Below are 57671 nucleotides of genomic sequence, written 5' to 3'. Positions count from 1 at the left end.
GATTTTTTAAGAAGTCTAGTTAATAGTTTAAATTTACCTTCTAATGAAATCCTAATAAAATAATGAATAAAGATGCTGTTGCATTATCTGCAAGTAGCATCTTTATTTAACTCAATAGTACTGGATCCCCTTGGGTATTTTTTTATTAACTCTTTTAAAAGGAAAGCCAGTTCTCTAATTGAACATTTGTAGCTGTGCTAACTTCTTCACATGCAGAGTTCATAATCTACTATTCCTCTACTTAATTAGTTTAGCTTTCAGCTATACCCCATAGTCTCAGAAACCTACAAAAGCTTCATAACTAGAACCGTTTCATCTTATATCAACAGTGACCTGATATTCCCGTATGAATAATTTAACTTGACTAAACAGCCGTAACGTTTAAACGCTAGGGCGGTTTTTTTACTGCTAAGCGGTCCAAAAAAAATTCTCTTTGCTTAATAATTTACTAACTCAACGAATGCTCACTAAATATTTTTTACAAAGGACGCTTATAGCTTATGTTATGAAATGGTGCTATGTTATTGAAAGAAATACTACATAAAACAGAAATAAGCGAGTTATTCAAAAACTTTAACGAAATAAATACAGCACAGCATTTACTAAAAGGGGAAGAAAAATGACTACAATAAATTTAAATACAGCCATTCATCCGGTTTTACAAAACTATTTAGAAATCTTGCCATTATTCCACTCGATGTTACCCGACATATCTATTGGCTTAACAAATACTAAAGAATGGATCACATACCGTCCGGGGCGAAAAATAGATGTAGGCGCAAGAGCGGGTACTAAAATAAATCCACTGGAACCTCTAGCAGATTGTATTAAAAACAAGGTATTAATAAATGAAGAAGTTCCAGCGAAGTTCTTCGGGCTTCCTTTCACCGGCCTCGCTGCACCTATTTTAGATAATGGTCAGGTGATTGGTGCATTAGCCATTCAATTACAGAAACAGAATGAAATACAACTTAGAGCTATCTCAGATCAAATTGTACAATCACTTGAAAAAGCTAATAACCGTGTTATATCAATCACTGATAGCTCAGAAGGTCTTTCAAATATAAGTGATAAATTGTTAGAACAGTCCTATCTTGCTATGGAAGAAGTGAAAAATACCGATGAAGTATTAAATTTCATTAAGAGAGTTGCCGACCAAACAAATTTATTGGGGTTAAATGCCGCGATTGAAGCAGCAAGGGCAGGGGATAAAGGTCTTGGATTCACAGTAGTTGCTAATGAAATTAGAAAACTTTCATTTGAAACTGTTTCTTCCACAGAAAAAATAAGACAAACACTAACGAACATCCAAAATTCTGTAAATGAAATTACAACTTCTATTCAAGAGGTAGTGGTGGTAGGACGTGATCAAGCATCTTCTACTGAAGAAATTTCTGCGATCATTACAAAAATTGAAGCTATGAGTAAAGAGTTAAACGTGTATGCTTCCAAATTATAAAAAAATAACGAATCCTTTATTAAAGGGAAAACTTAATTGAGGGAGATAACTTTGTTTAAACCATTGTTTATAACCAAAAAAACTATGAAACCTATCCCTAAAAAAGTAGGGGCTCGCATTAAAGCGATCAGAATTGAAATGAAGTTATCGTTAACCGAATTTGCTGAAGGATTAAGCATAACAAAGGCAAAATTGGATTCATATGAGCGTGGTTTGGCACTTCCGCCACAGGAGATAGGCGAAAAGATTGTTTTAATGTTATGCAATTTAAAATACCAAAATCTTGAATGGCTTTATTTTGGTGATATAACGAATTACATTATTGATTATCTAAAATTTTTAGGCTACGGGAATTTTTCTCGCGAAGCTGCTCACATAGTTCTTCTAATGTATGATGTTGAAAATTGTGGGCCCGATCCAAATGAAATTGTAGACCCTTTGGATAGTGAAATAGAATATTATGCCAAGAGGTATATTGAACAACAAGAAAGGTTAAATAATAACAGGCGTTAAAACTGGGTAGGACCCGCTACTTTTAACAATTCATTAAAGGTCAGCGGGTTTTTTATAACACCAATGTAAACAACTTTACAAAAAGTTGAAAGAGCTTATTAAACTATATTTATCTTAGCTAATGAGCGTTTAAAGATTAGAATAGCTTTAAACGTGCAAAACCCCGCTAATACGTAAGCGGGGTTTTTTCTTGTTATACCTGATTTAACTGAATACCTTCTTTGTTAGCGTTAATTTTTAAGCTTGTCACTATCGGTTATATGCTAGCTAATAAAGATAAACGGTAGCATCATTCAAAAGCTGTTACAAAACAAAATTCAGCATTTATTTAAAGACGGGAAAAACTGCTATCATAAAAATTTAAAGGGGGATAAGAGCATGTTAAATATTAATGAAATTTAAAAAAAGCGAATAGGATATTACATTATTCCTAATCGCTATCTACTAATTGATTAGGGGCCACCCAATCAATTTATACCACTGCTGATCCATCACGCATGAATCATCAATACCACCTTATTGTAAGAATTAGGGAGGTTCATGTCAATAAATTAAGTGAAAATCTCATGGAATTTATTACCAAAATTTAAATCGATTAAAAAAGAATTATATATTTTTAATTATGACCACCTTTTTGCGTAAGGTGCTTTTTATTTGATAAGAAGAAAGGTATATGAATGACCATAAAAAACTCATTAAACAGAGAAATAGACAAAGGAAATGATAAGTGTCTTTTTGCATGATGATTTAAGAAATGTTAACATAATTTTTGTGAAATAATAATTTAAAAAGGTGAGAGATTATGAAAAAGGCAAACATTTTATTAAACACAGTGAAGAAAACAGTAAGTATTCAAGTAAAAGGAAGAATGACAAAAGAAGATTCAGCGTTGTTCATTGAAGAATATAATAAAAAAGTAAATTCAGTTAATCCGGCAGAATATACGTTAGAAATTGATTGTGTAGAAATGCCAGTAGTCACGCCTGAAATGGCTGAAGAATTAACAGGCGTTATGGGGCTTTACAAATCAACTGGATTCAATAAAGTGATTTTCCAAATTAAAGATAGCAGTGTCTTGAAAATGCAATTATCACGAATTGCTCGTAATGCTGGCTTAACAAATGCAACAGTAGTGGATTTAGCTTAATATTCCCTAGAGGTCAGAATGAAAATTTTTGACCTTTTTTTTACGAAAAGGAGTTTGATTCAACATGAAAAAACACATCAAAATCACAGGCTTAGGTATTTATAATCCAGCAAACCAAGTAGAGAATGACTATTATTTGGAACACTTCAAAAAACAAGGGCGAGACATCACAAATTTATTAACAGTTTTAGGTCGAGAAAAACGTCACATCATTGATAACAACCATGAGAACAGTTTAACAATGGGGATTGAAGCGGCTAAAAAAGCGTTAGATAATGCCGGGATCAAAGGGAAGGATGTTGATATGATTATATTCGCTTCGCAATGTCCTGAATATACATTACCTACAAATGCCGCATTCCTTCATAATGCGATTGGTGCCAATAATCATACAATCATCTTCGATGCCAACGCGGCTTGCGCGGGTATGACCATTGCTGTTGAAACAGCTTCACGCTATATGCTGTCAAATAAACGTGTAAACCGCGCCTTAGTGGTAGGTTCCGATGCGAATAGTTTAATTTCAAATCCAGAACAAGAAATTACATATGCGAGTTTTGCAGACGGCGCAGCTGCCATTATCTTAGAAAAAACAGAAGAAGAAACAGGATTCATCGATGCAGTACACTACTTAGATTCAACGAAACGCGAAAACATCCTATATCCGCCAAAAGGCTTCTCTAAATCAAATGGAGAGAAAGAATATATCGACTTTAAACCATTCGACGGAACACCTTCCATTATGAAAGCATGTGAAATGATTGAAGAATTTCTTACGGAGAATGGCCTAACAATCGATTCAGTAGATGCTCTTTGTTTATCTCAATTTGCAGTATCAAACATTGAAATAATGCAAAAACACTTCAAGATCGCTGCGGAAAAGACATTATATGCAGGGGATGAAGTAGGTTACACTTCTACTAGCAGTCCATTCTTTGCTCTAAATAAGGGTATTGAAAATGGACAAATTAAACGTGGAAACACTGTATTGTTCTGGACAGTCGGAGCCGGAGACGAAATGATTGCCATGCTTTTTAAATACTAATATAAACAATAAATACATATAAAATTACATCCTACAAAAAAATTGTAGGATGCTTATTTTTTCAATATAGTAAACTTTTTCGCAAAATACCAATTTTACGAAAAAGTAATAGATGGTATGGGTATATTATGGTAAAATAAAAAAAGATACCACAGGCTGCAAGAGCAGCCAATAGTATCTCTCGAATGTTATTCGGAAAACTGCAAGAGCAGTTCATAAAATAACATATGTGATTTAATATGTTTCAATGTAAATGATTATACCAATCATACTTGAATTTTTCAAGTAATGGAGGCTTTTATGAATAACGAAAAAAACCATACTGTAAATATATACTTTGATGAAAGTGGTAAAGCAAATGAAGCCCTTCATTTAATGGGCGCAATTTTATTCCCACAAGATTACTATTTGCATCATCAAGAAAAGTTGGACGATATTATTCAAAATGCTGGCATTCACTGGACTAGTTATGGGGGGCATACGGCAATACGGGATAGCATTAAAACATTGCTATCAGATGTACTCTCGCATCATCATTTAATGAAGATGAATGTTATCTCTTATGATATTAATAAGGTTGAATTAAACTCAAAACCGATTAAGCCAATTATTTCCGATGTAGTGGATCGTACCATTTATACAAAGTTTCCAGAGCGTGTAGTCTACGGACTAATCAGGAAATACGGTAAAAATACGTTCGTCAATGCAGATGTTTTTATTGAGCACGATCATACATACGAAGCTAAAAATTATGATTTGAAGGTTGATATGCTAAGGCAATTAAACATTCAATCAATTTATCGTGGTGAAAATTTTAGAGTTAATAGTGTTTCCTATTTGCCTAAAAAATCGACCTACGGAATTGAAGTAACCGACCTTTTATTAGGTATTGTTAGAACAATTATTTTAAATGAAAGCTCTGACTCAAATCGTAAAAAAGCGAAAAATCAATTAGTAATGGAATTATTAAATAACGGGAGCAATCTTTACCCATTTTTAGAGTCTATTAAGTTATTTGAATGGTATGGAGATTCTAGTGAATTGCGTTCTGTCCCCTTTAATAGCTATATAGATGTATTTTTTAGCTCAAATCTTAAACTACTAACTTAGGGCTTGCCTGCAATAAAGCGAACACTTATTCGTAAAAATTGTATTTTGCGAATAAGTATAGCAATATAGCATTTTAGACTCACCTACCCTATTACTATATTTTATAAAGAAACTATAGTCAGGACTTTCCTGATTTACAATTACAAGTTTAAAGGGAGCGATTTACATGAAACAATGGAACTATATAGAGATTTTAGATGAGGTTGGATATGGAATCTCAGTGGATGGATACGAACGTGTTGAAATGAACATAGAGGGGTGGAATGATGATGAAGAGTGGGAAGACCTTGAAACCTTAGTTACGGTGGAAGCGATTAAGAATGAAGATTTAAATAGAATTGATGTTATAATCACATATCACTTTGATGATTTGAAAAGTAATGTGACTGTTAGGGGTTTAGTTAATAAATTAACAAAAGATATACTAGACCACATTTAATCAACTATATAACGCAATATTTACATATCCATTCCCCCTTTCCAATACTACTCGGAGGTTTATTATGAAAAAAATGAAAGTTTATTATAACGAACAGTGCTTGTATGACTCCCTTTATTATTTACAGCATGATATTGGAATACGCGGCCAAGTTTATTCTTATTTTTATGATAATAAAGGTCGCCTGACAGAACGTAACAATCTAGGCGATTTTTTAATTACTACAGAGTGCGCGGTCCACTTTAATTTCGAATATCAATTTAATGCCCGCATCCCCTATACAATGGCATTTGATTATTTAAAACAATCCCTAGTAAAAGCGGCTGCTAATGAGAGTGTGCTTGATCTTGATGCAACGTTACATAAGGAATTAACCATGTATTTTGATTTAACATATCCTGATAGCTTTACAATTGAGGAAGTACAATTAACCAATATGGATAATCTAAGTTACCTCTTTGAACATATGATGCGCTACAACTGCTCTCCTACCCTCACAACTGATTTTTTAAGTAAGTTGATACTTATAGAACCTGAAATTTCAAAAGAGCTTGTAGAACAACCTGTTAATAATGAAGAATCCGTTATTAATTATGAAGAAAACGCTTTTGAAATAATGAAGCATATAAAAGGTATTATTGCTAGTGACAATGTTACGGATGATATAAAGCGAGATATGCTCGAAATTTATGTGGCGGAAAACATATCGATCTTCGAAAACTATGAAAAATCCCTGAAGGAGTGATTTTATGGCTACATTATCTCCGGATGATTTAAAGATTTTAGAATACACGGATAATCTCATCAAAGAACTACCTTTTTATATTCGTGATTTTCGTATAGAAAAAACAAAGGAACAAATTTCTTTTAGGACGATTCACCAATACTTATATAGATACAAGATATTTTTTGAATGGCTAATTAAAGAAGGTATTGTGGATTCAGCCGATATTAAAGAAATAACTCTGGAACACCTATCCAAAATAAGAAAAAAGGACATTGAATATTTTATTGAACATGTATCAAAGGAAGATATTTCAAAAGAGCATGAAACTAGCCGCCGGGTACGTGAAATGCGTTCGGTATCACTTATGGTATCTGCGCTTAAATCCCTATTTCACTTCTTGGCAGTTACCAGTGATGATGAACAAGGTAAAACATACCTAAGCGAAAACATTATGGCAAAGGTAAAAATTCCTGTTTATAAAGAAACATCTGCAAATCGAGCGGCAGAAATTGCAACGCAAATATTGGATAGTAATCGCCTGTTCGATTTTGTTGATTACTTGGGAAATGACGGTCCAGATGGTTATTTAGCAAAATTAAAGGTGCCTCAACAAATTTCTTTATTCAAACGTGATCGTGAGCGTGATATTGCGATAATAGCCATTTTGTTATCCACTGGAATGCGCGTCGGTGAATTAGCGCGGATTACTATGTCAGATATAAATTATAGTGCTCAAACAGTTAAAATTACGCGTAAAGGTAATAAAAAGGATACGATTTATATTATCGATTCCGCCTTTAATCGATTATTAGAATATATTGCAATTCGAAATACACGTTATCCTCAAGCGGAGGTATGCCCTTTCCTATTCGTAACATTCCGTAAACCTGCCAGAGCGATTAGCATAAGAACCATTCAAATGTTCGTAGAAAAGTATACGGAATCGTATTTTCCTAATGGTGTATATCCTCATAAGCTGCGGCATTCTTTTTCAGTAGCTTTTATTAAAAATGGAGGCGAAATGACCATGCTCCGTGATTTATTGGGACATACAGATATTAAGACTACGTCGCTTTATATTAATATGGCAAACTCTGATAAGATCCATGCTTTAAATGCTTTAGAATCCTATTTAAGAACGCGTCCATAAATATTGATGGAAACTTGAAAACAAATTAGAGAAACCAATATAAGGAGCTGTAAGAATGAATATCGTTGAAACAGTTAATACAGCATTAGAAAATGTTCCAGAGCCAGGAAGTAAATTGCAATATAGAATTTTAAATGATACTGGTTTAATCTTCACACGCCATTCGGGTTTTGTTGAATTAAACAATAAAACGTATGGGCATTTATTCAATGTAAATGAAATTGACATTGCCCTAAATATCATAAACGAGCATAAGGAACAAGCGTATAAAGAAGTTGATAAAATTGGCTCAGCATTCATCAAAGCAGCAAATAGTCCATTTGGTAATGCCGGGAAAATGGTTATGTTACTAATCGGCACCTTTCTTTTCTTATTTGTGACGTATGTAATATTGAAGTTTGAATTTGCAACCCAGCTCTCAAATTTATTAAATAACAGCGCTAAGTAAATATATTTCAAATAGAAGAAAATTAAAATCATATTAAAGCAAATAATTATAGAGGAAAAGAAACGACATCTTTTTTATTCTCCGATTATAAAAAGAACGCCCCTTCCCACTAATCAAAACGGGATCGAGGCATTCTCTTTGTATTTATAAGAAGTTTGTCAAACATGTTTTGCAACTGTATCGTCGATACCCCGTACCAACCATCTCTAAAGCCCATGCGCTATTCATAAATACTTATAATTCAAGTTCAATAGCACCTGGCACCCCCAGTTATTTGGTCCTGAATGACGATTTTACGAGACTTATTAGGACACACCAATATTAAAACAACATCGCTAATATTAATATGGCAAACTCTGATAAGGTTTAGGCTTTGAACGCACTAGAATCCTTTTAAAAAACGTCCATGGGGAGAAAACATGAAATAGCAGCATATTTAGGGACACAATTCGCATAAGAATTGTTGTCCCTTTTATTGTTGATATATCAGCATTTCGGATGATTCAACACCCAAATTAGTAAATCAATTCGCATTAGTGCCTTACTCTTTTAATTAATAGCATTAATGAAGCTTAAAGCTTTTTATACAATTTTATAGACACTTTACGATCACTTTCTTAAAAGCGTTATTTTTCACCGATTGTATTAAAAACCACTACTAAATTTTATTATACACCTTCACTACGACTGTCTTTAATATTGCAATTAACAGAACAATCAATCCATTTATCAGTAAAATTTGTCCTATTTGCATTCCATAAAAAATTGCAAATGGGTCTCGAATAACAATTATTGCTAATAAACCTCCAGCCCCACTAAATATTACAGCTAAAAATAAAATTGTAAACGACGCTGAATATATACTTTTTCTCTTATAAAATACAAAGAATCCAATTATATTTGCAATTATTACAAAAAGAAACATAAGTATTACGAAGAAATCCATCATATCACTCCCTTAATGAGAAATTATTTGTACTTAGTTAATACCTATTATGCATTATACAATGCAAAGAATTTTTATTACAAAAAATCATCTTAAAAGTTGTTAATTAAGAAAGATTTTCTTCTTTATAAAGTAGAGTTAACTTGAAATAACTCTACAAATTTAAATAGAAAGAAGGAAAAGAAAAATGTTTGAAAAAAATCTTATCAGTCTAGAAACAAAGCCGGTACCTTCGTATGATATTTTATCGGTAAAAAATGAAGCTGTACTATTAAGTAATGTATTAGCCTACTTTAATAAGGCAGCACTTTTAAAAACAGCACCAGTTGAGGAAAAAACTTATGTTACCAACTGGATTTTTGATGAACAAGGAGTAGAACAATCTGTTGAACAGATTAACCACTTAATTAAGTACAATGATCAATTTACTGTATCTTTTCTCAAGACCGTGGTAAATAATGATAAAGTTACTTACAATTTCAAAGGTATTGCCTTAAATAATGAAGATGCTATTAAGAAAATCGCGCTCTTTAAAAATGACGAATTACAAGTTGAAAATGAAGTTGAGTCAGATGTTGAAATCTTACAACTTCCTGAATACAAAGAACCCGTTGAAGATAAAGATAATACCTTGACTGCTATGGATTGGGATGATTGTTGGAAAAATGGTTGCTGTTCATTTAGATATAACGGTTTACCTTGGAATCCTTTAGTTAACTACAACTGGTGTGGTAAGGGTTGTGGAAGTGGTACACCGGTAAATGGCTTAGATAAATGTTGCGAAATCCATGATAAGTGCTATGTTGGTAAAACATACCCTGCAAAATGTAAATGTGATGAGGCCGCAGCAATATGTGCTGGAAAGACTGATTTTGCTGGGTCTGATCGAGTATACGGAGCTATGATTACTTTACTATCACTTAACGGTTGCTAAATAAGTCAAAATTTATCAGTGAATAACCTACGAATCTCACCTGAAACTCGTTTCATTAAATAATATATTTTGGGAACCCAGGACGCACAAGAATCCTGGGTTCTTTTTTATTAGTTGTTGGTATACTGGCAGGAATGGGTTAGGTTTACTGGGGTGCACTATTTAAACCGGGCATTTGTTCTTATAATGACTATAAATAGCATTTTAACTTTTCGAATTTTAACTAAAGGTAAACAGCTAAACTTTATAACCTAAAATGGTTATTTGAATACTCTCCGTCTGTGAAGTTTATGGGAAATTTCATACTCACTATATCTAATAACTGTTTCACTCTTTCTATAAAGAATGAAGAAACTTTTACAAAATAGGTCTATTTCAGAGCCATTGCACTCTGTTACCGAGGATGCTTTCCTAGATGTGCAGAAGAATTACAATAAGCACCTTTACAATACATGTTATCTGAAGGTTAAATTAAAAATGAGTCCGGAACAATACCGAACTCATTTAAGCAAGTTACTTAAGCGAAATCCGTGTCTAACTTTTAAACACTTCTCATGCTTCTCTATTGAGGAATTAATAATAGCGCAACACTCAGCATTTGCCCATAAAATATCCACTTAGCCATAGTTATGATGAATTATTTCAATAATTCCAAACAAGTTTTAGTTTATTATTTTGATAAATTTCCTCTAATTATATCTCCTAATAAACAGCTTTTTAACTCTAAATTAAATATTTCTAATATTAGAATCTAATTTACGTAAAGAAACTATTGTAATATAAAATAGTGTAATGATAGAAATGAAAAGTGTAATAAATTTTATGATAATAAAAATATTTAAAGATGGTGAATCAAAGATGAAAATATGCGGCCAAGGCATAAATTCCCCTAAGGTAACAACTTCAATAATAGAATAAATGAAAATAATAGTTAATGAAAGTTCAACATTTTTTAATAAGACCAGTAGTGCAGTACCCAAAAATAAAAAAAAGAATATTAGTAAAAAAAAGTGAATAAGATTAATATTTGAAAGCGAATTTTTACCAAACTTAATTACCAATAATGAGCTTAGTAAAAGGATACTAAAAGTGTTTATTGTTAGATAACGTAGAGCGTCAAAGATAAATATTCTAGAATAATAGGGTATTAGTGTTTCCTGAGCCCCTTCTTCATATAACTCATTTAGTCGATACATCAATGCCCAGCACGTAAAAGGTATAAATAAACCTTGGATGATAATAATAGCTGTCTCAATTTGGTGACTTTTAGATATGATAATAAAGAGTGTCGTAAAAAAGAAAGCTAAAATTGGAACAAAAAAAGTTAAACCCATAGTTTTAAAGTCAAAATAAAACATATAAAATGTATTTCTTGCTAATCGCATCCTTTATTCTCCTTCTCTTACTACTGATAAATACCCTTCTGAAAGCCGGGGAGACACTAACTGGGAATCTTGCTCACAAACATTCGAGAAAATTCTAACTTTTAAAAAGTCTTCTTCATCTGATATCTGAGTTACTTCCCTCTCTTTACTAAAAGAGGACAATTCTTCTTTTGGAATCTTATACTCTCTCACTTTTCCCGCAGCCATATTCTTTAATTCTTTTGGATTACCTTCAAATAAGACCTTACCCTTTTTCAGTATACCTACTTTTGTGCTAAGAAACTCAATGTCTTCTATCAGATGGGAAGAAATAATGATAGTTCGATTTTCACTAAGATCACGTAGTAAATTTCGAAATCTGATTCTTTCTTCAATATCTAGACCAGCCGTCGGTTCATCAAGTAAAAGAATAGAAGGTTCACTAATTAATAACTGTGCAATTCCTACTCTTTTTCTCATACCTCCAGATAATTCGACCATTTTTTTGTTTTCAAATCCTTGAAGATTGACTAATTTTAGAACTTTAGAGACAGTGTTTATCCTTGTTTGTTTTTCCATTATTCCTTGGATTAATGCTATATGGTCTATCACATCCTTTACTTCAACGTTTGGGTATATCATAAAATCCTGCGGTAGGTATCCAATTTTATTTGTTCTTTTTAAATATTTCCCTTTTGAATAGTTTTCTCCATTGATCTCAATTATTCCTGAATTCAATGAAGTAAGACTAGCTAATATTTTCATCAGTGTGGTTTTTCCAGCACCATTAGGTCCAATCAAACCGTAAACTCCTTCAATATTTAGATTTACATTAGAAAGTATAGACTGACCTTTTACTTTTTTATTTACATTCCTCATCGTAATCAAATTTTCCACACTCCTCATCCTTTTTAGTTATAGTTACTAACTAACCTTGTAAATTTAACTTTAAGTAGTCTATTAAATATGCTTAAAAAGATTCTCTGTATCTGACCAAGTCGAAAGTTTATGCATCTCTGAATACCAAACGAATAAAAAATGTTCCTGTTGTTCTTTTGTTAAAGCATCGAATTTTTTAGAAAAGGTTTCAGGTACAGTATTTAATCCATCCCAATGAGAAATGAGTGAATATGACTCTAGTTCCAATTCGTTTTTGATAAATTGGGAGGCGATTGAATTAAAGATTTGAACTTGTTCATAATTTATAACCTTTCTTTCATTTGAATTCCAAAGTAAAGCAGAAACATATAGATCAGGAACTTCATTTATAGCGGAACTTATGTTTAGCAATGTTCCATGTTGAATAACCAAGTGATCGTTACTTAAAAAAGAATTGTATTCACCAGTTGGATTTAACAAAAAGTATTTATTCGGTAAATTAACATTTGGTAAATGAAAGATTTCAATAGTCTTTTCGTGAACTTTAGATATTACATTTTTGTAAATCGGCCAATCGTTTGAAATATCTGGCCATGAATTAGGATAAATTATTTCTTCACCATTTATCGTTTGAGTTGAAACTTGTCCTCCTGTAATTGTTATACCTCCTGTCACACTTCCCCTATATATACCATCTTTATTTTTGATTAAATTGGTGTAAATCGATAAATCACCCTTATAGGTAAGTGTGTAATCAATAAGTTTATTATTTTGCATAGAAAGCGATATAAAACCATTCTCATCAAAATTATTAACGAGTGCAAAAGGTTGATGATAAGCCTTAGTAGGTATCCAACTAAAATAGTTGGGTAAGTACAAATAGTTCTCTGAAATCGGAATCATAAAAGAGTCTTGTACCTTATAGAAAAAGCTTAAGCTCCCATCTGATTGATTAAAGTCTGTATTAATAGTGACAGTATCCCCTTTTTGGACAAATGGTAACAGATTCCCATGACTATCTGTTACTTTTTGTACTGGATAAGAATGATACAATACAAAAGATATATTTGTTGATTTTACATTTTCTAGAGTAATATCTACCTTGGCTGTTATTTGTTCATTGGAAGTTAACTGTATATCATATTGTTGTATATCGTATTGTAATTGTTCGAGAGGAATAAAATAATTATTTCCCTTATAATATTCAATTTCCTTTACTTTTTCAGCATAATGAAAAGTCGGTTGGCTCTTTTGAAATATTGATGTATAAATATAAGTGTTTACTAACAATAGAGAAATACAAGATAAAAATAATATGCTTTTCTGTAATCTAGTTCGAACTAGTTTAAAGAAAGTTAAGGCAATTAAAATTAAAGATATGACTATCCAGAATATTACTTTTAGAAAACTAGAAGAAGTCATATTATATCCAATGAATTCGATATATGGTTGGAATATATTAAATGGTCCGATGTAAAATAGGTTTTTATAATCTGTAGAATTAATATGAATATAGAAAGAGCTGAATATAGTAGTATTCATTGGACCAATTAATAACCAAATTAAGATTATGAAAACAAAACTAATTTTGTTTTTACCAAAAAGAAGTGCTATTAGGGCCCCTATAAAAAAGGAGAGAATAAACGGGAAAAACCAATAAACAACTATAAATAAAATTGTTTGGGTATAAAAACTTGAAATGGGAATATCTGATGCAAAAAAGTATAAAAAAATTAAACCAATTTGTATTGTTATGAAGAATAGCATATAGGTTAAATGAATAAACAATAATGCTGATAATTTAGCAAACATTAAGAAAGATGAGTCCCCGGATAAACTATTGGTTCCTGAATTAAACTCATCAGACAAAAATCTATAGAAAAATACAATAATTAATAGCATTACAGCTTGAACTATAAGCATCATTTCGCCTACAAAGTCACCATGAGTAAAATAATCGAACTCTTCATTACTATGAAGGAAAATTCTTGCAGCAAGCATAACAATCATAAATAAATTTAAACCTATGTATAGATAACTTTTAGTCAATTGTTTGAAATGAAAAATAAGCAGGTTTTTAAACAATCTCATGATTAACTCCCTCTTCTCCTAGAAATAAATAATAAGCAAACTATTTCGAAATATCTTTCGAAATAGTTTGCTATAAATACTAGTTTACTGTGACAACTGCCTCTGCATAAATAGTTTTAGTATTATACTGCGTATAAGCTTCTGCATAATATTTACTTCCCGAAGTTGCAGTGAAAGTCTCAGTTACAGCTCCTTTACCAGCATAACCTACTGCTCTGGCAACTGTTGGATCTGGCCAAATTCCATTATATCTAGTTGCCATCCCATCTACTGAATAGGTTGGTCCTCCAGATTCTACTGTTAATTTCCCTGTAGAACCTGTAGCTTGAACTTGAGAACCTTCAGCAGAGCTTTGCCCAGGAGAGATATGTGCAACGGATGTTCCTTTAGCATGAACAGCTGAGCTTACTGCACTTAGAAGTAAAATCATAAGCATAGCAAATACCAAACCCATGTAGCTTTTCTTTGTACGGTTTAAAATCATTTTCTCACCTCCTTTCATTGCGTATTTTCTAATTAATTTCGAAGAATGGATCCTTCTCAATAAGTTTTCTATTGTGGATATACAGGATTTGTTCAAAATCCAAAATTGTATGTGAATATGTGTTAGAAGTTAAGATAACTGTTTTATCTTTTAGATGATCTGTACAGATTTTTTTAAAAATCTTCATTTCAACTATATCTAAATTCACAAAAGGCTCATCCATAATGAAAATTTCTTTATTAGTTTTTTTCCCTATATCAATAAATAGAATTAACTTTTGTAAATAACTTAAATCTTTAAATCTATTATTTAGGTCAATTTGGGCATCCTTAAGTAAAAAAGAATACTCTTTATTTCTAGTATAAAAAGTTAGAATATGCTTTATTTTAAGATCTTTGAAAAAGTTTGAGTAATCCTTGGGAATATACATAGAAACCCTTTTTTGATTATCAAGATTCTTCTTTTTAACAAATTCATTACTTAATAAGATTTGTCCACTAGTGATTGCCCGTTTTCCGTGAATAGCTAATAATAAGGCAGTTTTTCCCGAATTATGTGGACCAACGATAACAACTTGATTTTTTAAGACAAAATTAATATTATCCAGTAAAAGTTTCCCCTTTCTTTTAATCTTCATATTTTCTATATGAATCATGATTTCTCTCCTTGTTTAATGATTGATATTTTAAAATCAACTGTTTTTCCATTTGATTAAGATCTAATTTCAAAAAATCTATAACTTCTTGATTTTTATTCATACCGATAAAATATTTTAGGTACCATTTTTCATGACTTAAATCAGTTTTTTCAAAAAAGTAAATTGTAAATAATAAAGAAAATGTTTCAATTTCTTTTTGATTAGCCGGTGTAATAATATTTCTCATAAATGAGTAAGTTACGTTAAAAGGAGATATACTTTCTAAGGTTAAAAATAAGTTGTTTTCATTAATATTAAGAAAAGGATCCATTAATATAATTTGATAACTATCTTGTAACCATAAATCATTAAATTTCGGTTGCGAGTAAGCATCATACTTTGGCATAAAAATAATATTCTCAGAACTAATTGAATGCTCTTTATTAAAGGTCTGATTAAAAAGATTCACCTCAGCATTGATATAATTAAAGTAATTTTCAAAACTACCTATATTACCTGACCAAACCTTTGGCAAATAAATATTAGTTTTTGAATTAATATTTTTTTTAATGAAATCACCTTTTGCAATTGTTAAGCATTTGTTCTCTTTTGAATATAAGACTATTAAATCCTCAATATCACTAGTTACACTTTTAATTCCATAGCATTGATCTGGATGAGAATTATACTCGACTGAACTATCGTTATATCTATAATAATCTCTCGTATTATCTTTGCTAGGTAACCAATTAAAGAAGTACGGTAAAAATAAATACTCGTTATTAATTGGATTTAAAGCTGTCCCCTTATTAGATTGATAAGTAAAAGTTAACGTTTGATTATTAGTATTATTTAATTCAACCATTATTTCATTATGTTGCTGTTTAAACGGCACTCTTTTTGAATTACTTCTAACCTCTAATACTTTAAAAGTCTCATTTAGATAAAAATTTATATTTCGATACTTAATATCCTGTATTGCTACACCTACAGTAAAAACTGGTTTTGTCTCATCCTTTATTTCAATGTCATATGACTTTATACTAAAATTTTGAGCTTCCGGTAGAGTTTCAGGAGGTTTCCCGTTTTTTTCAAATTCTCTAACATATGACGTCGTATAAAAATCTTCATTATCCGATTGATAATAATTAGTTGCAACAAAATTTAATGAGAAAGATACACCAATCATCAATGTTGCATAAATAAAGATTTTCTTTTTTATGGATAAAAGTCTCAACTTAAAAAACATAATGCAAATTAGAAAGAGAAGAATTATTATTTTAGTAATAAGAGCATGTGTATAGTTTGTTAATCCGAAAAATGGATTGTAGTAACCTTTTCCATTAATAGTGAATACACTAAATAACTCTTGAAAAGAATGAAATTCTGAAACTAACACTGCAATAACTATTATCAACAAAGGGACCATATAACGGTGTATAAAACCCGTCTTCTTTGTACTTAAAGCAATATATATTCCCAACATAAAAGGGATAAAATGAGATAAGAAAAAATAATTTATATAGAGTACAAAAGTATGTTTTACAATACTTACTTCAGGTCCAAACAAAAATGTATAATATAATCCAAAGATAAAGAATATTGTAGTATGCAATATCACGAAGAATGAGATTAAAGCAAAAGTAACAGATTTATAGATTTTCTGAGTACTACTGTAACCCTCCAATAGAGAATCATTTAATTGAGAATCCATACTTAAAACAGTAAAATAGCTTATTAAATAACTCATTACCATCCCAAAAATAATTAGTAAGTGAGATTGAGATACAAAATCACCACTGTTATTTACAATTGGGTTTGAAAGATAAAATACATTGATTGAAAATAAAAGTGTAGATAAGCCCAGCAATATTTTATTATTAGTAATAAAATGCCACATTAATATATATGGATTTATCCTTCTCACCTCCTCTCTTTCTTATTACAATTATTAAATTGAAAGTAGTATAAACCGCCCTCTGCCTGATTGGAGAAAACTTAATTATCTGAACCTAGATATGAATGGGGGTTCCTGATTCTCTTGTTTTTAGAGCTTTGCCTACATACTCGATATCGGCAAAAGGAAAATTTTCTACTATACTGAATTAAGTATTTAAGAAGTTAACCTCTTAATGTGAATCTAATGTATAAAGAAGAAAACATATTAAATTTAACAACCTTTTTATATATTTTTTAAAATTCATAATTAAACTTATTTGTTTAGTTTACTTCATAAACTTTGTTGCTTTTTACGGTGAGAAATAAAAACTATGGTATAGTTAAATGGAATAAAATTTCTTTTTTATATATTTTTGTATATGAGATGGGAATAAATTTTGCTTTCAGGAGGTGGACCATATGAATAAATATAGTGTTTTTTCTTTCACTACTTTATTAATCTTCATAGTTATGTTTTTTACAATGTTCAGTGGAGTATCGTTAGGTGCATTGGGTAAACCATATATTGTTTCTATGTTTATTTTCCCTTTATTGGGTATAATATTTGGATTCAAAGCCAAAAAAGGTTTATTGAAATGGCTATTAATCATACTGAATGTTATTGCAATCTGTACTATCGGATATTTTATATTACTGGCTTACGGTATTGCCGAAAGTTAATCAAATGCCTGTGAGTATCCTAGTATCATTCACATCGACATTCCTATTCGGTAATTTTTTCACCTTCATTGATTGATGGTATTAAAAAAGGAATACCTACTCTTAACTTAATTCGTAGGTATTCCTTTTTCATTTGTTTCTTGATTAGCGGTTTAACTCATACCACATGCCACTATTTTTATTAATGAATTGGTATATGCTTCGTTTAATTCATTTAAAAAGCGATCAGCATCTATTGACTTATCAAATGCAAACTTGGGTAATGGCTGCTCTTTTTAAAATCGGTGAAGTATTTACTGCCATAACTATTACTTCCCTTCCAGATGCATAATTTCAAGTATGTTTTTAGATGGTTTCAACGAATATATACTGTCAGTGAAACACAAATATAATTAAAAAGCATCGTATGTAATATTGAACTTCCGACAAAATAATTTACCTCGCGATTTGTAGGAGCTGGCACAAAGCCTTCTTTGTTCAGCTGTTGCAAGTATAAGGAATATCGTCTGTAATACGCGTAATTAAGCCTTTTTCATCGAGTTCACCGCTTAAATGACGCTTTATGTAAATATCCAAGGTCTCAAAAGGGCTCTTTGTCTTTAAACAACATTAAAGCATCCAAGTATTAGTTAAAACTATTACCAGGATGCTTTTAGATATGTATTATAAAATTACGGTGTAAAGCAATATAAAAGTACCACTTAATATTATAGTAGAATTGTAAAATTTATTGACTTGCCTTTTATTTGTTTTCGTATCTGCTTGTTTTACATACTTATATTTAGCAATTAAAGTCATGATAATTACTATTATAAAAAAACTGTAATAAGCTATATTTAATATTGCCATCACTTTTCAAAACCTACCTTTCTTCTTATATAAAATCGATCTAACTAGTATTAAGATATTCATTCTATAAAATAAAATTAGGCATGCAATTTTTAAGTTTTTTAGCGTACTTTTACTTTAATAAGATAAAGGTCAGCTTATATTCGTAAAATGTAATAAATTACCATTTGATATGGTATTGCTATTCTGATATAACTAAAAACATACATCTAATCGGTTTAAGGAAGGTTTACATGAACGCTATTAATGAAGCTAAAATACAAAACAATACCATGTGCTTAAAACTACGTAAATTACGTAAAGAATATAATTTATCCCAGGCTCAGATTGCAAGGATACTCAACATTAATCAACCTATCATAAGTACTACAGAGCTTTGTAAGACGCTACCAACCATTGACCAAGCATTAACGGCTTATTATTTGTTTTGTCCTTCTGAATCCTTATCACAGTTTTTAGACGATGAATGGCTTGAGGCAATATTACATAAACGCTTTAAACCCTTAAATCCGACAAACTATTACTTTAAAAATGTTGAAAGTTTAAAGAAAACGATTTTAAAAACATGCAAACAATATCCCAATAAAGCATTTACTTTAGAGGAAATAATCGTTTTAAATAAACATACTTTTGGTGCCAATATATTTCTACCGCTCACTGAAGTAAACCCACATCGTATAAAAACTTTAACACGCTATAATCAAAAGCTTAATTAATAGACTTATAAAAACCCACTTATCCTTTTCATGTCTCGCAGGGGCGCATTTGATGGAATGAGCGGGTTTTTCCTATTATAGTAATTACAAATAAATCAAATACTTTAAAGGAATTGCATTTATCTTGAATAATAAATTTAAGTTATGGACTGAACAATCATACGTCATTATCCCTTCCATGTTCTTTAAATACTATAAGCAAATAGGTATTACTGATGGACAAGCGATTTGTCTACTGCACGTGATTCCATTACTTAACGGGAAATTACAGGGCGATGTATCTTTAGTAGAAATAGCTACGAGAACAGGCTACGAACTGGATAATTTATTAGAAACGGTACATACACTTGCGGAGCGCAACTATATCGAGCTATTGGAGGTACCGCATAAAACACAAACTACCCTTTCACTTGATATAGAGCTGCTTTGGCAACGTATACTACAGTTTGCTGAAGAAATCGAGATAATAAAACATTTACCTTTGCCAACGGAAGCACAATTAAAGCGAAAAATCCGTAAAGCATTTAATCGTCCTCTTACAAAAACAGATTTAGATGCGATCAACAGATGGCTTTACAAAGAAATGCACTCCCCTTTATTAATACAATTTGTACTGTATGAAGCTGTAATGGCTAATAAAACGAACATTTATTATATGGAACGTGTACTCTTTGCATGGGAGGCCGCAAACCCTTATAAAAGTGATCCAACTGAATATCAGCTCGTTCGGTTCAGAGAATATTTAAACAAGCGTTCCGGCGAATATAAACGCCCTCTTTCTTATCAAAAACCTGAATTCTATAATTGGCTATCTGATTAAAATTAAAACAAGCAACAACCATTTTTAATTAGGTAGCTGCTTGTTTTTTCATAGTATTAGCATGAAACGCTTAATACTTCATTGTTTTTTAAATAGCGTTCAATCGCCTTTTTTATAACCGGAACATATCGCTCGTATTCTTGGCGATCTTCAAAATGAATTTGAGCACCTGTCAGCAAGGCAGACAGTTTTATTTCATTGGCATATTGTCGCTTATTATCTTGACTATTCCATATAGTACGATTTGTATATACTAATGCTTTCGCTTTTTTAAATATACTGTCCTCATATCCTAAAATTAAATTTGAACTATCAAGAAATTCAATTAGTTCGTCAATGTATTGAACACTGCCAGTTACTTTAAAAGATAAACTTGTCCCAGTGAAAATACCTTTATACACGTTGTCTATTCTAGTTGGTACAAGATTAATGATACTTAACACTCACTTTCTAAAAACGTACAGAAGGTCATTGGAATGTCCCCTCTGTATGCTACGCATTAATGGTAGATACAAAATGCTCGTAAACTGCTTTCGCTAATACTTTCGGTTGTGGCTGCGTATTTGAGTAGAACATTTTATATTTTGAATCTGATTTTCTTAGATGGGCAACTACTCGCCTAAACTGACCATGATTATTATGAGAATCTATAAAAACGATAACGTCAGCTTTATTAATTACTTTAATTGGTGTTGTATAGTTGCGCGGTGCAATTAAGATTAAATTTTTATTCGAAAAAGAATTACGAAGATTAGTATGTAGGTTATTATGACCGCCAATGACCGCGACATTTAATTCTTTAATCAATTCTATATAATCTTTATCGTCATGAACATCCGAAATCTCCTCCTCTATTTGGTCGGTTAATTCACGAATCTTAATGCCTTCAAGTTCTAGTTCAGCCATATCCAGTTCTTTATCCATTTCAAACTGCTCTTTCATTTCACGCACTTGTTCTTTATAGGACTGTATTTCATTGGTATGAGCTAAGTTTTGGTTATGAAGTGATAACTGGGCCTGACGTAATTGTTGTTTTAAATCATTTATTTCATTTTTTTGTCTTTCATTTACTTCATTTAACTTTTGAACTTCCTCACATGATGTATTATCCACTGAAGAAGTTTTGGACATGATAGAACGAGCCACATATTGAAATTGACCTTCAGCCAACTGGTTCATATGTTTATACAGGCAGAACTGAATCAATGCCTTAACAATTTCAATTTTATCTAATTCATACTCTTCCCACTCGTCAAATTCAAAGGCATCTTTTATATCCAATTCGATGGTTGTTACTTCTTTATCTACTAACGATAGGTTTACTCTAAACCATGAAGATTCAAAGTCATGGTTTAATGTGAAAATATCTGTAAAGGCTTCTAAATCTTCAATAGTTAGTGTTAAATCATTCAGTGTATAAATTAGATCCATATCGAAATAACTTAACATCAACTGACTATTCACATATCCCATATCGACAATTGGCGCTTCCGATTCAAGATTAAGATAGCTTTTGAAATAAGGTTCCATAAAGCTATTCAGCTTTTCAAGTAAAACTAATGCATTTATTTCACCGTTAATAAATCCCGATTTTTTTAACCATTGTTTGTATTTACTAGAGGAACTTAATTTATTTATTTCATCACCAGTAAGGTAAATTCCATTGATAAGTGATTCGAGCAAAAAGATGGTGCGTTTACTAACTGTATCGTGTTTATAATTAAGTGTATTTTTGATACTTCTACTTTTAGTAATTCTACTTTTGTTATTTCTGTCTTTTTCTTTAATCGCTTCATACAAAGCCTCTTTTGAAGTGACTAGTTCTTTAAAACTTGCATGGACATTTCTTGAAATCATATGGAAATCAATTAGTTCTCCTAGCGATTTCAACGATAAGATTACATCCACGTCCCGTTTAAAATGTTCTACAGCAGAGTCTATGTCTTTGTGAAAAAATTCGGTTTTACAAACTAATTCGTGGCATTCTTCCACCACTTTATTGGCTTTTTGTTGTCCTATGAACGTAAATAATAGGTTATAAATAAATAGATTATATTCCTCCACTTTAGAAACCATAAAGTTTGTATCTGATTTTAAAATGTATTGAGTATATTGATTAAATGTTTCCACAGTTAATTTTGGAAGTTGCTCTATGTATTTTATTGTGGATTTATATTTAGAATTTTTTAGAATCTCATAATATAGTTCTTCTAAATGCAATACAACATTTAGTCGATTTTTAGCATCTTTAAAATTATCTGTAACAATGCCTTCCGCTTGCAGCTTATTAATATAAGCCGTATTCAGCATACGTAATTTATAACTTTCCTTTAAATGAGTTCTTGAATTTATTAATTCATTACTCATGTACAATACGTCTGCCTCACTTTGCCCTATCCACTCTTTATATTTATCTATATAAATATCTAACAAATTAGTCTTATATCGAGCTTCCTCAAGCATTATTAAGTATTGCCCGGCCGCTAAATTTAAACCCGGATTATAATAAATAAACAAACTACTTTTCAAATCAATAGTTTGTGCAGCTATGACAGGTACACTGTGTAAATTCTTTTTAGATAAAATAAGATCAAATATATCTTTAAATAATTCTTCATAATTCATTTTGTTTGTTAACGTGGGCATAAATCAAATCCTCTCCCTTTTTAAATAAGCACTAATAACAGGACAAGACAAAATAGAAAAATTGATGTAAATAAAACTTTCTCCTTTTTAAAAGGCTTCTTAAAACGTGCTGCCAGAATAATCATCGCTAAAGCCATAGCTAATGACATCGATCCAAGTATTCCTATTAAAATAACAACTATTCCATTAATCATTTTCATTATTCCCTTCGGCTATAATCTTATACAATTATAACCAAATACCCTTATAAAAAAGATAGAACCGAAATAATTTGGAAAATAGAACAGCATTATACTTTCCAAATAAAGTTGTTTGAAACCGATAGAATGCTGTTTCGCTTCATCGTTTTTAAACAACTTTATTATTTTTTAAACGACTTTATTATCACTTCACAAAAGCATTTGCTTTGATTAGATACTTAAAAGCTTGGAAGACAATTTATTTGTGCATGTACAGTTTTGAGTACCAAAAGTCACTTTGCTTAATACTGCTAAGTCAATATTGACTATAATTCTAATATTAAATAGGTGTTGCTTTGTACAAGTAAAGCAAATTTAATCTTGATAATACTTCCTTTAATTTTATTCTCTTATAAAAATAAAGCTAGAACTTTCGTGATTCATCCTTTGTCACTTTGGCTATAAAAAAAGACCGCGCACTATGCTTTTACATAATGGCAGTCTCAGAATTGGTTTTATTTACTTTTCAGGTTGGCCGTAGTCTGTTCTTCTCTACTTTCAATTTCTTTTAATACATATGGAGCGCTTTCAAGTACAAATTTATATTGGCTGGCAGACTTAAAGCCTGTTGCTATATACCAATAGAAGACAATCATAAATATTTCAGGTAATAGTTTTACGCTAGTAAAGAATAGCCCATAAACAATCCCAATACTCGCAATCAAGATAAAGCTTAATGCTACTATCAGCTTTTTTGGCGCGGATAGACCACGTACCATTATTTGACCTGGAGCACGATTATATATGTTCTTTTTTATATAGTTCATTTTTAGAATGTGAATTGTAGCAATTGTACCGAATACAGCTGCAACCACAACAACGATTCCGCTAATAATAAGGCTCATGGTCCCTGATTCAAACCGCAATGCATTAAATATAGCCATATACAAGATAAGAGCCACCGCTGCCGCAACAAACTTTGACATACCGTAACGATGATTGTGTTCGTCCACTAAAAGGATCATGCTTTCAATAGCCGGTTCCTTATCCCAAGTTTCTTTTTGAATATCTTTTAATTTATATTTCGGTGATTTCTCATTAGATTTTTCAATTTGAACTTTTAATGAATCAAGAGCATCATAATTACGAAACATAGCGTGTTGGCTCCCCTTTTTATTAATATAATCAACTAAACGTACCATTCAAGTGATGTTCTTACAAATAAAGTTATACAAAAACCTTTGTTTTAAAAAAAATACCAAAAATATTAAAAAAGTACGAGAGTTTTTTAAAATTCTCACTTATAATGAGATTTGTATTGGTAATGAAACGCTATTGAGCGAGATTAGGCAATCGCTTATGGCAGTTCCATGTAGATTTTCCCTAAAATCTATGGCAAATTCTATTGAAGAAGCTCTTACACTGAAGTTCTCTGAAGTGTAGGAGTTTTTTCATTTGTTAGCGGTTCTTATACACTAAGCATAAATTAAAATTTGACTAATATAATTTACAATGATATAATTTTACCATTAACATTAAACGTAAAAACTTAACGATTTAAAATATATAAAAAATTAGAGAGTGGGAATTAACATGTTTACAGAAATGTTATGGTGGTACGGCGTAAAACACCAGTATGATTTACAGCGTGAAGCGGGCGCAGCAGGCTTCTTCGCCCTACTATCAGTTATTGGAATAGCATTAGGTTGGGATAGTATCTTTTATCCTTTGTTAGAAACTTTTAAAATTATTGATATGTTAGAGATCGGCGGTTTAATTGTACCTGAACGTGGAGGCATACATATCCAAAGCGCCATTAACATCTTAGCTTTCTTTGTATTCATTTGTTTATGTATCGGTATTCTTACAGCTTTACCAATGGCTATTGTATTAGTATTCTTTTCTATTTTAGGTTTAACAAATGAAAATTCACCAAAAGCGGTTCGCTTTATCATCGGTATGGTGTTCTTACCTTTCGTACTAATTGCATCACTCATTACTAAATTCTTACGTCTAATCGGAGTTATGAAAAAAGAAAACTCCTTTCAGGCATATGTTCATGGTAACGAGCAATTAAAAGAAGTGTATTACGGTGAAGGTAAAAAGGCTTCTTTCATTACAAAAAATGCAGAAGTTAATAAAGATGATTATTTTAAATTATATTCAGCTCAACAAGGTAACGCTTTACGTTATGAAGAGGTTTCATTAGAAGAAGCAACAAAGATTCTTAACAAAGCCGTTCCTTCTTTAGAGCGAAACGATGAATTCTTAGTTGGCTACCATGCAATGTACGAGCAATGGGTAATGTTATTCCCTAACCCTGTCCCTGTATTTGCATCGGAAACAATTTTAGATAAACGTCCCGAAGCTACACCTTTTAACTATGAAGAGTTATCAACTGCTCAATTGGCACACAAACTAAATCCGCATGCTCCAAAACCGAAATTTCATGTGCCGGCAACAGCAGTGAAAATTCAATATGACTATGTAGACAAAAAGATTATTTGTGGATTGCCGATGGACTCTTTCGCACAGGTTGCTTGTTTAGATAGTTTAAGTAAAATTGCAAAAATTAGCGGTTCTGATGCTAAAAAAATGTATGAAATCGCTATTCAAAAAGTAGGTGTACGTTCGCTTGTAAATAAAGCTCATACATATGCTTATCTTATCCCTTTAGCGTATCCAATGGAAATGAGTAAGTTCATGGATAACTCTTGTGTAAATAGCTATTATAAAGCACTACAAGACGTTCCTAACGTTCAATTATTGGCAGAAACATATAAAGACAGCGTAATTACTGAATTAGGCTCTAAATCTCGTAACGGTCATTTGTGGGCTAAAGAAGTTCTACACAACATGGAATCAAATTAACCAGGAGGAAATGATAATCATGGAATCAAATTTCGTTATTACAGTAGGTGCTGAATCCTATACATTGAGACAGTTGGAATTGGTCTTAGCACGTTTTTATAAAAATATCCGTATGAAATCTGCTACCCATTGGGATATGCACCGCGGGAAAATTAAAACGCCCATATATCCTACTTCTTCTGAACTTATGGAAATTTTCGGTACAGATAATTGGCAAGACATCTGTAAAATTTCAGAGAACAACTTTATGGAGTATAAATTTCAACACAAATTATCTGATTACTACGATGTTACAAAAGCTTTAAATAAAGAATTGCACAAACAGTCAGCTATAAACATTTTAACTCCTTACAAATACCTTTTAGAGAACAACAATGCAGAAGAATATAAAGAGAAGATTAAATATATACACGAAAAGGATGGTGTGCTCCTTCCTAGTGTTACCCGATTAGCAAAGCATTTTGGCTCATGGAACGCAGCTCGTGAGTATTTCGGTGTTGAAGAGACAAATAGTATTGGTCGTTCAGCTACTACATACGACAAAGAGGCTTTATTAAAAATATTGAAAGAAAGCGGCAGTAATTTAACAAGTTCGAACTGGAACAAGTTGGCTCCGGATTTGGGTTTACCTTCTCGACAAATCAGTATGAATATTTTCACACCGGATGAATTATACAAATACACATCCTACCGAAAAAAGTATACATCACAATATTTACTGGAAGTAGCATGGGAACATCGGGAACATTTTAAATTAAGTGTTCGAGCGTGGCGAGATTACGCTCACGAAAATAACTTACCAATCAAATCAACCTATTCTACAATTTGGGGCAACTCCATTGTTAATGCTGTAGTCGCTTACCTTAAATCAGATAACCCTACATTCGAAAAAATGAAAGAAATTGTAGGTGATATGTAATAATTTGCTATAAAGCGATAATAATATCGCTTTATGGCATTTTTTTTGATTAGACAAGGGAATTATACAATGTTTTTTTGTGAAATCATTTAATAACGGTTATTATTAACGTAGAACTACTTATTTTTTTGCAACTTTAGGGGGAACACATGAGCATTTTTACTAAATATACGCAGCTCCATGTTGATGCATTGGATGCTGAGAATAATGTCGTTGCCCTTGCACTTAGCAAGGTACTAGACGTTACAGAAACGCATTTAATTATTGAAATGCCTACCCGTTTTCAATCACAAATGCCTGTAACATTTAATGAAGCGGATTTTTCATCGCTTTTAATAAAGTTTGAATCTGCAAGCAAGATCGCCAACTCATTTATCGCTAAAACATTTGATGTAGTTGACCATGATGGCCAAAATGCTTTACGTATAGAACGACCGAAAAATCGTGATGTGGTTAAATTTAATCGCAGAAAAGGTACGCGTGTGCATATACCGAACCTCTTCCTTGATATACAAAATGCTTTAACTAGCCGAAAAGAGCGAGTAGAAGTAATCGACGCATGTTCGAAAGGTTTTATTACGATTAAAGCCAGTAAGTCATTCTTATATACCTTACGTGTTAATTCAACCGCAGCTGCAGGTTGTCAAAATGGCTTGATTAATCTGGATGGATCTTTCTTGTATGGTCACATGAAAACAGAAGAGCGAACTCCTGAAACATCACTCATTCCAGTTAAAAGTTTTAAAGTCGTAAAACAGTTTGATTGTGATAGTAATGTCAGCTTGCTGCTTGAATTAGATTACTCTACATATGAAAAGACATTGCTTGAATCTTTTATACTTGAAGCATTAACAACTCAATTGCTCGAAGATGCCATAAATTAATAGCTACATTTTAAAGGACGTTATTGGTTTTAAAGAGCCAATAGCGTTTTTTGTACAGATTTCTGAGAACAAATACGTCCTTAAAGGTTCAAGGTAATATCGTACAATTATGGTAATATAAATTTGTAAGGGGGACTTGTTAATGATCTATTTAACTATTATGTATATGTTTATGCTAACAGTAATCGTCAGTTCTATTGGTGGCTTTATTTTATATAAAATAAGTTATAAGAAGTTCTCAAGAACGCTTAGTTATGTATTGGGAGTCTATTAACTTTACTTCTAAGTATTCCATTGACAAAATTACTACTGTTTGGTGGTATCTGGTTTTATCATTTACCCATCTCATTGCTGGCATTAGTGGTATATATCTCATTCCTTATGTATTCCAGTAATAAAATTAAATTGATAAAGTGGATAGGAATAATTTCATTAATTTTGTTTATTGCTGCACATCTATATCTAATAATAATGTCTATCTACTAGGAGATAAAAAGCTCCTAAACAATCTTCAGGAATAGAATTTTTTAGATTGATGGTAGATACTTAGTTTGAAAGTTGAGGAGGAAGTAAATTGCTTAATTGTTTTAATTACGAACAAACAATAAAATCTCTTGAGCCAATCTTAAATACAAATAGGCAACAAATTATAAAATTTGTTGATTCAATAAGGTATAAAGTTAAGCATGAGGGATATTGGGTCTACAGTGGTTTAAGCGTAAAAGAAATTAAAGACTACTTTAAAATAGAACGTTTCAATTTTGAAAGTATTGCTGTACATCATGTTGCTGCTATATTGGATGAAGAAAGTTATAGAGAAAATGGAATAATGAGCTTGGGTAAACTATTAATTACTGAGAATAGTTTCTCTAATTTTTTTCATTCATTTGGTATCACCTTTAATAAAAATCCAAATGGCCAAGTAAAAATGTATAAAGATAATAAAGTCATTGGTACCGATTATACAGACCATCGTTTGAATAAAGATCAATGTATAAATGGTTTTTTATTAGGAGAAACAGCACTTACTGATAGAAATGTAGAACATATATGGTATTGTCCTGAATTGATTTCTCATATTGGTAGAGAAATACTAAATAGCGATAGAATGGAGTTTCAATGGAAGGAACAAGCTAAACCATCATTACTATCTTTTAAAGTAGAAATTGATTCAATTGATTCGACCTCATATGGTTATGGAAATATACCAATACATGAGAAACAAGAATTTTTTGTTTGTAAAGCAATCGAATATTTATTACATAAAAACACTCATTATCCATATGATAAAAATATGATTTTCTTAAAAGAAGATGTTTCTATTCCTCCTGAGAACATTATAGCTATTAATCGTATAAATAAAAGGGATGAATAGTAGGGTTATATACTCATTTAAAGGGCGCGGTTCTAGCGGTGAATTCTCCCCTATTTTATATGAATTAAAAATGGAAAGCCTAAAGTAAAGGGCTTTCCTTTTTCTTATAATTTAAATATTACTCGCTGTGGAAAGAAGTTTAATCTTTAATTGATTAGGACCCACGTCACCATCTCCAACCTCAACCCCTAAATATGTGAGCATTTGGTCTTCTATAATTAATTTGGTAACACTTGAATCTAATCATAAATATACATTATTGGAAAATCGCACTTTTATTGGTAATATGTACAGGTACATGTGAGGTGGTAGATTTGGAGAATAAGAATAATAAAACTAATACTCCTAATAATGATGGTTATGAAGGGTGCTTGAAAGGATGTCTAATAGTTGTTTTAGTATTAATTCTAAGTGTATTTTTATTGAAATCATGTTTTGATGCTATAGGAGACATACCGTCTAAACCCGTAAAAAGTGGAGACTTCAATTATGATGGCGAGGTAGATGTAAAAGATGCTGCTGAATTTTTAGAGTGGAAATCAAAACAGGATGACTAATATATTCTTAAAGAAGCGTATATAAAAATAGCCACGCAACAAACATGATGTAAGTTACGTGGTTCTTGCCAAAGTGACAAAGTACATATTTAATAATATCAGGAACCAACTATTTGAACAAATTTTTTCAAATCAGTTGGTTTCTTTGTTTATCAGTGTTTGTAAAATACTTATAATCGCAATTTAATAAAAAGCTCTATTCCGTTTCTTCTGCTGCTGCAATTATTACAACGTCTTTTAATTTCGTATTATTTTCATTGAAAGTAAAACTGTAGACGATTTCGGTTGGTCCAGCCACGACTTCCCCACCTAGTTCATAACTAATGTTTGCTCGAACTAAAAAGCGACCGTTTTCATTCATATAAATATCACTATCATTTAAAATTGTGAATTGACCATTTGTATTTTCATTTGTAACTTCTTGATCATATCCCGGACCAAGTAACCTACCATATACACCTTCTTCAGCGTATTTCTTTAATTCAGCCAAATACTCTTTTTGGTTGAGGTAATCTTCCTTTGAATAAAAGGCTTTTAAGAAATTATCAATTACTTTAAATTCTTGCCGGCTATCTATATATTCCATATTTACAACTTGATTGGCTTGAAGCTCCGCATAGTCTGCCGATAATTTTTCATACTTTTCATTTGTTGCCTCATACTTTAGATAATTTGATATTGCAAAATAGAGAATTGCAACTGTTGCAATTGCACCAACATACACTAGCCATCTTTTCATAAATTATTTTCTCCTTTCGAATAAAATTGCTATTAGCAGAATTGAAACTAACAACAAATTTTATTCAAAAATTACTGGACGAGCATATCCAACTACGCCCTTATTACTCCAGCCTTTGTCTAAATCCTCAATAACAACACCAATTCCAACTTTATAAGTGTGAAGCACCTTACCATTCCCTATGTATAAGCCAGCATGGTCAACTTTACTTCCGTTATAGCTCATTAGGTCAAAGTAAACAATGTCCCCAGGTTTCCGTTGTGAAGCGGGTACTTGATAGCCTTTTTTCTTCAACCAATCCCACTGATTATAAGATACACGTTCCCCAAATTGGAATCCGAGCTTACCGAAGCCCCAAATCATAAATCCAGTACAATCCATGCCGCTAGGTGTAATACCGCCAAGTTTATACGGTGCACCTTTTACAGAAGTCATTAATCTATAAAACTCATTCCAATCCGCATGAATCATATTCTTTTCATCCACTCTACCCTTAACGACAATTTCTCCCGTTTCGGTAACAGTGGCAGCATTTTTGATTTCATTGGCTTTATTCATTACTTTACTTACATATCCACTATCGTGGTTATAATTAAAAATAGCCTTCTGAGGATCTGATTTTATGCCACCCGAAACTAATAATTTTGCGGTTGTGAAAATGGCATCTTCAATGTCCATAGGATCGGCTTTACCATCACCATTTGCATCTACACCGTAGCCACCATATTTTTTGATTAAGGACGGGTTTACTAGGTCAGCTTTACTGATATTTCCCCTACCATTTGTCCCTTTACATGTAGGATTTGCCCAGCCCTGCCATGTGCAAGGCATGAACTGTGTATGTCCAACTGCCCCGGCCCACGATACATTTACGTTCGTCGAGAAGGTCGTTTCGATCCAATGCACTGCCGCTATGTAGTACCATGGAGCTCCATATTTTTTTTGAGCTGCAATATATATTGGTACATATTGAGCCGGTACATTACTACCAGGAATTACAGAAATATCATAACCAGCATACAAATCGGAGTAATCTGAACCGCCACCGTATGACCCTGAATAGTTCATATAACCGCCTGCTAAATTAAATAGCGCTTCAACCATTAATATATCGTCATGCTCAAATTCGAATGGTTTACTTGTTAAAATGGCTACTAAAGCTGAATAGTCTTCTACATAGTTACTCGCCAATTCAAACGTAAAATCCCTTGTATACGTGGTTGTAGTGACGGTATCTGTTTTTTCTTCCCCATCTTCTGTATATGTAACACTATGAGAAGAACTTGAACTTGACCAATCACTCCATGTACCTTCACCCGGATCGGTAGTCGTTGTACCATTCCATGCTTCAACTTTTGCTAAATAAGTTACTTCATTTTTATCAGTTCTCGTACTTGATGTATGACAGCCATCTCTATCACAAGTTACCGAATACGATTCCGTTTTTTCGGTGTATTTGTCATACTCAAACTTAGGTGCCAATTTCGTAATTACCGTTTTGGCGGCTTTTTTTGATTCTCTTTCCGATACCCCCATTGATTCATAAATTTGAAGAATAGCGTATGCTAACTCCGGAGGTACTGCATATTCTGCTTGTTCGGGTTTACTTGGATCAACAGTAGCTTCAGATTGCTCTATGATGTAATTTCGTAATTCAATTGCCCTTTCATCACCAAGCGTTTCATCGTCGCCCTCACTGAAGAATAAAGTAGTAGCAATATAAATGATAATTACCGCAAAAACTATAGCGAAAATAATTAACAGATAAGGGCTTAGTATAGTTAGTAAAAATGACACGATTGACTTTACTACTGCAATTGCCGCGTTTGCTACGGCTTTAGCAGCAACTTTCGCAGCCTTTTTTACGGCTTTCCTTGCAACCTTTTTCCCCTTCTTTTTGGCGGCCTCTTTTGCTTTATCTACTAATATATTACTTTGTTTTTCTTCTTCCACTTATCTATTTCACCACCAACTTAAAAAAATACATATAATTTGAGGACTCCTATATTAAATAAGAGTCCTCAAAATTTAATCAGAATGCTTGTCCCTGTGGGCTTCGTACTTCATCTAATTGTCTACGACGATTTACATTTCGTTGTGCATGTTCATAAGTACGAGATTTCATTAAATGACTGAAATCTACTTGACCTAAAACATAATCTTCCGTGCCTTGTTGAACGCTTGCTTGACCTACACTGTTAGGGATATTTACATTCCCTTTCATTTGAGGTTGTTGTGAAGCAATTACTTGTTTCACAGTTTGCGTTACAACGTTTGGTACTGCATTTGTTGTTTGACCGTTTGCGTCTTCCACTTCAAGTACATTTACTTTAGCTTGGTTGACTTGTCGAACAATATTTTGGCCATTCGGAGAACTTACAGTTTGTGTTTCCGTTACATTTGCTACAGATTGGCGTAAAGTCGAAACAACCCCTTTAGCACCAATTGGAGCACCCGATGGACCAATTTCTACATTTGATTGTGGTACTGCTATTTGACCTGCTGAATTTACTTCAACAGGAATTGAAATACTTTGGTTATTTGACATACGTGCATCACCTTTTGTAACAGGAGATACGCGGTATGTTTGACCGCCACTATCGGCAGTTAAATATTGTTGTCCTTTATCAATTACTACTTGAACGTTTGATAATTGCCCACTTTGAACCGCGCTAGCTAAGTCCTCAGTGTGATATGTGCCAGCGTCCACTCGTTGTTGAAGTGGAGGGGCAACAGGACGTGAAACATGACCATGAACAGGTGAAGAGGTTGCTCCACCAATTAATGCCATTGGATTTTGTACATCGTGCTGTACTGGAATACGAGCACCGCCCGAATCCATTTTATAAGTAGAAACTCCAGTATTACCTACCTTAGCGATCTCCATTGTTGAACCATCGCTTGAAGTCATATCTTGATAAATTACTTCACCTTTTTTAAGTGATTCAGAACCGGCACCTATACGTGATACAGTTCTTGTTTCGCCCGATGCTGTACGAACTTGTACATAACTACCGTCACGAGTTGTTACTTGTTTAATTGCACCTGGAGCAACTTGCATATTGCCGTTTTCATCTTGTACTTTATGGGCCATTTGAATAATTTCTGATGCTGATGAAACTTGTGCTTGAACAGCGTTACCTAACCCTGTTCTAGTCATAACACCTAATGCACCGCCTTGAGCCATTTCCATACCTCTACGACCTAGCAATACACCGCCCGCAAATCCTGCTGATTGAGTAATAGCTTGCTGTGCTTTTACTGCATCGCCACCATAGTTAGCGACAATTTGTTGGCTTGCTGCTTGACTTGCACTTGATACGGCATTTCCGAATGTATTCATCATATTACCGTTCGTAGCCATACCTGTTGTAAATGCTTCTTTACCTGCACCTAGCGCACTTGAAAGAACAGCTGTACCATTTTTAAGTGCTTGCATATCTTGTGCGTAAGCACCTTTAACCATGTTTCCGAAGTTTTGTGCTGTAGCCTGTAATCTACCTCCAGACGTATCAACACTTTTTCCAACAAGGCTATTTTCAAAGCCTTTTGTAGCAAATGGTTGTAAGTTTTTAGCCATTGTAGAAGCTTCAACTTGTTTCCATGATGCTTGTGCTTGTTCCATTGTTGCTCCGCCAGCCATTGCACTTTGAATATGAGCATTTTTGTCTTGCTCCGTTTTCGCAGCTGCAATACTGTTCGCAATTAATGGCATGTTCGGTTTACCCGCACCGTCAAACATTTTGGCACCTGAAACGTGTGCCATCGCATTACTTGCAGCACTTGTTAAGTTGCTTGTATTACCCGCACCCGCATATTTTGAAGCCGCTGCCCCCATAAAGGTAGCAAGTCGTTCCTTATCAACTTCACCATTGATTCCGTTGTCACGAGCGAATAATTCACCATCTTTTGCAAATGATTCTTGCATAGATGCTTTCTTATCTCCAAATGCTTTTTGAGCACGTTTGTTATAGCTACCCATACTTTCCTTAGCATCACGTGGGTTGTTAGCTTTCCAATCTGACATAAATGCGTCTTTATTATCCGCACTCCATTGGTCAGCCATTGCAGATGCCGCAGTTTGTGTAGCATTCTGAGCATTACTCATGTTGCCAGCAATCATTTTCGCTTGTGCCATCGTATTACCGGCATTCGCTTTAAATTGTTGAGCTTTTTGAGCAACGATATTACTGTATTTTTGATCTAACTCTTGTTGTGAAGCAGTAGGGAAACTTTCACGCAATTGTTTCATCGTTGCTTCTTTATGTTGGTTACCCCATGAGGCAGCCTCTTGATCGGCTATCGCATTCGCGACATTCGCATCACCATTAGTTCGAGCATCATTTAGAGCATCCAAGCCCTCTTTTGCTCCTTTGAAACGTGAGGCAACTTTTGAACCCCCAGCATAACCAACTCGTCCAGCTAAACCACTTACAGCTCCGGTACCCTTAGAACCTATTTCAGCACCAGCAATCGCAGCAATCGGACCCATTGGAGAACCGGCTAATGACCCAGCTATACCACCAACAGCTTTACCGGCTTTCGAAGCAATTTCACCGGCTTTTAACATGTTCATGTTTTTAGCTGAAGCAAACGCAGACTCAGCAGCACGACCACCCGCATCTTTTAATGCTTCTCCAACACCTTTTCCGTCTTTAATATCTTTACCGATTTTTTTAGTACCATCTTTTAAGCCTTTCAAGGCAGACATAACACCTTCGCCGCCAATAGCTCCTTTTACGGCTCCAGCCATACCACCGAGTGCAGCCATACCCATCATGGCTCCCGCTTTATTAAGACCGCCAACCATATTTCCACCCATTCCTAGCAAACCACGAATTTGCTCTGAAATTGGAATGAAAATGATATACACGATAAGTGCACCAATTAGTCCACTACCTGAATTACTTTCAGTTATAGAAACAACAGCGACAAGCCAGAAAACAAACGCATGTATACTCTGCACAAATATAGTCCCGGTTAATTCTTTGAGCCACGTCATAGTGATACTTTTCCATTGTGGGAACATCCAAAAGACTACCATTAGTGGACCAATACTCATTAAGATTAATAGCGTTACCCGTCGCATTAAATAATAGAAATTCGCCCAAATTCCAAGTCCAAATATCACAAAGTTTATTAATATTTTTCCTATAAATCCTTTGACCGTACTAAATGTTTCATCTTCTGCAAGTGCTAAGTCTCCGTCTTCATCATCGCCCGAACTCCATATAGCATTATTGATGTCAAATATCCCATCTTTTAACTTGTCATCAAATATCCCAACGATTGATTCATTTACTTGGAATAAAACAGTGTAAAATGTAGGTAAGAATATAAACGCCAGGCCGACAATAATTAGTTCCTTTGTAAATTCGATCATTTCATTACGTTTGCTCGCACTTTTTGATGAACTTGCAATACGCATACCCGCTACGACAATGAAGCCTACAAAGAATACAGCAGCTAAGGTCAGTATGGTGTAATATAAAGGAAGAAAGCCATAGGATAACTCGGTTTCTGTAAAAACCCCCCAGTAAACATTCGCTCCATTCCCACCAATATCACCAAAGATTAATTCGTCTATTGTATAGACGTCTGCAAATGGCCACATTATACTGTCAAAAATCTTCTGTATCAGTCCGCCGATAATATCCGCGATTTTACTTGATATAGTATCAAACAAGGTTACTTCTACCTCCTTTCTTAAAAGTCATGAATCAATATTTCTACTGATATACTTTTTGGTAGAACGAGCGTTGTTTACGTCGTTCTGCAAGTACCGCAGCATTTGATTCGATGAAGTTTAGTTCTTCCTCTGATGGATCGGTTCTTAAATGCACCGATGATTTACCTACGCGTAAGATGCCCTCACCTTTTTCGGGATTCTCGAATAGTAAAGCCCTCTCACCACGCGTTAAATTGAAACTTTCTTCAATTAATGATAAATCCACCTGATTCTGTTGGAAGAATAAGTTGGTATAAGTGTTTTGTAATACCCCACGAGCCTTTTTCGATTGTAAAATCCTCACAAAATCCTGAGAAGCGATTCGGAAACCGCAGTTACGTTTTCTGGCACGTCGAGCTAATTTTTCTGCGAATGAAACGGTTTGATCATTATCGACCATCGTCCAGAATTCATCCGCATAAACAATTTTCTTTTTTATTTCATTTTCTGAATTTTTTACGAAGTATTCCCATAGGTAGTTAAGGATAACGTGATATGCTACAGGTCTTAAAAAGCCTTCTTCCATATCTTTTAAGTTAAAATTAACTAAGCGAGTTGTATGTATATCAACATTTTCTAACTCTTTCCCGAAATACGTTTGTCCGTCAAAAATCGGTTTTGAACCATCTTTTAAGAATGGGCGAATAGCTGCTAACAAACGTAAGCAATTTTCTTCTTCACTAAAACGCTCACTTAAATAGTTATAAACATCGCTAATAGTTGGCTCCGGTTTTTTAACATCAACTTGATTAATTAATCCATCTTTTACTAATGGCTTTTGCGTATATAATGTTGATGGATGCGTACCGAACATAAAGCGCGGGTCCTCTGTATAAAGGTATTTCAACGCTTCTTCTAGGAAGTTACGTTCAAATACAGTAAGTCCTTCGCCCTCTTGGTTTTTACCGCGACAAATTATATCGAAGAACTCTGTTACCTCGTTGATTTTTTCACGAATCGGCACAAATTGTATGTACATTTGACCGTCACGCTCTATAAGTACACGATCCTCACTGTTTTCTAATTCGTCTAGTTCCTCGTCTTCCTCATCATAAGGAATCGTTGAAACGTTGATTGCTAAAGGATTGATACGAATTTTACTTTCTTCAGAAAGAGAAATGTTAATCCCACCTAAGCGTCGAACTATCTTGAGAAATTCGCCCTCAACGTCTATTAATCTTGAATATACGTTCATTCCTGTTGTTTCACGAGCTAACAATAGTTTCATAGCAATCGACTTACCCGAACCCGAAACACCCAGAATCGCCATATTATAATTATCTGGACGATTTTCAGGAGTACCGAACGCATTGTAAAATTCTTTTTGTCCTGTACGTTGATTAATACCAATTGGAATACCGCCATTAAATTTACCGCTACCACTGATAAACGGTGCAAATGTTGATAATGCTCGACGGTCAACATTACGCATTGAATCTGGAATTTCATTTTTAGAAAGCGGTGTTGCAGAACGGAAGCCCTTCTTTAAGCGTCCCCATGTAGAAACCATTTTAAAGAATAAGCCCGCCATGTTATCCTCAACAAATTCGCTGTACTTATCTAATTGGCGCTTTTCATCGGCATATAACATACCGACTACACCCACATGGTAACTATCATTTTCACTAAATTGAGTTTCATCTGCTAGAATCTCGTTGTCCTCAATTTTCGTTTGCAAATCGCGTATCTGATCTTGATTTCCTCGTTTAATTTGGAAATACAAGTTTGATTTCAAAATCGTATTTTGTTTTTGTAACATACGAATAGCAGATGATTTTGGGATTTTTTGAATATCCAGCATTACATCGCATTCGCCACTACTTGTTAAGTTAGACAGCCAGTTAGTACGTAATTTTCGTGGCCATCCATCACGCGGGATATAAAACGGTCTGAAATGCGTAAGTGTACCCAACGACTGTTTCATGACACCTGTATCCGCATCTTTATCTAAAATGCCGACACCTTCAGGAGCAATAACGTCCCAAAAATCTGCTTTCATATCCATAAATGGCGTTGATTCTACTTCTTCCTCTAATTCAACTTTTCTCTTACGTCCACGTTTCCCTTTAACATTCACCTTTTTTGAAACCTTTTCAGTATTAATTGTTTCAATTGAAGCGTCTTTAATAGGTACGTCATTGTTGATATTGTTGATAGATTCCTCTAAAGCAGCGCCATTTTTATTTTTTTTCTTAGGATTTGAACCTTTTGATTTAATAAACGGCATTTAATCACCTTTCAGAACTAATAATGGATTGTGCTTATTTTTATGCTTCGTCGCTATTACGACTTGCTTGTTTTTCAGTTTGCGTAAATTTATCAATCTCAGCTTTTGTACGCACAATACGTTCGGGAGATTGATCGGCGGTTGAGTAAATCGCTAATTTTTCTTGGCGCTCCAAATCACGATAACGGTTTTTAATAGCTTTACGACGGTTGAAGGCATAATAAATAACTTCTGTAATCCCATCGTTTGTTAATAAGCTAACTTCCATTTCACCACGTCGTAATTGTTGACGCGCTGCTTGCACACGACGCGTAAGCTCGTTAAATGCCTTTTCAAGAATACGTTCCTCTAAATCGTCCTCATTATCTAAACGAAGGTCTTTCACTTCCACCTTATAGTCGAATAAAATGTATCGTTTAGTTTCATAACGCGGTTGCGATTTTTGCCATTGTTCTAAGTCTTCAATCATATTTAATGCAAATTCATAAGCGGCACTGTTTAAATCTTCTGCAGCTTCAATTTGATTTGTAATTTCTTCGATTGGTTCAGTTAAATCAACAAAACGGTTTTGTAAATAAATACGAACTGGATAATTAATAGAAGCTAACCATGTTTCAAATGCAATATCTATTACCTCTTGCTCTTCTGGATCACGTAGGAAATAGTTTACCGGCTCAACTTCTGCAAACATCGTAAACTCATTGTCCGAGTAACGTAACATATGGTCTTGAACACCAATTACATTTGGAAACATCTCTTGAAACGGAGTAGATTCTTGTTCCAATAAAGCCTCTTTTTCTATTTGTGCTTTCGACATTTTTTTAGCATCGGATGCTTTCGTGCCCTTTTTGTTTACAGTGTTACTCTTTACTTTTTTATCTTTCCAGGGAAGGATCGGTTCTTTTAAAACTATCCTTGAAAACACCCAACCGCCAGCGAGTAAACCGAGTATCAGTAATACGTCTGTCATCTATTCAATCTCCTTAAATTCTTCTGCTCGTCCTTTTCTCCATATACCTAAATTCGATTTCCGTTGGAATTTTATTAACAGGTAATAATCTCGATTCATATTATATTTTGCGACGGGTGCAAAGCCTAAGAAGATCACAATAGCCAATACAGGTAATGCAGCTATAATACTTACAATAATCGCAGGAATAATACCGGCAATTGCAAACACGAGTTTCGCGAGTGGTGGAACATAAGCATATATAGTTGAACCGCCTAATATTAAGTAAATAAATTGCCTTGTTGATACGACTCCCATTAAGTTTTTCTGCTCGGAAGACATATCAATAGGAACATTCGCACTTCTCACAGTGAATTCACCCCTTTCAATATGTCCGTTATATAAAAGCACTCCCCGTCATTTAAACGATGGAGTGCTGATAGAAAGTACTATACCCCCTATAGGTTTACAGCCCAACCTGCGATCGTGTAAGCTTTATAAATTACATAAACACCGATACAAGCTACACCAATAGCTGCTAAGCCACCAGTACGTTTTTGAGGGTTACTACCTGAGCCAGCTAATAACATACCGCCAATAATAATCCAAACAACCGCCCATAATGCACCGATACCCATGATTAAATAGACAATTTTAGTAAGACTGCCCATAAGACCGTCTGTGCTATCGTCTAAATTCCCTTTCGTAATACCCGCATTTTTAAGTGCTTCTGCTTCATCGGCAAACGCTGGCATAATTGCTCCAAAGTAAATTGAAGACATTAGTGCTGAACTTGTTGCAACTTTACCTTTCATCGAGTTAAAGAATCCTTTTTTCGGCTCTTTAGCTTGTGAAGAGTTTGCATCAATAACATTAGCGATATTCTCTTTTAACTCTGCAATATTCATTGCTTCTCACAACTCCTTATTTATTGTTTAAAAACTTGTAGCCCAGCCGGCTATTGCATATGCTTTAAAAATTATGTAAACACCAACACATGCTAAAAGGATTGCTCCTAATCCAGCGGACCTTTTTTGTGGGTTACTTCCTGAGCTTGAAAGTAACATGCCACCTATGACGATCCATGCCACAGCCCATAACAAACCAATCCCCATGATTAGATAGACTATTCCAGTCAGATCTTCCATAACTTCGGCTGAAATAAAACTGTTCTTACTGAAGCCGTTTTCTTCGAGTTTACTAGCAGCAGCATTCGCCGCACCTACTTTAAAAGTGAGCACTAGATACATGGAGGTCATAAATGTACCGACAACACCTATTTTTTTAGAAAATGCACTTGCATTTTTACTATCATTTATCGGTGAAACGTGTACAAAGGGGTTTTTTTTTTCAAATCTTTCACCTCCGCTTGAAAAATAGGTACAAAAAAATACCCCACTTCGAGTACATAGAGAAACAGAAATAAACCTAAATACATATAGGTTCTGTTTATATACTCAAAGTGGGGTATTCCCATCTTTATAATATGAAAGCTACACACGGGCATACCTGTTCGCTTTATTTATATATGTCATTATATAAAACTCTTTCAATCTTAACAAGTCAATTTTATAATTTGCAAACTTATCAGTCCTTATAACAGAGTTGTATAAAAAAAAATTAATAAGCGAAAAATCCATACTTCTCATATTAAATTGAAAGAATCATGGTACTCCTCTTCTAAATCAGCAAAACGATCCTTCCAGATAATTTTTGTATACCATTCACCTTCTCCATCGAAGAATATTGTATTATATGCAATAACGCCTATTCCTTTTATGTTATAGTCTTCCTGTAACTGACTGTAAATAGACAACAAATCATAATTAAGCTCTGAAATTAAAACTTCTATTTGCTCAGGATATTCCTTAATTTGTTCAATTTGTTCATTATAGAAATCAATCGTACCTATTATAGAATTATAAAGACTGACATCTAGGTAATCTTTTTTTAATTCTACAAAATCATCGCAATTACATATTGAAACAATTTTATATTCTGTAAAATTTTCATTTTCATGTAAAATCATTATATTATATTTAATTTCTGAACAGCTTTCGCATTTTAATTTCTTTTGAAGTTTTATTGTTTTTTTACTTATATTCCAAAGATAATTAAATTCTGCTTCAGCATCTATTATAATATTTTGTTGTTCTAACTCCATTAGATTTTCAAAATTATTACTCGCATTCTTACTCCAATTAAAAGAACCAATCAGAATTTTTTTTCTATCTATAATACAAAATTTATGATGCATATAGTTCGACTTATTAAACATACGAATTTTTTTAATTTTTACTCCTGATTGAATTAACCTATTAATACACTTATTATGCCTGTTATTAATAAAATCATCATTTACAATTATTTTTACTTTTACACCATTGTCCACTAACTTCTTAAAAATACACTCATAGAAATCAAAGTTTAACCATGCAACTGCTATCAACACTTTTTTTTCCGATTTCATTAATGCATTAATAATTATTTGCTGATGATTATTGAAATGAATTTTACTCATAGTCTTTATTCTCCCCCTAAATAAAAAAGCCCGTTCACTTATATTGATTATAAGCGAACAGGGTTTTATGTTTATAGATATAGACAGCTTTTTTAATCGAAAATTTATTGAAAACATTGGAACTGAGGACGTATTTTTTGATGCAATGCGTCATCTAGTCCTTTCGTTGACTCTGTATTCGGCCATAGAGCTGCATAAACTTCATAACCTTCTTCTACTAAATGATGTAACATTGCTTTGTATTGAGCTGCAACTTTATCATTCGTAATTGCATCCATATCAAACGCGATATTTACACGTTTAGCTTCTACCGCCTTTAATGTTGGTAGCAATGTTTTCCAAGTGTTTACACCGGGAACCGCAAGCACTACATCACCAACCGTTTCAATTTCGTCTGCAAATGCCTCTGAAATTAAATCGACAGCAATATCTGCTTTTAGCGCTCCTTCGGTTACCCAAACTGCATCGCTTTTAATATTAACTAAATATTCTTCTGCATTCATTTGAGCCTCGGCTAATTTCTCGTACTCTTTTAATTTATAAGTTGGCACAGCTACATGTACAGGTAGTGGTGAATCTTCTGTTGCTGCAGGAGTACCATAATTATAATTTGCTGATGAAAGCCAAATATATCGTTGCGACTTTTCCAGCTTAATAGAAGTGTGTTTCTCCCTTTTTGTAACCGTTGCTGATTGCCCTACTTCTAAACGAAACTCTTTAATAATTTCACCGTAATCCAGCACTTGAATTAAGTTTGGTTGTTCTTTGATACGAACATGTAAACCTTTGAAGTTTGTTGGATCGGCGGAAACCTTGCTTTTAACTTCTGTTGTCCGAATTTGAAAACCTGTAATCTCCATATGTTCATTACGATAAGGAATTAAAATACCGTCATGTTTCACTAAATCCCATTGATTCTCTTTGTTAAGGTAAAGACCTGGGAAACCGATAGCTACTTTTTCACTTTTAAAATCTGAGTGATTATATAGTTCAGTTCCTAAAAGCGCCTTTGCCCCTTCAATTGAATCTGGATATGAGCGATATTTACGAAGTAAAACAGTTTCTTGCGATAATCCGCGCCCTTTAAATAAGTGATCACAATGTGTCTGATTGACTTTTAGTGTGCTAAGAAATGCTCTATAGCGGGAATCTAATAAGTTAATCGGAGCTTTCTTGCGATTTTTATTTGTATTTGCTTTAACACCTGTCACTTTTACTCCATTTTCTAAATGGTGTACATATGATACGTTTTTATCACTAAATTTAATTGGTGATTCCATACGAGTACAAATTACTGTAGTGCCATCATCCTTCACCATACAGTTTCCTGTTTTGCCACATACGAAGCAAGGGGCTTTATAAAATTCATAGAATGTGTGCTTATTTTTATCAGTAAATGCTCTACGTAAATATGAAGTATCTAAAGTCGTCATTATTTTATTCTCTCCTTTAATTTAAGTGACCGCGCATCTTTACCTCGATCACTTCACCTTATTATTAATTTTCGTTTTCCATTAAGCGTAGTTTAATACGTGTCGTGTGAATTTGTTCTTGATTGGTGGGAACACACTCACAACTGTCAAACCTTCACGCAATAAAAACCCTTCCGGACTCTCTAAAAAGTTATCGTTACTTATAACGAATTTGTTATCAGGTAACTGCTTTGTAAACTTTTTGCCTGTAACGACAATACAAATGGGATTGTTATACGAATCTAAGCCTTCAATCATCGCTTTAAATTTTCCACGATGGTACTGTAGCTCTGTTCGTTTTCCTGACCATATAGCCGAAACTAAATCCTTTGTTGTATAGCCACGTTGTTGCATACGGCCTTGTGCATACGCTGGAACAACAATTTTCCCCATTGCTAATGCTTTTTGAATTGTAGCTGTTTTAAAAAAGTCTAAGCGCGTAGCTTCCACTTTGAAACCGACATTGCGAAGATTTAAAAATTCTTCAATATCGAAATCACGCTCTACAATCATTTCCTCTCGAACTTTTTTAACGGATGTTGTTAGAACAAAGCTATCGTCAATTTTAGTTAGCGATGCTGTATCTAACAGTGTTAAAGGTACGTTCGTTTTTGTTTTAAATTCTTTTGTTAATCCTGTCATTATTAAAACCTCCAAAGGTAAATTTGATTTTTTACAAACAAAAAAGCCTTTGGAAATCAATGAAATGTTCAATATACGGGAACAGTACGCAAAAATGAGCATACGGGTAGCGTATATTGTTAATTCAATGAAGTCCAAAGACTTTAAAAGTTCAGTGTCGCACAACCTAAAAATTATCGGGAGGATAATTGGTTTGCATAATAAGAAAAAGAAATAGTATTGAATAAAATTCTATCACCTAACTATTTAATTTTCAATATTGTCTTGATAATCTCCCAAATTGTAGGCCATGACGGTACTTTTAGGCTTGAACCGATTGCAAACTGTTTGTCACTTTCCGCAGTTGTAATTGTTTCAAAATCATCACCTAATAACTTTTCCGCTATCTTTTTGTATGGCTCAAACAGTAATTGTCGCCCGCCTTTTTTATTGTAAAACACGGGTTGCGTTTCATAATAATTTCTCATTACGTGTTCGTGCATGGCGGGTAGTTCCCCTAAGAGTGGTAATTCCATTGCTTCTGCCAGTCGCTTTGTTTCCGAAAAATCATATGTTTCCGAGAAGATCAGTTTTACTTCAATGTTATAGTTTTGTTTTAAATAATGAATGTAATTTTTCCATGCTACAATTTCTTGGAAAGTGTCATCTACAAGTACCCACAATTCATTAATATAAGACAAAGCATGTGATGTAGGTATCGACATTTCTCCTGATGGTAAATCAATGAGAATAACATCCATAATTTGCGGAGCTGTAAAATATGCTTCCAGTGTTCCATAACTCCACGACAAATTAGCGTCGGTATCATCTAATGGCAAGAAAAGTACATTTCGATACTTCCATTCAGCAGTTGTTTCATCATTTACATTCTGTTTTACTACGTCATTAATATTTTGAGCGTAACTCCGCCAATTGACCGGCACATTACTGTAGCGACGTAGAATATGCTTCATTTTATTATCTCCGCGAATCCCTTCTAAAACACAGGCACGGACACGATTTTCAGCTAAAAAGCATGCGAAGTTAATTGCAAAATTCGTTACCCCCATGCGCGGCAGAGGCGACCAAAGGGCAATCGATTTATTGTTTTCGATTTTTTGGAAAGAAAACAGGCTCCGTTGTAAATATTGCGTAGTATCTAGCGGCTCTTTTGAGAAGATATTAGCGACTTTCGCACTTACCATTTCCGATTGTGGTTCCGGCGCTGCAGTTTGCTGTATGACTCTCGGTTGAATAATATGCGTTTGTTCATTATCTTCATGCACTGGTACTTCATCGCCCGAATCTTCTACTCCATCTTTATAATAAATAGCTTCTTTCGCTGTTACCACTTCATCATTATGGACACTTTCATCATTTGAAGCTGTTGTGTGCTCTTCTCTTTCCTGTTCAATTAGATCTGTTGAAGGATAATCAAATATTTCTTCTACAGGTACATTTTTTTCAGCTTTTTTAATCATCGTTAAAACTTCACCATTTATAGAATCGTTTTGAAGAGGATCGACAGCCGTATATTCCACTGTATCAGTTGGATTTGAAAGGCTACCTTCCATAACATCACCCTTCAAATAATGTTCGAGGAAATCTGCGTTATCATAGGGTAAATCTGAATCTACTTCTGGTGAACCTTCAGACGATACCTCTTCTTCACCTTCCTGTATTAACTTTTGTTCCAAGAAATCAAAAGTATCTTCATGGTATTTTGGCTTATTTGCAATGCGATTTAATAAATTGGTCCCCAGCTCTAAAATATCAATTAAACCATCATCCTCAACATCATAAGAAAAACAGTTATTTGTAGTCACATCTAATTTAAGGCTAGTCGGATAAAATACTATATTATCCTTAGCACCTTCTAAAAAATCTTTCACTAGATTGTTTAGTACAGAATTTTTATCTGTATTTAATATTAAGATGCTGTATTCCTGGAATTGTTTGCAAAAGTCCGTCTTATATTTAAATGTTGAAATAAAATCGTGAGTTGTCATGCCACTTTTTAAGTAATCTAAGCTAACTTTCCCTTTAAATTCACTAACCGCTAACCAACTTTCAATAGCTCTTTCTATGCTTCTATTGTTGTTTAGCACAAAAAATTTGATGTACTGCAATATTAAAAACCTCCACAAAAAAGCCCCATACAAAAAAAGACCGCGTTAAACGTAAGTAACGCAATAATCAATTTGTATGAGGCAGGATTTGACACATATTATTATTTAATTATTGTCATCATATCATAATTTAAATCTATTTTGCAGTTTGTTATTTTCAAATTCATGTTATTCATATATAATAATTTGCATAACTACTTTTATTTTTTTATTATGCAGACGATTATCACCATTTACTGATATTTTTTCGTCGTGCGACTTTGAACTTTCCAGCCTTTGGGTTGATTTTTAACTAATGGGATAGCTATGTCTTTTATTTCTTTATTGAAATAACAACATAGTTATTCACATTAAAAAAATCTTCTCGAAGGCTTTTTTGTGTTTCATTACAAAAGTAGTTTAACCAACCAAACCATTATTCGAGAAAGGAGCTATTCAATTATGAGTAACTCAGAGCAAGCACCAAAACAACCAACGCAAGACAAAGAAGAGGTAATTATACTTAATCAACGTCAGTATCTTAAAGCGTTATCCAAACCTATACAAGACGACGATGTTGAATGGAAGGTACAAACAGTAACTAACGGAAACAACGGTTTAAAAGCCCTTCTCGTTCCTTATGTTACAAGTAGAGCAATTATGGCACGCCTTGATGAAGTTTTCGGCTTATGCTGGCAAGACGAGTACAAGGTTTTAGATATTGGTGGTAAACCCGGTATGCAATGTACCATTGTTATCACTGATCCTAATTCTGGTCGAGTCATTACTAAACGTAGTGATGCAGCAGAGCTAACACATATCGAGGCAATTAAGGGCGGATATTCAGATTCTTTAAAACGTGCGGCAGTAAAATTCGGTATTGGACGATTCCTTTATGATTTACCGCAGCAATGGGTACAAGTTTCTCAGCAACGCATTCAAGGACAAAAATGTGAATACGTGTCGGGAAATTATAAGGTAAGTGGTAGCCAGCAATTTATTAAAGGCTATTATGTACGACCTTCCGTCTCCGCGATTTTAGGGAACAATCAACCACCTAAGCCAAGCCAAAACAACAACAACAACCGCCCAAATAACAACAGCGGTCCACAAGGTAACAACAATCAACCCCAACAAACTAAAAGTAACCAACAACAAGTCAACAATAGCCAACAAGGTCAACAACCCCAACATCAAAAGTTTACCCAAACTAAAGGCAAAGAAATTACACCACAGGAATACGAAAGCTCAGTCGTAAATGTAGAAAAGCTATTTCAATTCTTCAATTATGGACCTGAACATATCGCCCCTATTATGAAGCATATTTCTGGAGTTAGTCTTAGCAGTCTTCGAGATGCTGATTTCTTAGTTTTACAGAAATTGTTTAATAGCATGAATCCAGTCAAGGTACTCATGGAACGTAGTTTTTCTTTAGGTTTAGAAGAGCTTGAAATTCTACAAGTCGTTTCTCAATACATGAACGAGGATGTAGTAAAAGTTTCTTCTCTTTTCGGTAGATTAAACGTGCAAGACGTACAGACGGTATTAATTAATATGCAAGATTACGCATCAAGAAAATTACGTGCTCAATTAGCATAATTAGAAAAACCGCGCTCACGTCTTTTAAAAAATAAACTAACAATATTAAAAAGGAACTGTCATAGGTAAGTACAAAACGTACTTTCCTATGACGAACTAATGAAATCGCTCCAAATTTCCGAGCGGATTTCATTCATACTAGGAGGATATTTATTATGAAATTTTCAATTACTTTAGCTGAAATGAAAGCAGTAGCAAACAAATTAGATCGCTTATTAAAATCAAATGAAACAGTATTACCTATTTTAAATAGCGTAAAGGTAGTAGCAGAAGCCAATGAAACTGTACAATTTACAGCTTCAAATGGTGTGGATACAATTCTAGTAACGGTAAAAGTAGAGGGTGAAAATTCTCCGCTTATCGTTGAAAATTCAGGTATGGTTTGCATACCTAAAAACACTTTAAAAGTGCTAGAAAAGTTCAAAAACAATACTACCCCTGTTACTTTTGAGGTTGTTGATAATACACTTGTTTTAACTCAAAAACGTACGAAATTAACGTTCTTGACGTTTAATGCGGATGAATACCCTAAATTTGAGCCGACAACAGCACCTTTAGCGTCGTTCCCAATTTCATTTAAATTATTTAATGATATTGTGTCGAAGTCAGCATATGCTGCGATTAAAGCGTCTGATAGCCGCCCAATTTTACAAGGGATTAACTTTAAATTCCAACTAGACGATAACAACCAACTAGCTTTCCAAGCGAGTGCTACAGATAGTCATAGATTATCGCTTTATCAATCAGTTTTACCATTGAATCCAGAGGCAGCTATTTTAGATTTCACTGTTCCGGCAGCGACATTACGAGATAGCGTTAAAATTTTCAACAATGCGGATGCAATCGGTATTACAGTATTTAAAAATATTGTACTGATTAACGATACCAACACGATTGTTTTCTTCCGATTACTCGAAGGGAACTATCCAGAAGTTAATCGTTTAATTCCCGCAGTGAATGAAAAAACAAAAATTATTGAACTTGATACAGCTGAACTATTTAACACTTTAGAAATTGTTGAAGCGTTAAATACAGATGTAAATGACGTGGTTTTCCAAGTAACTGGCCAGCAACTAACTGTGTTATCACGCGAAGTTGGGGGCAGTACTTCTAAATTAAAACAAGAAATTCCACTGACTAAATCAAACTCTGCCGGCGAATTAACGTTTGCCGCATCATGTTCATTTATTAAAGAGTCATTAAAAGCGTGTGCAACTCCTACTATTCGTATTCAAATGGAAGCACCGTTAAAACCTGTATTGTTCTTCCCTGTTTATTCAGATGGGGCACAAGTAGCCGCACAGATTTCGCATCTTGTTCTACCTGTAAGAACGTACTAAAAATAAGAGTTATTCATTAGCAAGCCCTTCTCCGTTATCGGTGATTGGCTTACTTTTGCAATTTTAAGGAGGAATTTTATGTCTGCAAAGAATCTACCCCACTTATTCGATAGATTAGACGCAGCATTTGATGAAGTAGCCGTTACCGAAGAACAGCATGGTATTAAAGAAGATAGACAAATCAATGTATATAAAGCGATGTATTTTGAAACAGACATTACCGACATTGATTTCGATTCTTTTTCTTTACTCGATATTTATAAAGCTTCAGAAAGCTTTTATGAACATGCCTGCTATCTTGACGATGATGGCGTAATACTAGAGAACGAGCATTTCTTGTCGAGAATCCGTCATTACGACGATCTTTTATCAGAAATACATCTTATCCCTACTATTACAATTCAATCAAAAAAATTTATTTAGGAGTTAAAAATATGGCGATTTTTATTGATTACGAAACTACCTACAAATATGAGCGCTCTCTTGAAGCGTTAAAGATTTTAAAAATCTATCATGATGCAGGATTAGACTTGAAAAAAGTACCGCATATTAACACTTTCGACATCTATTCAGATGGCTATGGGTATTCCAATTTTGAACCAGTACATATTGTTCACGAGTTGACGCCCCACCTTTTCAATTCATGTAATGTATTTCCTTATGGAATTGATGAACGAGATGGAAAGTTAGAAGTTTATAACGAGTTCAGTTACAACAATCAGATGAATCCAAGCATTGAACCCATGTATTATGTGTTTTTAGTTATGGATGGCGATTTTAGTAATGTGGACCTCGAAAAATTAAATATGGATGGAAACTTTAAATATAAAAATAGAAATGCCCTATATTCTGATACGGCCTTAGAAAATTTTGAATCGTACAACAAACCTAGCACTGATTTAAACAGCCTAAGTACTGATGATGGATTTGAAATATATTTCTATTTTAATAAAGATAAATCCAAATTTATGGTGACTTACACAGAGGATTGTATGGCAATGCAATGTGACATACTTGCTCACGTAATTTGTAGCGTATATACACAAGCCAAACAAAATAAGGAGTTAGACAAATGAAATATATATTTGAACTATCAACGGACCCGGTAAATAAAGATTTCCCGATTGAAATGCGAAAAAAACTTAGTAATGGCGCGGTCACACCCCCTCGTTATATGCGAGTGGAAGATTTAGCCGAATTATTAAGTCAACCTGTTGAATCGGTGAATTTTGACGCCGTAGTGAATGAACCAGGAGTGAAACTTGATAATGAAGTTGGAACCCCCCTTTTACCTTTAAACACAGTTAGTTTTTCAAGTGCTGAAGGTAAGGCAATCTATGAACGTATTTTGGTCACTGTACCAAAGGGCATATATCCGATTTCTTATCGTGATACTGACAATACGTATTTGATAGGCTTTCCAAAGCTGTTAATGCAGTTTACGTTAATTGGTGAACGAACAGAGAAACATGATACTGGTAAACGTCGAATCATTGGCACTAAGGTTTATGCTCTTAAAGATGAGCGCCTTGTGAAAGAATCGACACCATTATATGTTTTCCCGTTCCCTAACGTTAATAAAAGTGACGGTATGGTTTGCTGGGGCGGCAACTCTTCGGATTTATTGATCAACAAACTAAGTGAACTTGACCTTATTGCAACAAAGTTTGTAACTTCTGCATTTAATGAAGATTACAATATTTTGATGGACTTTACTTCATCAAAAGAAAAAGAAGCTGTAAAGCCGGTCAAATCATTTGAAGAGTACATTGAGGCATATGAAGACACAACATTTAACGATGATCTTCTTATTCCTACACCAAATCTAAATGTCGCTTCGCTTATGTGTTCTACACGTATTAATAAAGCGGGCATTTAATTAAACATTTAACTAAAAGGCAAATAAAAAATAAAATTAGCAACAGCAAAATAGCTGTTCAGGAGGAAATTATTATGACATTCAACATTAACAACTTATTCAACATGGTTTCAACTAACAATACAACTCAAGAAACGACTACTGCATCAACAGTATCAACTCCAGCACCACAAAATGAAGTGCCTACAGCAGCACCTATTGTAGAAAATACAACAGTTGCACCAGCTGCAGAAACTCAATTACCAGTGACGGAAACAACTACTGAAAGTACAGAAGTATTGAATGAGGACGTAAAAGTTGCCATTACGAATGAGCCTACAATTTCTATTCAAGACCTTGTAGGAGCTGAATCTCAACAACAACCATTAGTTTCAAGTGAAAATACTGTTCAACCAATTCAAGAAACACCTGCTGTTATTGAAACTACTGACGCTCAATTAGACGCGACATTCGGTTCACAAGCGGTTGAGACGGAAGAACAACCAATGACTGATTTATTTGGTGAATTATCTGCTAAAGCGGATGAAGCTGAAGCGATTCGTGAACAAGAGGTAGCCGACACTCAAGTTAAGAAGGCTACTGATAGCAAAAAAACCACTGAGAAATCGTTTGATGTGAATTTAGAAACAACAATTCGTATCGGTGGCGGTGCTATCCCTCTTACTGCATACTTCACGCCGGAAGAAATCACTCAAGGTATTTTCAAAAAAGGTAAAGGTGAAAACGAGGGTTCTTTCGAAAAAATTTCTCCTGAAAATGTACGTGCTCGCCTTGAAAAAGATTATCCTGAATTCGTAAAAGGATTCACGACAATCACTTATCATGGCGGTAAACGCAACTTTATTGTTGCTGTGCCAGTAGGAAAAACGAAAGGAAATAAATAATATCGAAGTAAACAAGAAGTGAATTGCCCTCTCTATGAGCGATCCACTTCTTTTTATATTTTTCGATTTATTGGAGGACAACTATTATGCAAAATACACAAAACAAACCATTTCAAACTTTCTTAGAAAGAACTGGCCAACGTATCCCCTTAACTCTATTCAATCAATTTGTTGCCGTAGCGAAGATGTTTTCACGCTTAAAACTTGAAGTACGTGCAGAGTTTTACTTCAATCACGATACAGGAAAGTTTAATTTATACTTCCCTCAACAACGAGTGCATAGATACTGGGTGGAAAATGACGAGCCAGACGGTACTTTTGTGAACTATATGTTAGATAAAAACGACCAATTCTGTGAACTTGTTTGCGAAATCCATGCGCACCACGAAATGGCTCCATTCCCCAGCAGTACAGATAATGCTTCTGAACGTCTACCGGGTATGAGTTATGTAATCGTCGGTCACTTGTTGAAAGACATTCCAGCCGTAACAGCGCGCACGTTTTTACCTACTGAAATGCATACTGATTTAGAATTTAGCGATATTTTTTACGCTGACAAAGGATATGTAACGCACGATTATGACCAATTGCCAAGTATTAAAGCAAAATGGTTCGAAATTGTACGCTAACTAAAAATGAAAAGAGGAAAATTAACATGAACTTACAACAAGAAGGCTTAACAATCGATTTATTAGAAGGTAATCCAGCTAATCAAGCCAAAGACCTGTTTTATTACATTGTACAAATGGGTGTTGGTGGAAATGGCTCAGAAATTACACGACAAGTTTCTCAATTTTTGTCTACTTCAGGTGTGCCACACATTTATATATTGGTTGATCCTGATGAAATTAGTGAGAAAAACATACGTAACCAAATCTTTTTAAAAGAAGAGGTAGGCTTAAAAAAAGCTGATGTACTTGCAGAACGCTACGGAGCTGCATATGAAAATTTAAATATCTTTTCATTTAGCGATAAATTCATAGAATCTGTAAAGGACGTGGCTAACCTTTTTAAACCCGATTATTTAGACCTTACAAATTATAGCCGTAGTCGTATGAGACTATTGCCCTGTATGATTGGCACAGTTGATAATGCTTTTACCCGTAGTGTATTGGGTGCCACATTTAAAGCTTTCAATGAGTGTATCTATATTGACGCTGGCAACGAATCTGTTACCCTTCCCCATGATAAATTAACTCGTGATATGAGTGAATGGACGGAGGAAGAACTAGCTGCTTATAAAAATAGTGGTTGGACCGGGCAAGTTGTTTGTGGCTATAAGTCTAATAAGTATTACCAACCTTGCGTGACAGAAGTATTAACGAACATTTTAGAAGAAGCCAATGAGCTTAGACCTTCAGAAATGAGTTGCCAAGAACTTGCTTCAAGTGATCCACAGCGAACTATCGTAAACCGATATGCTGCACTAGCTGTTTTAGGCTATCTTTCTGAAATCATTGAGGAACAGCAAATTACCTCACATATAACGCATTTTCATGCTAAGGCGAAATACATGAGGACGGAACAATACTTTGTACCGTTAGAAGAAAATACTGATTTTTAGCATTAAAGCCCCTGTATCTTGATTTTCAAGAATTACATGGGCTTTTTCTTCTTTTGAAACCACAGAAAGGCTCAATTTCACCGCTTTTTGAACTACCCTACCTATGAGTCCATTTCGAACATAAACTAAACACAGAGTTATATAAGAGCTTTTATTTAATATAAAAAGAGAGTTGTGGTCTTTTAATAAAGATTGATAATTTACAATTAAGTTCGATCATTTATAATAAAGTTTGATAGAAACCTGTATGGAATGCAGGTTTCCTTATTCCACAATCGGGCCAAATTGTTGAATAACTCATTTTCAATGTAAATGGATGATTATGTTAAAATTATTAGAAATAGCAAAATACAAAATTTCCACTGGAGTGAGAATAATGAAATTATCAAAATGGGCAAAAAGGATAACATATATTATTAGTGTTTTACTAGTTGTTTTATATTGGAATATTGATTCTAGCGAAAAAAATCAAACTGACTGGTTGCTGCCAATAATATTTATAAGTGAAGCCTTACTAATAGTGAACATGGCACTTTTAATACAATGGCAAAGGAATTATGAAAAGGATAACTCATGGTCCTATGAATTTATTATTTTTGTACTTTGCTTAAGTATTGGTGCACTAGCCTGGATTTCAGGTCTCTTAATTAATTAGTAATACATATTAGAAAGTAAATATTAGTTTTGGAGGTCACGTCGTGTATAACAATCGCTCTTTTGACAGTTTTAGATGGAGTTTAATTCCGTTATTCAATAATCGGGCGCTTTAATTGAATATTCGCTTCCCGAAATAATCAAACTCTTTTATAAGAAGCAATCTAGATAAGTAAAGAACCAACTGTTTTGATTAAACTTTGTTTCAAACTGTTGGTTTCTTTCTGTATAAAATCAGCGTTTGCAACTTACTAAAATACTACAGGAGCATGCAGCACATTTCGTTAAAAGCATGGTTAAAATGCGTTATGAGAGTAATGTAAATATGGAGGACTTGTATATCACCTTAACCGAGAGGAACAGCTTAGAATGGACGCCTGAGCTTCAGAGCGTCATTGAAAAGGTTGAGCAATTACTTACTAATTGCATTTTCACAAGTGAAAGGTTCCATATGGAGGAATCCATGAGGTTGCATTATTTGAACTGGATTGAACATGAAAATCATAGCTTTTTGTGAAAAAGCCAAATATAACGAGTAATTTTACTTAAAAAATATAACAAAGGATTGTTATGCTTCATTATGAAATCGTAGCAATCCTTTTTATTTTAGGTGTTAAAATTTATTTTAAATACCTTTGTATTAGGCGAAGAATTTTATATTAAAACCTAAATGCCTGACAATTTCAGTTTGAGCTTCATTAAATACTTTAATCTCTATATAAAGAGAACGCTCAAGATCTCCTAGTTGGTTATAACCTATAACATTTTGTTTTAATTCATTTTTTTTGATAAGGATTGCCGGAACTTCTAATGACTCAATTGTTTCACGATCTTCATTTTCATCTCTTCCAAATTTTATGAGAATATTGTGTTCAAATTTATTTTTTATATCAAATAAAACATATAATTTTTTCTCAACTTCTTCAAAGTATATTCTTACAAATTGAATAAACAAGGCATCGTCATTTAATACATTGAAATAAAAACTTACATCATCTTCACTAACTGTAGTACCATTTGTAAAATCAAAATTAATTATTTCTTTTTTCATTATTTACCTCCCAATTGGATAGCCTATAAACATTATACACTATTAATAAAAATTTATATTTTTTACATTTTATAGTAATTATAGTAAAATATTTTTAGGAGGGATTATATGAAAAAACTAATACTAATTTTTACAATGATTATTACATTTATCTCGGTATCGACTCCTACTAAGGCATCAATGTCAGAGATAAACAACATGGAAGGTACTTCAGATGAGTTAATTCAGCCTTATAGTCTAGAACTACTGAATGACGTAGTAATATTTGAAGCGAATAGACAATGTCGGGGTGGTGTAGATGCTCGTTCAATAAATTCCGTTGAGGTAATTGAAAATTCTACTAACGAAAGTGATATTGAAGTTCAAAGCAGTAGTGGATGGTCAGATCAAAATGCCACAAGTGACGCAGGTTCAAAAATACGATTGACTAGTGAAAGATATTGTCATATATTCATGGCTCACATGCAATGGGCAAATGGATATCAAGTTGAAAACGTTTACGGTAGCACTCAATTCGCATTTGCTACTTATCCTGCTTCAACAATGGATATCATTATGCAGGTTGTAGATGGCACAACAAAACTAGATCCTGTTAATGGGTATCCTAATAGAAAATCAAAACATACATATTCTTCAATTGCTGGAACTCGTGTATTTGTTGTTCTAGAAAAACCGAGCAATACTTCTAGCTACGACTGGAAAGTTATTACAGCGTACCCGAAGTAGGAATTTCTTAAATAAATAAGGGTAGAAGCATCTTGTTATTAAACACACGCTATGTAGCGTGTGTTTTTTTATTAATAGCACACCCACAATCGGGCGCGATTCTTCAATAAGAAGATCGCGTTTTTCCGTTATAGGGCCATATTGTGGAATAAGGTTTTTGGAGAAATAGGAGAATTCATATTATAAATTATCGGAAAAGTTAGTTTATTATTAGTTCAAATTAAAGTGCCAGAGTTATAATGGCAATAATTGGTATGTGATAATATTAATAGGATATCGTTTGAAGATTCTATAACCAGGCGCTGCAGATGAAATTTTAGTATACGATTTTTCATAATAAGGCTAGATAAATAATTTATCGGAGGAAAGCAATGAAACCAACATTCCACATTACGCAGAAGAATACCTTAATAGATGCAACATCTAAAATAAGAATCACCAATCTTCAACCATGTGAGGTTGTGACTTTAAGAGCCAAAATGTGCGACAACCTAGGTACACATTGGGAATCGTTTGCAGAATTTTTGTCTGATAGTAATGGTGAAATTAACTTAGGAACCGCACAACCTCTATCGGGAACTTATTTCACTCCTGATGTGAATGGGTTATTTTGGTCAATGGTTCCAAAAGTAGATAATAAACCGAAAAAAAGAACTCCTTTAAAACCATTAGAAACAACGCTTATTTTAATGAGGGAGCAAGAAGTCTTGACAGTCACTTCAATCATTCGTAATGTAGTTTCACCAAAAGTGAATAGATTTCCTATACGTGAGCGAGGACTCGTAGGAACATTCTTTTGCTACCCCGAGAGCGGGCCATTGCCTACTGTAATCGTATTAGGTGGATCTGAAGGTGGATTACGTGAAAGTAATGCAGCGTTATTGGCTTCATATGGATTTAATACGTTAGCTTTGGCGTATTTTGGAATTGAGGGTTTACCAAAAGAGCTAGTAAATATACCCTTGGAATATATCCAAAATGCAATTGATTGGCTAAGAGATAATCCAAAAGTTGACTTTACAAAACTAGGTATATTCGGAACCTCTAAGGGAGGAGAACTAGCACTACTAAGCGCGTCAATGTTCCCTTCAATTAAGGCAGTGGTTGGTTATGTGCCTAGTGGTGTTGTTTATCCGGGAATTGGCCATTCAGCACCTGGTAATTCATCATGGCAATTTAAAGGTGAATCGTTACCGTTTGCTTTTGGTGAGATACCAAAAGAGGTTACTTTGGAAATTAATCGTGCAATGCAAATAGGAGAACCAATCTCTTGGCGAAAAACTTATCAATGGTGGGCTGAAGGTGAAAAACAAGCTGAAATTCCAGTCGAAGATATCCAAGGTCCTGTTCTCCTGATTTCAGGAGGTGATGATCGGTTATGGCCAGCTGATTTATTATCTGAAAAAGTAATAACCCGATTGAAAGAACACAACCACCCCTATACTTACGAACATATTAATTTTCCTAATGCAGGACATTCTTTTGGAGTTCCTGGTTTCCCGACTTCACAATCTGTCGTGTCTCCTTTTGGGAATGGCAAGTTGTTACTTGGAGGAACACCTAAAGATAACTCACAGGCTCAATTTGAGGCATGGGAGAATGTGAAAGTTTTCTTTAATAAATACTTAACTGTTAGCTCTGTTTAACTATTTTATTCAACAATCGGGCGCGATTCTTTAATAAGAGGGTCGCGTTTTTCCGTTATAGGGCCATATTGTGGAGCAACAATTTTTCGTGGGGGAGTCTTAGAGAAGATACAGATTTATACCGATAAAAGAATGGCTATACAAGTTTTTATGCA

The 57671-nt window shown here is 33.7% G+C and carries 53 protein-coding genes (1 of these 53 running past the window's edge); 31 read left to right on the top strand and 22 right to left on the bottom strand.

Annotated elements, in window-relative coordinates; genetic code table 11:
- The 11 genes from ACQKN3_RS14470 to ACQKN3_RS14420 form a co-directional block, all read left to right on the top strand.
- Positions 1-63, top strand: partial view of an HAD-IIB family hydrolase gene (locus tag ACQKN3_RS14470; protein ID WP_427712582.1) — the 3' portion only. Its footprint begins 792 nt before the window's first position; 63 of the gene's 855 nt are visible here — the last part of the coding sequence; the start codon falls outside the window, past its left edge; the stop codon is at positions 61-63.
- Between the two features lie 556 nt (positions 64-619).
- A complete protein-coding gene (locus ACQKN3_RS14465) occupies positions 620-1459 on the top strand; it encodes a methyl-accepting chemotaxis protein (protein ID WP_427712579.1) in 840 nt (279 codons plus the stop codon).
- A gap of 51 nt (positions 1460-1510) precedes the next feature.
- Positions 1511-1972 (top strand): helix-turn-helix domain-containing protein, encoded by a 462-nt coding sequence (locus ACQKN3_RS14460; RefSeq protein WP_427712576.1) that lies wholly within the window; start codon positions 1511-1513, stop codon positions 1970-1972.
- An 802-nt stretch (positions 1973-2774) separates the two neighbouring features.
- Positions 2775-3119: a hypothetical protein gene (locus tag ACQKN3_RS14455; RefSeq protein ID WP_427712574.1), complete on the top strand. Its 345-nt coding sequence runs from the start codon at positions 2775-2777 to the stop codon at positions 3117-3119.
- A 64-nt stretch (positions 3120-3183) separates the two neighbouring features.
- Positions 3184-4164, top strand: coding sequence for a ketoacyl-ACP synthase III (locus ACQKN3_RS14450; RefSeq protein WP_427712571.1), 981 nt, complete (start codon positions 3184-3186; stop codon positions 4162-4164).
- A 300-nt stretch (positions 4165-4464) separates the two neighbouring features.
- Positions 4465-5274 carry a DUF3800 domain-containing protein gene (locus ACQKN3_RS14445; RefSeq protein ID WP_427712569.1) on the top strand — a complete coding sequence of 270 codons (810 nt, stop codon included), beginning with the start codon at positions 4465-4467 and terminating at the stop codon, positions 5272-5274.
- A gap of 166 nt (positions 5275-5440) precedes the next feature.
- Positions 5441-5713: a hypothetical protein gene (locus ACQKN3_RS14440; protein ID WP_427712567.1), complete on the top strand. Its 273-nt coding sequence runs from the start codon at positions 5441-5443 to the stop codon at positions 5711-5713.
- A 64-nt stretch (positions 5714-5777) separates the two neighbouring features.
- On the top strand, positions 5778-6458 hold the full coding sequence (locus ACQKN3_RS14435) for a hypothetical protein (RefSeq protein WP_427712564.1): 681 nt from the start codon (positions 5778-5780) through the stop codon (positions 6456-6458).
- A gap of 4 nt (positions 6459-6462) precedes the next feature.
- Entirely contained in the window at positions 6463-7590 is a 1128-nt protein-coding gene (gene xerS / locus ACQKN3_RS14430) for a tyrosine recombinase XerS (RefSeq protein ID WP_427712561.1), read from the top strand.
- A 55-nt stretch (positions 7591-7645) separates the two neighbouring features.
- Positions 7646-8038 (top strand): hypothetical protein, encoded by a 393-nt coding sequence (locus tag ACQKN3_RS14425; protein ID WP_427712559.1) that lies wholly within the window; start codon positions 7646-7648, stop codon positions 8036-8038.
- Positions 8039-9171: 1133 nt separating this feature from the next.
- Positions 9172-9918, top strand: a complete 747-nt coding sequence (locus ACQKN3_RS14420; RefSeq protein WP_427712557.1) for a hypothetical protein — start codon at positions 9172-9174, stop codon at positions 9916-9918.
- A 728-nt stretch (positions 9919-10646) separates the two neighbouring features.
- Here ACQKN3_RS14420 and ACQKN3_RS14415 read toward each other — a convergent pair.
- The 6 genes from ACQKN3_RS14415 to ACQKN3_RS14390 form a co-directional block, all read right to left on the bottom strand.
- Positions 10647-11303, bottom strand: a complete 657-nt coding sequence (locus tag ACQKN3_RS14415) for a hypothetical protein (RefSeq protein ID WP_427712554.1) — start codon at positions 11301-11303, stop codon at positions 10647-10649.
- A 3-nt stretch (positions 11304-11306) separates the two neighbouring features.
- Entirely contained in the window at positions 11307-12170 is an 864-nt protein-coding gene (locus ACQKN3_RS14410; protein WP_427712999.1) for an ATP-binding cassette domain-containing protein, read from the bottom strand.
- Positions 12171-12242: 72 nt separating this feature from the next.
- The gene (locus ACQKN3_RS14405) at positions 12243-14252 is read right to left on the bottom strand and encodes a hypothetical protein (RefSeq protein ID WP_427712551.1); all 2010 of its coding nucleotides are present in this window, start codon (positions 14250-14252) and stop codon (positions 12243-12245) included.
- A gap of 79 nt (positions 14253-14331) precedes the next feature.
- Entirely contained in the window at positions 14332-14736 is a 405-nt protein-coding gene (locus ACQKN3_RS14400; RefSeq protein ID WP_427712548.1) for a hypothetical protein, read from the bottom strand.
- A 28-nt stretch (positions 14737-14764) separates the two neighbouring features.
- Positions 14765-15391: an ATP-binding cassette domain-containing protein gene (locus tag ACQKN3_RS14395; RefSeq protein ID WP_427712545.1), complete on the bottom strand. Its 627-nt coding sequence runs from the start codon at positions 15389-15391 to the stop codon at positions 14765-14767.
- The gene (locus ACQKN3_RS14390; RefSeq protein ID WP_427712542.1) at positions 15363-17300 is read right to left on the bottom strand and encodes a hypothetical protein; all 1938 of its coding nucleotides are present in this window, start codon (positions 17298-17300) and stop codon (positions 15363-15365) included. Before ACQKN3_RS14390 ends, ACQKN3_RS14395 begins: the two co-directional genes overlap by 29 nt.
- A gap of 431 nt (positions 17301-17731) precedes the next feature.
- Between ACQKN3_RS14390 and ACQKN3_RS14385 the strand changes: the two genes are divergently transcribed.
- The 4 genes from ACQKN3_RS14385 (at position 17732) to ACQKN3_RS14370 (ending at position 20377) form a co-directional block, all read left to right on the top strand.
- Positions 17732-17992, top strand: coding sequence for a hypothetical protein (locus ACQKN3_RS14385; protein ID WP_427712539.1), 261 nt, complete (start codon positions 17732-17734; stop codon positions 17990-17992).
- 196 nt (positions 17993-18188) lie between these two features.
- Complete coding sequence (locus tag ACQKN3_RS14380) at positions 18189-18323, top strand: hypothetical protein (protein WP_427712536.1); 135 nt, start codon at positions 18189-18191, stop codon at positions 18321-18323.
- Between the two features lie 751 nt (positions 18324-19074).
- Positions 19075-19557 (top strand): helix-turn-helix transcriptional regulator, encoded by a 483-nt coding sequence (locus ACQKN3_RS14375; RefSeq protein WP_427712533.1) that lies wholly within the window; start codon positions 19075-19077, stop codon positions 19555-19557.
- A 124-nt stretch (positions 19558-19681) separates the two neighbouring features.
- On the top strand, positions 19682-20377 hold the full coding sequence (locus ACQKN3_RS14370; RefSeq protein ID WP_427712530.1) for a DnaD domain-containing protein: 696 nt from the start codon (positions 19682-19684) through the stop codon (positions 20375-20377).
- 56 nt (positions 20378-20433) lie between these two features.
- Here ACQKN3_RS14370 and ACQKN3_RS14365 read toward each other — a convergent pair whose 3' ends face one another.
- The 3 genes from ACQKN3_RS14365 to ACQKN3_RS14355 form a co-directional block, all read right to left on the bottom strand.
- Positions 20434-20778: a hypothetical protein gene (locus ACQKN3_RS14365; protein ID WP_427712528.1), complete on the bottom strand. Its 345-nt coding sequence runs from the start codon at positions 20776-20778 to the stop codon at positions 20434-20436.
- Between the two features lie 91 nt (positions 20779-20869).
- Positions 20870-23023, bottom strand: a complete 2154-nt coding sequence (locus tag ACQKN3_RS14360; protein WP_427712525.1) for a hypothetical protein — start codon at positions 23021-23023, stop codon at positions 20870-20872.
- Positions 23024-23717: 694 nt separating this feature from the next.
- Positions 23718-24404 (bottom strand): hypothetical protein, encoded by a 687-nt coding sequence (locus tag ACQKN3_RS14355; protein ID WP_427712522.1) that lies wholly within the window; start codon positions 24402-24404, stop codon positions 23718-23720.
- Positions 24405-24795: 391 nt separating this feature from the next.
- Between ACQKN3_RS14355 and ACQKN3_RS14350 the strand changes: the two genes are divergently transcribed.
- From ACQKN3_RS14350 to ACQKN3_RS14330, 5 genes are all read left to right on the top strand, one after another.
- Positions 24796-26073, top strand: a complete 1278-nt coding sequence (locus ACQKN3_RS14350; protein ID WP_427712519.1) for a hypothetical protein — start codon at positions 24796-24798, stop codon at positions 26071-26073.
- A gap of 19 nt (positions 26074-26092) precedes the next feature.
- Positions 26093-26992, top strand: a complete 900-nt coding sequence (locus ACQKN3_RS14345; protein WP_427712516.1) for a hypothetical protein — start codon at positions 26093-26095, stop codon at positions 26990-26992.
- A gap of 149 nt (positions 26993-27141) precedes the next feature.
- Positions 27142-27876, top strand: coding sequence for a hypothetical protein (locus tag ACQKN3_RS14340; protein ID WP_427712513.1), 735 nt, complete (start codon positions 27142-27144; stop codon positions 27874-27876).
- Positions 27877-28450: 574 nt separating this feature from the next.
- Positions 28451-29251: a hypothetical protein gene (locus tag ACQKN3_RS14335; protein ID WP_427712511.1), complete on the top strand. Its 801-nt coding sequence runs from the start codon at positions 28451-28453 to the stop codon at positions 29249-29251.
- Positions 29252-29565: 314 nt separating this feature from the next.
- Positions 29566-29808 (top strand): hypothetical protein, encoded by a 243-nt coding sequence (locus ACQKN3_RS14330; protein ID WP_427712508.1) that lies wholly within the window; start codon positions 29566-29568, stop codon positions 29806-29808.
- Positions 29809-30004: 196 nt separating this feature from the next.
- Here ACQKN3_RS14330 and ACQKN3_RS14325 read toward each other — a convergent pair whose 3' ends face one another.
- From ACQKN3_RS14325 to ACQKN3_RS14270, 12 genes are all read right to left on the bottom strand, one after another.
- A complete protein-coding gene (locus ACQKN3_RS14325) occupies positions 30005-30547 on the bottom strand; it encodes a hypothetical protein (RefSeq protein ID WP_427712506.1) in 543 nt (180 codons plus the stop codon).
- Between the two features lie 60 nt (positions 30548-30607).
- Positions 30608-32500, bottom strand: coding sequence for an NlpC/P60 family protein (locus ACQKN3_RS14320; RefSeq protein WP_427712504.1), 1893 nt, complete (start codon positions 32498-32500; stop codon positions 30608-30610).
- Between the two features lie 79 nt (positions 32501-32579).
- Positions 32580-36233 carry a type IV secretion system protein gene (locus ACQKN3_RS14315; protein ID WP_427712501.1) on the bottom strand — a complete coding sequence of 1218 codons (3654 nt, stop codon included), beginning with the start codon at positions 36231-36233 and terminating at the stop codon, positions 32580-32582.
- 43 nt (positions 36234-36276) lie between these two features.
- The gene (locus tag ACQKN3_RS14310) at positions 36277-38502 is read right to left on the bottom strand and encodes a VirB4 family type IV secretion system protein (RefSeq protein ID WP_427712499.1); all 2226 of its coding nucleotides are present in this window, start codon (positions 38500-38502) and stop codon (positions 36277-36279) included.
- 40 nt (positions 38503-38542) lie between these two features.
- Positions 38543-39472, bottom strand: coding sequence for a hypothetical protein (locus tag ACQKN3_RS14305; protein ID WP_427712497.1), 930 nt, complete (start codon positions 39470-39472; stop codon positions 38543-38545).
- Positions 39473-39820: a PrgI family mobile element protein gene (locus tag ACQKN3_RS14300; RefSeq protein WP_427712495.1), complete on the bottom strand. Its 348-nt coding sequence runs from the start codon at positions 39818-39820 to the stop codon at positions 39473-39475.
- Positions 39821-39909: 89 nt separating this feature from the next.
- Entirely contained in the window at positions 39910-40359 is a 450-nt protein-coding gene (locus ACQKN3_RS14295) for a hypothetical protein (protein WP_427712492.1), read from the bottom strand.
- A 27-nt stretch (positions 40360-40386) separates the two neighbouring features.
- Positions 40387-40710 carry a hypothetical protein gene (locus tag ACQKN3_RS14290; RefSeq protein ID WP_427712490.1) on the bottom strand — a complete coding sequence of 108 codons (324 nt, stop codon included), beginning with the start codon at positions 40708-40710 and terminating at the stop codon, positions 40387-40389.
- Between the two features lie 386 nt (positions 40711-41096).
- Positions 41097-41972, bottom strand: coding sequence for a phospholipase D-like domain-containing protein (locus ACQKN3_RS14285; RefSeq protein WP_427712487.1), 876 nt, complete (start codon positions 41970-41972; stop codon positions 41097-41099).
- Between the two features lie 104 nt (positions 41973-42076).
- Positions 42077-43405, bottom strand: coding sequence for a DUF3854 domain-containing protein (locus ACQKN3_RS14280; protein ID WP_427712484.1), 1329 nt, complete (start codon positions 43403-43405; stop codon positions 42077-42079).
- 81 nt (positions 43406-43486) lie between these two features.
- Entirely contained in the window at positions 43487-44086 is a 600-nt protein-coding gene (locus ACQKN3_RS14275) for a DUF4258 domain-containing protein (protein WP_427712482.1), read from the bottom strand.
- Positions 44087-44328: 242 nt separating this feature from the next.
- Positions 44329-46194, bottom strand: a complete 1866-nt coding sequence (locus tag ACQKN3_RS14270; RefSeq protein ID WP_427712480.1) for a hypothetical protein — start codon at positions 46192-46194, stop codon at positions 44329-44331.
- Positions 46195-46635: 441 nt separating this feature from the next.
- On the opposite strand from ACQKN3_RS14270, the gene ACQKN3_RS14265 reads away from it, so the two are divergent.
- From ACQKN3_RS14265 to ACQKN3_RS14225, 9 genes are all read left to right on the top strand, one after another.
- Positions 46636-47772: a Rad52/Rad22 family DNA repair protein gene (locus tag ACQKN3_RS14265; RefSeq protein WP_427712478.1), complete on the top strand. Its 1137-nt coding sequence runs from the start codon at positions 46636-46638 to the stop codon at positions 47770-47772.
- Positions 47773-47927: 155 nt separating this feature from the next.
- A complete protein-coding gene (gene dnaN, locus ACQKN3_RS14260; RefSeq protein ID WP_427712476.1) occupies positions 47928-49112 on the top strand; it encodes a DNA polymerase III subunit beta in 1185 nt (394 codons plus the stop codon).
- Positions 49113-49190: 78 nt separating this feature from the next.
- Positions 49191-49535 (top strand): hypothetical protein, encoded by a 345-nt coding sequence (locus ACQKN3_RS14255; RefSeq protein ID WP_427712474.1) that lies wholly within the window; start codon positions 49191-49193, stop codon positions 49533-49535.
- Positions 49536-49546: 11 nt separating this feature from the next.
- Positions 49547-50188, top strand: a complete 642-nt coding sequence (locus ACQKN3_RS14250; protein ID WP_427712471.1) for a hypothetical protein — start codon at positions 49547-49549, stop codon at positions 50186-50188.
- Positions 50185-50991, top strand: coding sequence for a hypothetical protein (locus tag ACQKN3_RS14245; protein ID WP_427712469.1), 807 nt, complete (start codon positions 50185-50187; stop codon positions 50989-50991). Before ACQKN3_RS14250 ends, ACQKN3_RS14245 begins: the two co-directional genes overlap by 4 nt.
- Before the next feature lie 74 nt (positions 50992-51065).
- A complete protein-coding gene (locus tag ACQKN3_RS14240) occupies positions 51066-51875 on the top strand; it encodes a hypothetical protein (RefSeq protein ID WP_427712467.1) in 810 nt (269 codons plus the stop codon).
- A gap of 86 nt (positions 51876-51961) precedes the next feature.
- On the top strand, positions 51962-52504 hold the full coding sequence (locus ACQKN3_RS14235; RefSeq protein WP_427712464.1) for a Mov34/MPN/PAD-1 family protein: 543 nt from the start codon (positions 51962-51964) through the stop codon (positions 52502-52504).
- 26 nt (positions 52505-52530) lie between these two features.
- On the top strand, positions 52531-53439 hold the full coding sequence (locus ACQKN3_RS14230) for a ThiF family adenylyltransferase (protein ID WP_427712461.1): 909 nt from the start codon (positions 52531-52533) through the stop codon (positions 53437-53439).
- Between the two features lie 376 nt (positions 53440-53815).
- The gene (locus ACQKN3_RS14225; protein ID WP_427712459.1) at positions 53816-54094 is read left to right on the top strand and encodes a hypothetical protein; all 279 of its coding nucleotides are present in this window, start codon (positions 53816-53818) and stop codon (positions 54092-54094) included.
- Positions 54095-54733: 639 nt separating this feature from the next.
- On the opposite strand, the gene ACQKN3_RS14220 is transcribed toward ACQKN3_RS14225, so the two are convergent.
- Complete coding sequence (locus tag ACQKN3_RS14220) at positions 54734-55144, bottom strand: hypothetical protein (RefSeq protein WP_427712456.1); 411 nt, start codon at positions 55142-55144, stop codon at positions 54734-54736.
- Between the two features lie 108 nt (positions 55145-55252).
- On the opposite strand from ACQKN3_RS14220, the gene ACQKN3_RS14215 reads away from it, so the two are divergent.
- Both ACQKN3_RS14215 and ACQKN3_RS14210 read left to right on the top strand, forming a co-directional pair.
- Positions 55253-55870 carry a hypothetical protein gene (locus tag ACQKN3_RS14215; protein WP_427712453.1) on the top strand — a complete coding sequence of 206 codons (618 nt, stop codon included), beginning with the start codon at positions 55253-55255 and terminating at the stop codon, positions 55868-55870.
- Between the two features lie 371 nt (positions 55871-56241).
- Positions 56242-57516 (top strand): acyl-CoA thioesterase/bile acid-CoA:amino acid N-acyltransferase family protein, encoded by a 1275-nt coding sequence (locus tag ACQKN3_RS14210; protein WP_427712451.1) that lies wholly within the window; start codon positions 56242-56244, stop codon positions 57514-57516.
- Positions 57517-57671 lie beyond the last annotated feature (155 nt).

It is taken from the genome of Solibacillus sp. NPDC093137, from assembly GCF_050280445.1.
Lineage (GTDB): Bacteria > Bacillota > Bacilli > Bacillales_A > Planococcaceae > Solibacillus > Solibacillus isronensis_B.
Note: the sequence above shows the minus strand (reverse complement) of the source record. Positions and strands in the feature narration are given on the sequence as shown.

Bases quoted from the DNA above. Each gene is read 5' to 3' on its own strand.
- ACQKN3_RS14255 (WP_427712474.1), top strand. From the start codon at position 49,191: ATGTCTGCAAAGAATCTACCCCACTTATTCGATAGATTAGACGCAGCA.
- ACQKN3_RS14385 (WP_427712539.1), top strand. From the start codon at position 17,732: ATGAATAAATATAGTGTTTTTTCTTTCACTACTTTATTAATCTTCATA.
- ACQKN3_RS14225 (WP_427712459.1), top strand. From the start codon at position 53,816: ATGAAATTATCAAAATGGGCAAAAAGGATAACATATATTATTAGTGTT.
- ACQKN3_RS14435 (WP_427712564.1), top strand. From the start codon at position 5,778: ATGAAAAAAATGAAAGTTTATTATAACGAACAGTGCTTGTATGACTCC.
- ACQKN3_RS14210 (WP_427712451.1), top strand. From the start codon at position 56,242: ATGAAACCAACATTCCACATTACGCAGAAGAATACCTTAATAGATGCA.
- ACQKN3_RS14250 (WP_427712471.1), top strand. From the start codon at position 49,547: ATGGCGATTTTTATTGATTACGAAACTACCTACAAATATGAGCGCTCT.
- ACQKN3_RS14325 (WP_427712506.1), bottom strand. From the start codon at position 30,547: ATGAAAAGATGGCTAGTGTATGTTGGTGCAATTGCAACAGTTGCAATT.
- ACQKN3_RS14380 (WP_427712536.1), top strand. From the start codon at position 18,189: ATGCTTCGTTTAATTCATTTAAAAAGCGATCAGCATCTATTGACTTAT.
- ACQKN3_RS14465 (WP_427712579.1), top strand. From the start codon at position 620: ATGACTACAATAAATTTAAATACAGCCATTCATCCGGTTTTACAAAAC.
- dnaN (WP_427712476.1), top strand. From the start codon at position 47,928: ATGAAATTTTCAATTACTTTAGCTGAAATGAAAGCAGTAGCAAACAAA.
- ACQKN3_RS14245 (WP_427712469.1), top strand. From the start codon at position 50,185: ATGAAATATATATTTGAACTATCAACGGACCCGGTAAATAAAGATTTC.
- ACQKN3_RS14275 (WP_427712482.1), bottom strand. From the start codon at position 44,086: ATGACAGGATTAACAAAAGAATTTAAAACAAAAACGAACGTACCTTTA.
- ACQKN3_RS14415 (WP_427712554.1), bottom strand. From the start codon at position 11,303: ATGCGATTAGCAAGAAATACATTTTATATGTTTTATTTTGACTTTAAA.
- ACQKN3_RS14445 (WP_427712569.1), top strand. From the start codon at position 4,465: ATGAATAACGAAAAAAACCATACTGTAAATATATACTTTGATGAAAGT.
- ACQKN3_RS14425 (WP_427712559.1), top strand. From the start codon at position 7,646: ATGAATATCGTTGAAACAGTTAATACAGCATTAGAAAATGTTCCAGAG.
- ACQKN3_RS14215 (WP_427712453.1), top strand. From the start codon at position 55,253: ATGAAAAAACTAATACTAATTTTTACAATGATTATTACATTTATCTCG.
- ACQKN3_RS14405 (WP_427712551.1), bottom strand. From the start codon at position 14,252: ATGAGATTGTTTAAAAACCTGCTTATTTTTCATTTCAAACAATTGACT.
- ACQKN3_RS14455 (WP_427712574.1), top strand. From the start codon at position 2,775: ATGAAAAAGGCAAACATTTTATTAAACACAGTGAAGAAAACAGTAAGT.
- ACQKN3_RS14360 (WP_427712525.1), bottom strand. From the start codon at position 23,023: ATGCCCACGTTAACAAACAAAATGAATTATGAAGAATTATTTAAAGAT.
- ACQKN3_RS14400 (WP_427712548.1), bottom strand. From the start codon at position 14,736: ATGATTTTAAACCGTACAAAGAAAAGCTACATGGGTTTGGTATTTGCT.
- ACQKN3_RS14340 (WP_427712513.1), top strand. From the start codon at position 27,142: ATGAGCATTTTTACTAAATATACGCAGCTCCATGTTGATGCATTGGAT.
- ACQKN3_RS14295 (WP_427712492.1), bottom strand. From the start codon at position 40,359: ATGAATATTGCAGAGTTAAAAGAGAATATCGCTAATGTTATTGATGCA.
- ACQKN3_RS14450 (WP_427712571.1), top strand. From the start codon at position 3,184: ATGAAAAAACACATCAAAATCACAGGCTTAGGTATTTATAATCCAGCA.
- ACQKN3_RS14440 (WP_427712567.1), top strand. From the start codon at position 5,441: ATGAAACAATGGAACTATATAGAGATTTTAGATGAGGTTGGATATGGA.
- ACQKN3_RS14220 (WP_427712456.1), bottom strand. From the start codon at position 55,144: ATGAAAAAAGAAATAATTAATTTTGATTTTACAAATGGTACTACAGTT.
- xerS (WP_427712561.1), top strand. From the start codon at position 6,463: ATGGCTACATTATCTCCGGATGATTTAAAGATTTTAGAATACACGGAT.
- ACQKN3_RS14345 (WP_427712516.1), top strand. From the start codon at position 26,093: ATGGAATCAAATTTCGTTATTACAGTAGGTGCTGAATCCTATACATTG.
- ACQKN3_RS14350 (WP_427712519.1), top strand. From the start codon at position 24,796: ATGTTTACAGAAATGTTATGGTGGTACGGCGTAAAACACCAGTATGAT.
- ACQKN3_RS14235 (WP_427712464.1), top strand. From the start codon at position 51,962: ATGCAAAATACACAAAACAAACCATTTCAAACTTTCTTAGAAAGAACT.
- ACQKN3_RS14355 (WP_427712522.1), bottom strand. From the start codon at position 24,404: ATGGTACGTTTAGTTGATTATATTAATAAAAAGGGGAGCCAACACGCT.
- ACQKN3_RS14265 (WP_427712478.1), top strand. From the start codon at position 46,636: ATGAGTAACTCAGAGCAAGCACCAAAACAACCAACGCAAGACAAAGAA.
- ACQKN3_RS14230 (WP_427712461.1), top strand. From the start codon at position 52,531: ATGAACTTACAACAAGAAGGCTTAACAATCGATTTATTAGAAGGTAAT.
- ACQKN3_RS14240 (WP_427712467.1), top strand. From the start codon at position 51,066: ATGACATTCAACATTAACAACTTATTCAACATGGTTTCAACTAACAAT.
- ACQKN3_RS14305 (WP_427712497.1), bottom strand. From the start codon at position 39,472: ATGACAGACGTATTACTGATACTCGGTTTACTCGCTGGCGGTTGGGTG.
- ACQKN3_RS14285 (WP_427712487.1), bottom strand. From the start codon at position 41,972: ATGAGTAAAATTCATTTCAATAATCATCAGCAAATAATTATTAATGCA.
- ACQKN3_RS14375 (WP_427712533.1), top strand. From the start codon at position 19,075: ATGAACGCTATTAATGAAGCTAAAATACAAAACAATACCATGTGCTTA.
- ACQKN3_RS14395 (WP_427712545.1), bottom strand. From the start codon at position 15,391: ATGATTCATATAGAAAATATGAAGATTAAAAGAAAGGGGAAACTTTTA.
- ACQKN3_RS14280 (WP_427712484.1), bottom strand. From the start codon at position 43,405: ATGACGACTTTAGATACTTCATATTTACGTAGAGCATTTACTGATAAA.
- ACQKN3_RS14420 (WP_427712557.1), top strand. From the start codon at position 9,172: ATGTTTGAAAAAAATCTTATCAGTCTAGAAACAAAGCCGGTACCTTCG.
- ACQKN3_RS14290 (WP_427712490.1), bottom strand. From the start codon at position 40,710: ATGACCTCCATGTATCTAGTGCTCACTTTTAAAGTAGGTGCGGCGAAT.
- ACQKN3_RS14310 (WP_427712499.1), bottom strand. From the start codon at position 38,502: ATGCCGTTTATTAAATCAAAAGGTTCAAATCCTAAGAAAAAAAATAAA.